Annotated in this window: 48 protein-coding genes, 1 other RNA gene and 3 pseudogenes (1 of these 52 only partly in view); 32 read left to right on the top strand and 20 right to left on the bottom strand. The window is 52.5% G+C overall.

The window, feature by feature from the left end; all coding sequences use genetic code 11:
* Nucleotides 1-418: the beginning of a calcium/sodium antiporter gene (locus tag H0248_RS14350; RefSeq protein WP_180786430.1), read on the bottom strand. Its footprint begins 548 nt before the window's first position; only the first 418 of its 966 coding nucleotides appear in the window; the start codon lies at nucleotides 416-418; the stop codon falls past the left edge of the window.
* Between the two features lie 413 nt (nucleotides 419-831).
* On the opposite strand from H0248_RS14350, the gene mlaF reads away from it, so the two are divergent.
* From mlaF to murA, 7 genes are all read left to right on the top strand, one after another.
* Nucleotides 832-1,644: a phospholipid ABC transporter ATP-binding protein MlaF gene (mlaF, locus tag H0248_RS14345; protein ID WP_180786429.1), complete on the top strand. Its 813-nt coding sequence runs from the start codon at nucleotides 832-834 to the stop codon at nucleotides 1,642-1,644.
* A 7-nt stretch (nucleotides 1,645-1,651) separates the two neighbouring features.
* Entirely contained in the window at nucleotides 1,652-2,434 is a 783-nt protein-coding gene (gene mlaE, locus H0248_RS14340; protein WP_180786428.1) for a lipid asymmetry maintenance ABC transporter permease subunit MlaE, read from the top strand.
* Between the two features lie 4 nt (nucleotides 2,435-2,438).
* Entirely contained in the window at nucleotides 2,439-3,005 is a 567-nt protein-coding gene (gene mlaD, locus H0248_RS14335; protein ID WP_180786427.1) for an outer membrane lipid asymmetry maintenance protein MlaD, read from the top strand.
* Between the two features lie 12 nt (nucleotides 3,006-3,017).
* On the top strand, nucleotides 3,018-3,647 hold the full coding sequence (gene mlaC, locus H0248_RS14330; RefSeq protein ID WP_180786426.1) for a phospholipid-binding protein MlaC: 630 nt from the start codon (nucleotides 3,018-3,020) through the stop codon (nucleotides 3,645-3,647).
* 13 nt (nucleotides 3,648-3,660) lie between these two features.
* On the top strand, nucleotides 3,661-3,951 hold the full coding sequence (mlaB, locus tag H0248_RS14325) for a lipid asymmetry maintenance protein MlaB (protein WP_010280168.1): 291 nt from the start codon (nucleotides 3,661-3,663) through the stop codon (nucleotides 3,949-3,951).
* 134 nt (nucleotides 3,952-4,085) lie between these two features.
* Entirely contained in the window at nucleotides 4,086-4,340 is a 255-nt protein-coding gene (gene ibaG / locus H0248_RS14320; RefSeq protein WP_010280170.1) for a BolA family iron metabolism protein IbaG, read from the top strand.
* Nucleotides 4,341-4,423: 83 nt separating this feature from the next.
* Complete coding sequence (gene murA, locus H0248_RS14315; RefSeq protein WP_180786425.1) at nucleotides 4,424-5,686, top strand: UDP-N-acetylglucosamine 1-carboxyvinyltransferase; 1,263 nt, start codon at nucleotides 4,424-4,426, stop codon at nucleotides 5,684-5,686.
* 106 nt (nucleotides 5,687-5,792) lie between these two features.
* Here the strand turns inward: murA and degS are convergent, their stop codons facing one another.
* The 3 genes from degS to zapG all read right to left on the bottom strand — a co-directional run bounded on the left by degS (nucleotide 5,793) and on the right by zapG (nucleotide 9,140).
* On the bottom strand, nucleotides 5,793-6,890 hold the full coding sequence (gene degS, locus H0248_RS14310; protein ID WP_180786424.1) for an outer membrane-stress sensor serine endopeptidase DegS: 1,098 nt from the start codon (nucleotides 6,888-6,890) through the stop codon (nucleotides 5,793-5,795).
* A 214-nt stretch (nucleotides 6,891-7,104) separates the two neighbouring features.
* A complete protein-coding gene (degQ, locus tag H0248_RS14305; RefSeq protein WP_180786423.1) occupies nucleotides 7,105-8,475 on the bottom strand; it encodes a serine endoprotease DegQ in 1,371 nt (456 codons plus the stop codon).
* A gap of 260 nt (nucleotides 8,476-8,735) precedes the next feature.
* A complete protein-coding gene (gene zapG, locus H0248_RS14300; RefSeq protein ID WP_180786422.1) occupies nucleotides 8,736-9,140 on the bottom strand; it encodes a Z-ring associated protein ZapG in 405 nt (134 codons plus the stop codon).
* A gap of 221 nt (nucleotides 9,141-9,361) precedes the next feature.
* Here zapG and zapE point away from each other — a divergent pair, with 221 nt between their 5' ends.
* The 3 genes from zapE (at nucleotide 9,362) to rpsI (ending at nucleotide 11,587) form a co-directional block, all read left to right on the top strand.
* Complete coding sequence (gene zapE / locus H0248_RS14295) at nucleotides 9,362-10,513, top strand: cell division protein ZapE (RefSeq protein WP_180786453.1); 1,152 nt, start codon at nucleotides 9,362-9,364, stop codon at nucleotides 10,511-10,513.
* Between the two features lie 237 nt (nucleotides 10,514-10,750).
* Nucleotides 10,751-11,179: a 50S ribosomal protein L13 gene (rplM, locus tag H0248_RS14290; protein ID WP_005975488.1), complete on the top strand. Its 429-nt coding sequence runs from the start codon at nucleotides 10,751-10,753 to the stop codon at nucleotides 11,177-11,179.
* A gap of 15 nt (nucleotides 11,180-11,194) precedes the next feature.
* Complete coding sequence (rpsI, locus tag H0248_RS14285; RefSeq protein WP_010280182.1) at nucleotides 11,195-11,587, top strand: 30S ribosomal protein S9; 393 nt, start codon at nucleotides 11,195-11,197, stop codon at nucleotides 11,585-11,587.
* 118 nt (nucleotides 11,588-11,705) lie between these two features.
* Here the strand turns inward: rpsI and H0248_RS14280 are convergent.
* The 4 genes and pseudogenes from H0248_RS14280 to H0248_RS14265 all read right to left on the bottom strand — a co-directional run bounded on the left by H0248_RS14280 (nucleotide 11,706) and on the right by H0248_RS14265 (nucleotide 15,425).
* Nucleotides 11,706-12,393, bottom strand: a pseudogene (locus H0248_RS14280) (IS6 family transposase).
* A gap of 83 nt (nucleotides 12,394-12,476) precedes the next feature.
* Nucleotides 12,477-13,235 (bottom strand): FadR/GntR family transcriptional regulator, encoded by a 759-nt coding sequence (locus H0248_RS14275; protein WP_180786421.1) that lies wholly within the window; start codon nucleotides 13,233-13,235, stop codon nucleotides 12,477-12,479.
* Nucleotides 13,236-13,315: 80 nt separating this feature from the next.
* Entirely contained in the window at nucleotides 13,316-14,602 is a 1,287-nt protein-coding gene (locus tag H0248_RS14270; protein WP_180786420.1) for an MFS transporter, read from the bottom strand.
* A gap of 55 nt (nucleotides 14,603-14,657) precedes the next feature.
* The gene (locus H0248_RS14265; RefSeq protein WP_180786419.1) at nucleotides 14,658-15,425 is read right to left on the bottom strand and encodes an SDR family oxidoreductase; all 768 of its coding nucleotides are present in this window, start codon (nucleotides 15,423-15,425) and stop codon (nucleotides 14,658-14,660) included.
* A 334-nt stretch (nucleotides 15,426-15,759) separates the two neighbouring features.
* Here H0248_RS14265 and H0248_RS14260 point away from each other — a divergent pair, with 334 nt between their 5' ends.
* The 3 genes from H0248_RS14260 (at nucleotide 15,760) to sspB (ending at nucleotide 18,577) form a co-directional block, all read left to right on the top strand.
* Nucleotides 15,760-17,010, top strand: coding sequence for an enolase C-terminal domain-like protein (locus tag H0248_RS14260; protein ID WP_180786418.1), 1,251 nt, complete (start codon nucleotides 15,760-15,762; stop codon nucleotides 17,008-17,010).
* Between the two features lie 416 nt (nucleotides 17,011-17,426).
* Nucleotides 17,427-18,068, top strand: a complete 642-nt coding sequence (gene sspA, locus H0248_RS14255; RefSeq protein ID WP_039493053.1) for a stringent starvation protein SspA — start codon at nucleotides 17,427-17,429, stop codon at nucleotides 18,066-18,068.
* A gap of 5 nt (nucleotides 18,069-18,073) precedes the next feature.
* Nucleotides 18,074-18,577, top strand: a complete 504-nt coding sequence (gene sspB, locus H0248_RS14250; protein ID WP_180786417.1) for a ClpXP protease specificity-enhancing factor — start codon at nucleotides 18,074-18,076, stop codon at nucleotides 18,575-18,577.
* A 58-nt stretch (nucleotides 18,578-18,635) separates the two neighbouring features.
* On the opposite strand, the pseudogene H0248_RS14245 reads toward sspB, so the two are convergent.
* The 3 genes and pseudogenes from H0248_RS14245 to gltB all read right to left on the bottom strand — a co-directional run.
* Nucleotides 18,636-18,842, bottom strand: a pseudogene (locus H0248_RS14245) (SDR family oxidoreductase); the annotation flags it as partial.
* Between the two features lie 77 nt (nucleotides 18,843-18,919).
* Nucleotides 18,920-20,338, bottom strand: coding sequence for a glutamate synthase small subunit (locus tag H0248_RS14240; RefSeq protein ID WP_039279119.1), 1,419 nt, complete (start codon nucleotides 20,336-20,338; stop codon nucleotides 18,920-18,922).
* A gap of 9 nt (nucleotides 20,339-20,347) precedes the next feature.
* Entirely contained in the window at nucleotides 20,348-24,808 is a 4,461-nt protein-coding gene (gene gltB, locus H0248_RS14235; protein ID WP_180786416.1) for a glutamate synthase large subunit, read from the bottom strand.
* A gap of 651 nt (nucleotides 24,809-25,459) precedes the next feature.
* On the opposite strand from gltB, the gene H0248_RS14230 reads away from it, so the two are divergent.
* The 5 genes from H0248_RS14230 (at nucleotide 25,460) to H0248_RS14210 (ending at nucleotide 32,142) form a co-directional block, all read left to right on the top strand.
* Nucleotides 25,460-26,389 (top strand): TIGR01212 family radical SAM protein, encoded by a 930-nt coding sequence (locus H0248_RS14230; RefSeq protein WP_180786415.1) that lies wholly within the window; start codon nucleotides 25,460-25,462, stop codon nucleotides 26,387-26,389.
* Nucleotides 26,390-26,500: 111 nt separating this feature from the next.
* A complete protein-coding gene (arcB, locus tag H0248_RS14225; protein WP_180786414.1) occupies nucleotides 26,501-28,870 on the top strand; it encodes an aerobic respiration two-component sensor histidine kinase ArcB in 2,370 nt (789 codons plus the stop codon).
* Nucleotides 28,871-29,372: 502 nt separating this feature from the next.
* Nucleotides 29,373-30,026, top strand: coding sequence for an isoprenoid biosynthesis glyoxalase ElbB (elbB, locus tag H0248_RS14220; RefSeq protein WP_180786452.1), 654 nt, complete (start codon nucleotides 29,373-29,375; stop codon nucleotides 30,024-30,026).
* Nucleotides 30,023-30,757 carry a monofunctional biosynthetic peptidoglycan transglycosylase gene (gene mtgA / locus H0248_RS14215; RefSeq protein ID WP_180786413.1) on the top strand — a complete coding sequence of 245 codons (735 nt, stop codon included), beginning with the start codon at nucleotides 30,023-30,025 and terminating at the stop codon, nucleotides 30,755-30,757. The genes elbB and mtgA overlap by 4 nt, the downstream gene beginning before the upstream one ends.
* 89 nt (nucleotides 30,758-30,846) lie before the next feature.
* Complete coding sequence (locus tag H0248_RS14210) at nucleotides 30,847-32,142, top strand: alginate lyase family protein (protein ID WP_180786412.1); 1,296 nt, start codon at nucleotides 30,847-30,849, stop codon at nucleotides 32,140-32,142.
* 125 nt (nucleotides 32,143-32,267) lie between these two features.
* Here the strand turns inward: H0248_RS14210 and dolP are convergent, their stop codons facing one another.
* The 4 genes from dolP to H0248_RS14190 form a co-directional block, all read right to left on the bottom strand.
* Complete coding sequence (dolP, locus tag H0248_RS14205; protein ID WP_180780632.1) at nucleotides 32,268-32,840, bottom strand: division/outer membrane stress-associated lipid-binding lipoprotein; 573 nt, start codon at nucleotides 32,838-32,840, stop codon at nucleotides 32,268-32,270.
* Nucleotides 32,841-32,851: 11 nt separating this feature from the next.
* The gene (gene diaA, locus H0248_RS14200) at nucleotides 32,852-33,442 is read right to left on the bottom strand and encodes a DnaA initiator-associating protein DiaA (protein ID WP_005975525.1); all 591 of its coding nucleotides are present in this window, start codon (nucleotides 33,440-33,442) and stop codon (nucleotides 32,852-32,854) included.
* A 63-nt stretch (nucleotides 33,443-33,505) separates the two neighbouring features.
* Entirely contained in the window at nucleotides 33,506-33,862 is a 357-nt protein-coding gene (locus H0248_RS14195; RefSeq protein WP_039279491.1) for a YraN family protein, read from the bottom strand.
* Nucleotides 33,859-35,838 (bottom strand): penicillin-binding protein activator, encoded by a 1,980-nt coding sequence (locus tag H0248_RS14190; RefSeq protein ID WP_180786411.1) that lies wholly within the window; start codon nucleotides 35,836-35,838, stop codon nucleotides 33,859-33,861. Before H0248_RS14190 ends, H0248_RS14195 begins: the two co-directional genes overlap by 4 nt.
* A gap of 63 nt (nucleotides 35,839-35,901) precedes the next feature.
* On the opposite strand from H0248_RS14190, the gene rsmI reads away from it, so the two are divergent.
* From rsmI to ygiD, 5 genes are all read left to right on the top strand, one after another.
* Nucleotides 35,902-36,789, top strand: coding sequence for a 16S rRNA (cytidine(1402)-2'-O)-methyltransferase (gene rsmI, locus H0248_RS14185; RefSeq protein WP_110162829.1), 888 nt, complete (start codon nucleotides 35,902-35,904; stop codon nucleotides 36,787-36,789).
* A gap of 25 nt (nucleotides 36,790-36,814) precedes the next feature.
* An RNA gene (gene rnpB / locus H0248_RS14180) (RNase P RNA component class A) lies at nucleotides 36,815-37,193 on the top strand.
* Nucleotides 37,194-37,505: 312 nt separating this feature from the next.
* Nucleotides 37,506-37,760, top strand: coding sequence for a type II toxin-antitoxin system Phd/YefM family antitoxin (locus H0248_RS14175; protein ID WP_039282788.1), 255 nt, complete (start codon nucleotides 37,506-37,508; stop codon nucleotides 37,758-37,760).
* Nucleotides 37,750-38,037 (top strand): type II toxin-antitoxin system RelE family toxin, encoded by a 288-nt coding sequence (locus tag H0248_RS14170; RefSeq protein WP_039282785.1) that lies wholly within the window; start codon nucleotides 37,750-37,752, stop codon nucleotides 38,035-38,037. The genes H0248_RS14175 and H0248_RS14170 overlap by 11 nt, the downstream gene beginning before the upstream one ends.
* Nucleotides 38,038-38,215: 178 nt before the next feature.
* Complete coding sequence (gene ygiD, locus H0248_RS14165; RefSeq protein WP_010280213.1) at nucleotides 38,216-39,001, top strand: 4,5-DOPA-extradiol-dioxygenase; 786 nt, start codon at nucleotides 38,216-38,218, stop codon at nucleotides 38,999-39,001.
* 69 nt (nucleotides 39,002-39,070) lie between these two features.
* Here the strand turns inward: ygiD and H0248_RS14160 are convergent, their stop codons facing one another.
* From H0248_RS14160 to tolC, 3 genes are all read right to left on the bottom strand, one after another.
* Nucleotides 39,071-40,231 (bottom strand): glutathionylspermidine synthase family protein, encoded by a 1,161-nt coding sequence (locus tag H0248_RS14160; RefSeq protein WP_010297418.1) that lies wholly within the window; start codon nucleotides 40,229-40,231, stop codon nucleotides 39,071-39,073.
* Nucleotides 40,232-40,242: 11 nt separating this feature from the next.
* Entirely contained in the window at nucleotides 40,243-40,917 is a 675-nt protein-coding gene (locus tag H0248_RS14155; protein ID WP_180786410.1) for a DUF1190 family protein, read from the bottom strand.
* A 269-nt stretch (nucleotides 40,918-41,186) separates the two neighbouring features.
* Nucleotides 41,187-42,578 carry an outer membrane channel protein TolC gene (gene tolC / locus H0248_RS14150; protein ID WP_180786409.1) on the bottom strand — a complete coding sequence of 464 codons (1,392 nt, stop codon included), beginning with the start codon at nucleotides 42,576-42,578 and terminating at the stop codon, nucleotides 41,187-41,189.
* Nucleotides 42,579-42,915: 337 nt separating this feature from the next.
* Here tolC and nudF point away from each other — a divergent pair, with 337 nt between their 5' ends.
* The 5 genes from nudF (at nucleotide 42,916) to parE (ending at nucleotide 47,482) form a co-directional block, all read left to right on the top strand.
* Nucleotides 42,916-43,548, top strand: a complete 633-nt coding sequence (gene nudF, locus H0248_RS14145) for an ADP-ribose diphosphatase (protein ID WP_180786408.1) — start codon at nucleotides 42,916-42,918, stop codon at nucleotides 43,546-43,548.
* 4 nt (nucleotides 43,549-43,552) lie between these two features.
* Nucleotides 43,553-43,984, top strand: a complete 432-nt coding sequence (locus H0248_RS14140; RefSeq protein ID WP_010280219.1) for a DUF1249 family protein — start codon at nucleotides 43,553-43,555, stop codon at nucleotides 43,982-43,984.
* 107 nt (nucleotides 43,985-44,091) lie between these two features.
* Nucleotides 44,092-44,919 (top strand): 3',5'-cyclic-AMP phosphodiesterase, encoded by an 828-nt coding sequence (cpdA, locus tag H0248_RS14135; protein WP_010297432.1) that lies wholly within the window; start codon nucleotides 44,092-44,094, stop codon nucleotides 44,917-44,919.
* Nucleotides 44,919-45,500 (top strand): esterase YqiA, encoded by a 582-nt coding sequence (gene yqiA, locus H0248_RS14130; protein WP_180786407.1) that lies wholly within the window; start codon nucleotides 44,919-44,921, stop codon nucleotides 45,498-45,500. Before cpdA ends, yqiA begins: the two co-directional genes overlap by 1 nt.
* Nucleotides 45,501-45,586: 86 nt before the next feature.
* Nucleotides 45,587-47,482, top strand: a complete 1,896-nt coding sequence (parE, locus tag H0248_RS14125) for a DNA topoisomerase IV subunit B (RefSeq protein ID WP_180786406.1) — start codon at nucleotides 45,587-45,589, stop codon at nucleotides 47,480-47,482.
* Nucleotides 47,483-47,733: 251 nt separating this feature from the next.
* Here parE and H0248_RS14120 read toward each other — a convergent pair.
* Nucleotides 47,734-50,026: pseudogene (locus tag H0248_RS14120) on the bottom strand (TonB-dependent receptor domain-containing protein).
* A 563-nt stretch (nucleotides 50,027-50,589) separates the two neighbouring features.
* On the opposite strand from H0248_RS14120, the gene parC reads away from it, so the two are divergent.
* From parC to H0248_RS14100, 4 genes are all read left to right on the top strand, one after another.
* Nucleotides 50,590-52,854 (top strand): DNA topoisomerase IV subunit A, encoded by a 2,265-nt coding sequence (gene parC / locus H0248_RS14115; RefSeq protein WP_180786405.1) that lies wholly within the window; start codon nucleotides 50,590-50,592, stop codon nucleotides 52,852-52,854.
* A 150-nt stretch (nucleotides 52,855-53,004) separates the two neighbouring features.
* Nucleotides 53,005-53,742 (top strand): 1-acylglycerol-3-phosphate O-acyltransferase, encoded by a 738-nt coding sequence (locus tag H0248_RS14110; RefSeq protein WP_180786404.1) that lies wholly within the window; start codon nucleotides 53,005-53,007, stop codon nucleotides 53,740-53,742.
* 102 nt (nucleotides 53,743-53,844) lie between these two features.
* Nucleotides 53,845-55,260, top strand: a complete 1,416-nt coding sequence (gene ftsP, locus H0248_RS14105; protein ID WP_180786403.1) for a cell division protein FtsP — start codon at nucleotides 53,845-53,847, stop codon at nucleotides 55,258-55,260.
* Between the two features lie 385 nt (nucleotides 55,261-55,645).
* Nucleotides 55,646-56,383 (top strand): GntR family transcriptional regulator, encoded by a 738-nt coding sequence (locus H0248_RS14100; protein WP_180786402.1) that lies wholly within the window; start codon nucleotides 55,646-55,648, stop codon nucleotides 56,381-56,383.
* A 47-nt stretch (nucleotides 56,384-56,430) separates the two neighbouring features.
* Here the strand turns inward: H0248_RS14100 and dkgA are convergent, their stop codons facing one another.
* Complete coding sequence (gene dkgA / locus H0248_RS14095; RefSeq protein ID WP_180786401.1) at nucleotides 56,431-57,258, bottom strand: 2,5-didehydrogluconate reductase DkgA; 828 nt, start codon at nucleotides 57,256-57,258, stop codon at nucleotides 56,431-56,433.
* Between the last annotated feature and the right edge of the window lie 413 nt (nucleotides 57,259-57,671).

Below are 57,671 nucleotides of genomic sequence, written 5' to 3'. Positions count from 1 at the left end.
GGCACAGAATAGCGGCAAAGAGCAGCATGATGCCGTCGGTGCGGCTCAGGTAGCTATCATGCAGTAAAACGCCGCACAATACAGTGACGGATAACATGAGCGGCAATTCCCGGCGCAGGATGGCCGAATGTACCGTTAGCGGGCGAATGAGTGCCGCGCTGCCGAGAATGAGTAAAATATTGGTGATATTGGAACCCAGAACATTACCGACGGCCATATCGTTCTGATCGTTCAACGCAGCGGTAACCGAAACGATCAGCTCGGGTAGCGAGGTGCCGAAGCCGACAATGGTGATGCCGATAACGAAGGGCGGTAAGCCAAGAGAACGCGCAAGCACGGCGGCACCATAGACAAGACGATCGGCACCGTAAACCAGTAATAGCAAACCAACGAACAAGAGTAGTGTTGCAAAAAGCATGCAGCGTCCTTTAATAGGATATATACCGTCATACTTCAAGCTGCATGTGCGTTGGCTATACTCGCTCACCTCAGTCACTTACTGGTGTAAGCTCCTGAGGATTCACTGCGCCGCCGCCTTCCTGCAACTCGAATTATTTAGTGTATAATCACCGGCCTCTTGTCGAATAAGTCAGTATTTCTGGACGATTTTCGCACAAAAAGCATTTTCTGTGATGAGTGCTAATTCTGACGGTGCTTGGCGAAAAAGTAAAACCTGTCGCGATAAGTAAAACCCAGTAACGATTTGTGCCGCCATTTTGGACAAGAACTTACGGTAAGTTTTTGTAAAACTCGCACCTTGATGAAAGCCAGCCGTTAGGCTGGAGCGAAAGATCTCTTTATGAGCGTACTGATGGGTAAGGAATGGAAATAATGAACCATGAGGCAACTAATCTGGTCGAGATCCGTGGTCTTAGCTTTCGGCGCGGAGAGCGAGAGATTTTTACGGACATCACGTTGAATGTGCCTAAAGGCAAGGTCACCGCGATCATGGGGCCTTCCGGTATCGGTAAAACCACGTTGTTGCGCCTGATTGGCGGACAGCTACCGCCGGACAGCGGCGAAATCTGGTTTGATGGCGAGAATATCCCGACGTTGTCGCGCAGTGAGTTGTACCACGCGCGCAAGAAAATGAGCATGTTGTTTCAGTCCGGTGCGTTATTCACCGATTTGAACGTGTTTGATAATGTCGCCTGGCCGCTGCGTGAACATACCAAACTGCCGGAAGAACTGTTGCGTAGCATCGTCATGATGAAGCTGGAGGCGGTGGGACTACGCGGTGCGGCGACACTGATGCCAGCGGAGCTTTCCGGCGGCATGGCGCGGCGCGCGGCGTTGGCGAGAGCCATCGCGCTCGATCCGCAACTGATTATGTTTGATGAACCTTTTGTCGGGCAAGATCCGATTACGCTCGGGACACTGGTGAAGCTCATCGATGAGTTGAATCATGCATTGGGCGTGACCTGCATTGTGGTTTCTCACGATGTGCCGGAGGTGATGAGCATTGCCGATTACGCGTATATCGTGGCCGATAAGCGGGTGATCGGGGAAGGGACAGCGGACCAACTGAGGGCAAACAGTGACCCGCAGGTTCGTCAGTTCTTGGATGGTATCGCCGACGGGCCAGTACCTTTCCGTTTTCCAGCCGGCGACTATAAAACGTCGCTGCTCGGTTCAGGGGGTTAACGCAGTCATGTTATTACGGACGTTGGCGTCGTTGGGGCGTCAGGGAATCTCCACCAGTGCCTCGTTTGGGCGCGCTGGGCTGATGCTGTTTAATGCATTGGTGGGTAAACCCGAATTCAGAAAACAGTGGCCGCTGTTGGTGAAACAGCTTTACAGCGTGGGCGTGCAGTCGCTGCTTATCATCATGGTTTCCGGCCTCTTTATCGGCATGGTGCTGGGGTTACAGGGCTATCTTGTCCTAACGACTTACAGCGCTGAGGCCAGCTTGGGCATGATGGTGGCACTGTCGCTGCTGCGTGAACTTGGCCCGGTGGTGACGGCATTGCTGTTCGCAGGCCGTGCGGGCTCCGCGCTGACGGCAGAAATTGGCCTGATGAAGGCAACTGAGCAGCTCTCCAGCATGGAGATGATGGCGGTCGATCCGCTGCGCCGCGTTGTCGCACCGCGCTTCTGGGCAGGGTTAATCAGCATGCCGCTGCTGGCGGTTATTTTTGTCGCGGTGGGTATTTGGGGCGGCGCGCTGGTTGGTGTGGACTGGAAAGGCATCGACAGTGGGTTCTTTTGGTCTGCCATGCAGGGCGCGGTTGACTGGCGTCAGGATGTCTTGAACTGCGTGATTAAAAGTATCGTATTTGCGATTACCGTGACCTGGATTGCACTGTTTAACGGCTATGACGCGATCCCGACGTCTGAAGGGATCAGCCGTGCAACGACCCGAACCGTCGTGCACTCGTCGTTAGCAGTGCTGGGATTGGATTTTGTGCTGACAGCACTGATGTTTGGGAACTGAGTCGATGCAAACAAAGAAAACTGAAGTCTGGGTTGGTGTGTTTATGTTGATCGCGCTGGCTGCCATCCTCTTTTTATGCCTCAAAGTCGCCGATCTTAAATCGATTGGTAGCGAGCCGACGTATCGTCTGTATGCGACGTTTGACAACATTGGCGGGCTGAAAGCGCGTTCTCCGATCCGCATTGGCGGCGTCGTGGTTGGCCGCGTAGCGGATATTTCACTGGACGAGAAAACGTACCTGCCACGTGTGGCGATGGATATTCAGCAGCGCTACGATCATATTCCTGATACCAGCTCTCTGGCTATTCGTACCTCTGGCTTGCTGGGCGAGCAGTATCTGGCATTGAACATCGGGTTTGAAGATGAGGATATGGGCACGACGATTCTGAAAGACGGGGGTGTGATTCAGGACACCAAGTCAGCGATGGTGCTTGAAGACCTCATCGGTCAATTCCTATATAAGAGCGGTGGCAATAGCGAGGATAATGCGGATCAATCGGGTACGGAACCGGGTGCCGATTCTGCGGCCATGCCTGAGCACAACAACGAATCTGTTCCTTCACATCCATAAGAGGATATCTGCATGTTTAAACGTTTACTGATGGTGGCTTTACTGGTGGTCGCGCCATTAGCCAACGCGGCGGATCAAACGAATCCCTATCGTTTAATGAACGAAACGGCGGAAAAAACCTTTGATCGTTTAAAGAGTGAACAGCCAAATATCAAACAAAACCCCGATTATTTGCGTACCGTCGTGCGTGAAGAGCTGCTGCCGTATGTTCAGGTGAGATACGCCGGTGCGCTGGTTCTCGGTCGTTACTACAAAGATGCGACACCGGCACAGCGTGATGCCTATTTCAAAGCGTTTGAAGCCTATCTGGAGCAGGCTTACGGCCAGGCGCTAGCGATGTATAACGGGCAGACCTATGAGATTGCCCCTGAGAAACCGCTGGGCGATGCCGATATCGTTTCTATTCGCGTCACCATCATTGATAACGGCGGCCGTCCCCCGGTACGTCTGGATTTCCAATGGCGTAAGAACAGTAAAACCGGTAACTGGCAGGCGTACGACATGATTGCCGAAGGTGTCAGTATGATCACCACCAAGCAGAACGAGTGGGCGGCAATATTGCGTCAGAACGGCGTGGATGGCCTGACTAAACAGCTGGAATCCTCGGCGAAGCAGACCATCACGTTGGATCAGAAAAAGTAATTTGGGTACGAACATGGCGAACGCATTGAACTGGCAGGCACAGGAATCAACGCTGGCGTTAACGGGCGATCTGGATCGTGAAACGTTGTTACCGTTTTGGCAGCAGCGTGAATCGTTGCTGGCGGGTAAAACGACGCTGGATGTGTCTGGATTAAACCGTGTTGATTCTGCTGGGTTAGCATTGCTGATGCACGTTTATCAGCAACCGTCTTCAGGCGGAGAGATAACGATTGTCGGTGCCAGCGATCGGCTAAAAACGCTCATTGCGCTCTATAACCTGAATGAAATCATTCCTGTGTCTTAAACGGTAACGCGGGTTACCGGATTCCCCCCTTTAGGCATCGTCTGAAGGGGCGTAATCTTTGTTTAAGATAGCGTCATATTCATCTAAGATACCTCCCTGTAAATCATCTCCCCCTGACATAGAAATCGAGAGCGATGGAAAATAACGAAATTAAAGACGTGCTGATGAACGCATTAGCACTGGAAGAAGCCCATGTTTCTGGTGATGGCAGTCATTTTCAGGTCATCGTAGTGGGCGGACTTTTTGCTGGAATGAGCCGAGTCAAAAAACAGCAGGCCGTTTATGCGCCGCTGATGGAGTACATCGCGGATAACCGTATTCATGCGTTGTCGATCAAGGCTTATACGCCGGAAGAGTGGCAACGCGACCGTAAACTGAACGGCTTCTAAGTATTGTTCCCCGTGCAAGTGGGAATAAACTACCGGTATCAGTGTGACGACATATTGCATTAAGACATTGAGATACAAAGACTATGGATAAATTTCGTGTTCAGGGCCCAACCCGCTTAGCGGGGGAAGTGACCATTTCTGGCGCCAAGAATGCTGCGTTGCCCATCCTGTTCGCTGCGCTACTCGCAGAAGAGCCGGTAGAAATTCAGAACGTACCTAAACTGCGCGATATTGATACCACCATGAAGCTGCTTGGTCAGTTGGGTGCGCGCGTTGAGCGTAACGGTTCCGTCCATGTGGATGCCAGCGAGGTAAACGTGTTTTGTGCGCCGTACGATCTGGTGAAAACCATGCGCGCCTCTATTTGGGCTTTAGGGCCGCTGGTGGCGCGTTTTGGTCAAGGCCAGGTCTCGCTGCCCGGCGGCTGTGCGATTGGCGCGCGCCCAGTAGATTTGCACATTTATGGCCTTGAGCAGCTCGGTGCGCAGATCGTACTGGAAGAAGGCTATGTCAAAGCAACGGTTGATGGCCGCCTGAAAGGTGCGCACATCGTGATGGATAAAGTGAGCGTGGGTGCCACGGTCACCATCATGAGCGCGGCGACGCTGGCGGAAGGCACCACGATTATTGAGAACGCCGCGCGTGAACCAGAGATTGTCGATACGGCAAACTTCCTGAATACGCTGGGTGCGAAAATCAGCGGTGCAGGCACGGATAAAATCACCATTGAAGGCGTTGCGCGTCTGGGCGGCGGTGTCTACCGCGTGGTGCCTGACCGTATTGAGACTGGGACATTCCTAGTCGCGGCTGCGGTATCTCGTGGTCAAATTATGTGTCGCAATACTCGTCCTGATACGTTGGATGCGGTGTTGGCTAAGCTGCGCGAAGCGGGCGCGGAGATCGAAATTGGCGAAGACTGGATCAGCCTGAATATGCACGGTAAGCGTCCAAAAGCCGTTACCGTTCGCACGTCGCCGCATCCGGGGTTCCCGACCGATATGCAGGCGCAGTTCAGCCTGCTGAATCTTGTTGCGGAAGGGACGGGCGTGATTACCGAAACCATCTTCGAAAACCGCTTCATGCACGTGCCTGAGCTTATCCGTATGGGCGCACAGGCGGAAATTGAGAGCAACACGGTGATTTGCCACGGCGTTGATAAGCTGTCTGGGGCGCAGGTGATGGCGACCGACTTACGTGCGTCAGCCAGTCTGGTATTAGCCGGTTGTATCGCGGAAGGTGTGACGATAGTCGATCGTATTTATCACATCGATCGTGGCTATGACCGCATCGAAGATAAGCTGCGTGCGTTAGGTGCGAATATCGAGCGCGTTAAAGAGCACGAGTAAGCGTTTTAGCTGGTTTATCTTCACAATTAGGTTTGTCAGCCGGGTGGGTTCCCACCCGGTTTCTTGTTTACCTGCCGATGTGACTTTATCACCGACCTGACTGCCGCTATTGGGTAGGGAATTCCTGAATCGTCATTTGTAGTGTGATTTGATTTTTATCACGCACAATCGTGACCGGAATGACAGTGCCGGGACGTATTTCCGAAACCTGTTCCATCGTTTCAATAATCGAGCGCGCAGGCTTATTGTTCACGCTAACGATGACGTCTTCGACACGAATACCCGCTTTATCCGCCGGTCCACCGGGGTCGATAGTCTGAACGAGAATCCCGCTTAACCGATCCTGCGCATCACGATTGTTGGTCAGCGTGCTGTTCTCAATATTCTCGATCTGTACGCCGTTGACGCCAATATAGCCACGGACCACGCGGCCATCGCGGATGAGCTTGCCCATCACCTTGGTTGCCAGCGCCACGGGAATGGCGAAGCTAATGCCTTCCGGCGTTTCGCCGTTGCTACTTTTATCAAACGAGAGGGTGTTAATACCGACCAACTCACCGAGCGTATTGACGAGCGCACCACCGGAATTCCCGTGGTTAATTGACGCATCGGTTTGCAGTAAGTTTTGGCGTCCTACCTGGCTTCTTTGCTGACCATAAGTGCTAAGGCTGACGCGGCCAGTGGCGCTGATGACGCCCTGCGTGACGGTTTGCCCCAGATTATAAGGGTTGCCGATTGCCATCACGACATCGCCGACGTGCGGTATGCGGTCTGGATTTATCGGAATAACGGGCAGATTGATGCCGTCAATTTGCAACACGGCCAGATCAGTCAGGCTATCGGAACCGATCACGCGGGCTTCGTACAGCCTGCCGTCTGATAGCTCTATCTGGATTTGTTGCACGTTATTAATCACATGCTTGTTGGTTAAAATGTACCCTTTTTCATTCATGATGACGCCGGATCCGAGAGGATGAATGGCGACTTCATTGGGTTTCCCCTCTTTTGCAACGCGGTTATAAACGTTCACCACAGCAGGCGCTGCATGGCTGACTCCCTGATGGTAACTTATGGGCAAACCATCACTATTTTTGTCATTGCCTTTCAGAAACGACGTGCCAGACCCAACAAAGGGCAGTACGGCCAGAATAATACCGGCGACGAGGGCACCAAAGAGCGCTGAACGTAATAACTTAGCAAGCATAGCCGTGATTTACTGTGGAAAAAGGGAGATAAGAGGAGGATATCACGAGAAGTTCGGACACCGCATGGCTCGGTGTCCAATTTTTTATGGCGTGCCATCCTTGGCTGCCACCTTTACGGGCCGTTGCTAATGCAACGTTAAAAATTTCTCCCAGAAATTTTTTAACATTAGCGATGTTCTGGCCAGTTAAGCTGCCGAAAAAGACGGCAAGCGATTAACGTAGCAGAAGATAAATCGTTTCTTCGCCTCGGACGATATTCAAGGCCAGAACGGAAGGCTTCGCTTCCAGCAGTTTGCGCAGTTGCGTGATGTTTTCAATACGCTCGCGGTTCACGCCGATGATGACATCGCCTTTTTGCAGACCGACCTGTGCCGCAGGGGTGTCCTTAGCAACGTTATCGATCTGTACACCTTTGCTGCCGTCTTTCAATTGGCCATTAGTCAGAGAAGCTCCCTGCAATGACGGTGAAAGCGTTTCAGCGCTGGTTGATGCCGATGAGCTGTTATCCAACACGACGGAAACTTCCTGCGGTTTACCATCACGCAGCAGGCCGATTTTCACGGTCTTGCCCGGCGCGGTGGTGCCGACTTTGGCCCGCAGTTCGGCAAAGCTGCTGATGGATTTACCATCCAGCGTTGTTAACACATCGCCCGCCTTGATACCGGCTTTGGCTGCGGCAGATTTCGGTAAGACCTCACTGACGAAGGCACCGCGCTGCGCGTCGACGTTGAAGGCTTTCGCCATTTCTGACGTCATCTCGCTGCCTTTAATGCCCAGCAGCCCGCGTTTCACTTCGCCAAATTCAACCAACTGCTGCGCCAGATTCTGGGCCATGTTGCTAGGGATCGCGAAACCGATACCGATGTTTCCGCCGCCCGGCGCTAGGATCGCGGTGTTGATACCGATCAGCTCACCGTTGAGGTTAACCAGCGCACCACCGGAGTTACCGCGGTTGATGGACGCATCGGTCTGGATGAAGTTTTCTAACCCTTCAAGATTCAGGCCGCTACGTCCCAGTGCGGAGATAATACCAGACGTCGCAGTCTGACCAAGGCCGAACGGGTTGCCCACAGCAACGGCAAAATCACCGACGCGCAGTTGATCGGAATCGGCCATTTTTACAGAGACCAGATTCTTGGCGTCATTCAGCTGTAGCAGGGCGATATCGGTCTGCTCATCACGCCCAATCAATTTCGCCTCATACTCACGTCCGTCATTAAGCTGGACGCGGATCTTGTCGGCGTTATTGATCACGTGATTGTTGGTGAGCACGTAACCTTTTGCGGCATCAATAATGACGCCAGAGCCCAGTCCTTCAAACGGGCGAGAATTTTGTTTGTCCGTCGGGAAGTTAGGGCCAAAGAAGAACTTGAATTCTTCCGGTACGCGCTGACGCTGTACCTGTGTACCTTCAACATGCACGCTGACGACGGCTGGCAAGACTTTCTCCAGCATCGGGGCCAGACTTGGCATCTGTTGACCTTGAACCACGGCAGGCAGCGCAGCATTTGCAGCGGGAAGCGTGGACAGGGTCAAACCTATACTCATTGCCAGTGCACTAAATAGTAATGATGTTTTTTTCATTGTTATTAACTCTCTCACGGCCTGCGGATGAATAAAACGATGATATATAAACTTAAAGACACGGTGAAGAGTCAGACTGGCGATCAATGTGTAAAGTTCACTGCTGTTTCGTCAGCATATTGTAACTATCGCGTTTTTAATGCGTGATCGGACGATGGCAGCCTGCGGTACGCATCTTAAACGTACAAGCGTTTTAAGCGTAGAACAAGAGAGGGGAAAGCGTGAGACAGAAAGCCCCACGCTTAAGGTAATTGAATGAATTACTTGCGAATCGTGCGTTCGCCCCGCAGCAGGCCTGATGCACCGTCGGAATAATCGCGCGGCGGCATGTTCACCGGCGCCTGATCGTTATCCGCTTCTGATTCGGTCAGACGATATTTAAACGGATTATCCTGACCGGGAACATGAGGTAACAGGTTATTGGAGCTTTTCGCCATGTGTTGATAAAGCTGACGATAATCATCCGCCATGTTATCCAACAGCTCCGCACTGCGGGCGAAGTGACCCACCAATTCCTGACGATAATCTTCCAGTTCGGTTTTGCTTTTCTCCAGCTCATTCTGCAATACCTGCTGTTGCCGCAGCTTACGGTTACCAAAGCGCATGGCTACAGCACCAATAATAATACCTACAACTAAACCTATCAGCGCATACTCCCAAGTCATAATAGCTCCTATTTTGACGTCGTTGTCCCGTAGGGTTTTTCACTTAATAATAGTCACTATAACCGTTAACCTTGCCTGAGTGGAATCCTGATACTCGATGACAGAAAGGAATGTTGACCTACCGCAGACATCAAGGTTGTTAACTGCGACGATTACGGCTTAAATCGACGACAACACACAGCAAAACACGACTAACTTTTTTCTCAGGGATTGCGATGGCTATGGTTATTCCACAGACAACACAACAGCAAACAACACCCTTGGCGCTTTATCAGCAGGCGCTTTCCGCTGGTGAATATCAGCCGGACGAGGTGCAGCGGCAAACCGTTGTGCGACTGGAGGCGATACATCAGGCGTTATGTGAACGCGCTGCTGATGGCGATGCGGGCGCATCCGAGCGCGTGGGGAAATGGCGTAGCTGGCTGGGGCGGCGTAATAAACGGGAATCCGCGCCGGTTCAAGGGCTGTACATGTGGGGCGGCGTCGGGCGCGGTAAAACCTGGCTGATGGATATGTTTTTCCACAGCTTGCCTGCCGAACGCAAGATGCGCCTGCATTTTCATCGTTTTATGCTGCGTGTGCATGAAGAACTGAACCAGTTTCAGGGACAGGAAAATCCGCTGGAGAAAGTGGCCGACGGTTTTAAAGCCGAAACGGATGTGCTGTGTTTCGATGAATTTTTCGTCTCTGACATTACCGATGCGATGCTGCTGGCTGAGCTGTTGCGAGCGCTGTTTGCTCGTGGTATTGCGCTGGTGGCGACGTCGAATATTCCGCCAGACGACCTCTACCGTAATGGACTGCAACGCGCGCGTTTTCTGCCTGCGATTGAGCTGATTAAGCAGTATTGCGAAGTGCGTAATGTTGATGCGGGTATCGATTATCGTCTGCGTACGCTGACGCAGGCACACCTTTATCTCTCGCCGCTGAATGAAGAGACGGATGCTGTGATGCAGCAGATGTTTACCCGTCTGACCGGGAAACCGTGGCAGACGCCGGGGCCAGTGCTGGAGATCAATCATCGTCCGTTATCGACACTTGGCGCGAGTGACGGCGTGCTGGCGGTTGATTTCCACACGCTGTGCACCGAAGCGCGTAGCCAGAATGATTACATCGCACTGTCGCGCCTCTATCACACGATGCTGTTGCACAATGTGACGGTGATGGAAACGAAGGAAGAGAACACCGCTCGCCGTTTTCTGGCACTGGTGGACGAGTGCTACGATCGCCGTATCAAATTGATTATTTCTGCGCAGGCGTCGATGTTTGAGATCTATCAGGGAGATCACCTGAAATTTGAATACCAGCGCTGTTTATCCCGTTTGCAGGAAATGCAAAGCGAAGAGTACTTACGGCAGCCGCATTTGGCGTAACGCAGGCTGCGGTTTTTTAGTCATTTGCGTGTGAAAAAAGGTCGATCTTTGAGAATGACTTCTCTATAATCTTGCGACCCCACGTTACAACAAAGTTTTTTTCCCAAAAACTTTATAGTGCCGGCAATGGCTATTCGAAGGGGTAGGTTTGCTGGACTTGATGGTCGTGTGAGCCTCAACTGTTTTCGAGCGTTTGGGTGTTCACCAACGTGTAACTAATTATTGGGTAAGCTTTTAATGAAAACTTTTACAGCTAAACCAGAGACCGTAAAACGCGACTGGTACGTTGTTGATGCGAACGGTAAAACTTTAGGCCGTCTCGCTACTGAACTGGCTCGTCGTCTGCGCGGCAAGCATAAAGCGGAATACACTCCGCACGTTGATACGGGTGATTACATCATCGTTCTGAACGCTGACAAAGTTGCTGTAACTGGCAACAAGCGTACTGACAAGATTTATTATCATCACACCGGTCACATCGGTGGTATTAAACAAGCGACCTTTGAAGAGATGATTGCCCGCCGTCCTGAGCGTGTGATTGAAATCGCGGTTAAAGGCATGCTGCCGAAGGGCCCGTTGGGTCGTGCTATGTTCCGTAAACTGAAAGTTTACGCGGGCACCGAGCACAATCACGCGGCACAGCAACCGCAAGTTCTGGACATTTAATCGGGATTATAGGCAATGGCTGAAAATCAATACTACGGCACTGGTCGCCGCAAAAGCTCCGCCGCTCGCGTGTTCATCAAACCGGGCAACGGTAACATCGTTATCAACCAGCGTAGTCTGGAACAGTACTTCGGTCGCGAAACTGCCCGCATGGTAGTTCGTCAGCCGCTGGAACTGGTCGACATGGTTGGTAAATTTGATCTGTACATCACCGTTAAAGGTGGTGGTATCTCTGGTCAGGCTGGTGCGATCCGTCACGGTATCACCCGCGCTCTGATGGAGTATGATGAGTCTCTGCGTAGCGAACTGCGTAAAGCTGGTTTCGTTACTCGTGATGCTCGTCAGGTTGAACGTAAGAAAGTCGGCCTGCGTAAAGCACGTCGTCGTCCTCAGTTCTCCAAGCGTTAATTTCTGGCTGCTTTGCAGCGAAATCAATGCAAAAAACCCGGTGCTGGTCACCGGGTTTTTTATTTGGCTTTGTCGCATTAGCGGGGGCAAGCCAGCAAAAATTGGCGTTGTCGATTGTTCAGGCCACCAGTAAATAAAACTGTTCTGTAGGTGACATTCCATCACCTTCCGGATGTTGATATTGCCTTTTACCTATCATGTGGAGCAGCCCGATGCCAGCCAGAATTGTCTGTGCCCATCGAAACGATTTGAATCCCAGCATCGAGCGTGTTCGACGTTTGATGTTTCGGTGCTTCTGCTCAACAAAGTTATTCAGGCATTTACACTGCTTGACCGTAATGGTCTCTTCATCCGCTTTATCGCTATTGAGTGTGGTCAGAGCCGCTGTATATTAGCGCCACTTTTATGAAGGGTGACGACTTCCGGTTCGCCATGGTGATGTATGGCTTTTTTGAAAAAGCTCAGTGCAACTGCAGTATCCCGTTTCGCCGTCAGCAGAAAATCAATCGTCTGGCCCACTGCCCAGTGCAGGTATCTCCATTGCCCTTTAACTTTAATGTATGTCTCATCCATTCGCCAGCGGCGTCCCACGGGACGTTTATGACGGTGAAAGGCCTGGTCCAGTTGTGGCACCAAGCGGATAACCCAACGATGAGGTGTGGAATGGTCAGCGAGGATGCCGCGCTCAGCCATCATCTCTTCCAGATCGCGGGGATCAGGGCATAAGCCAGATACAAGCGAACACACTGAGCAATGACATCGACGGGGTAATGCAGGCGTTTAAAGGATCTTTTGATCAGAGACATGGTCAGGCAACATTGTGAAAAAACAGCATATTACCTGAGCTAACGCTTAATGCAACAGAACCCTTTTATCCGTTAGGTACTGCCTACTGATTCATTTCGCCAGTTGAGTCTGCAACTGGCGGATCTTTTATAGCTGCTGTATCTGTTGATTTGATTTTTTCGATGGCAATAATATTTCCTGACATTGCTTCATTGAGCACTTCTACCGCCGTACTGGCATCACGATTTTTGATCGACATGTAGACCTTGATATGAGCCTCCACACTCTCGAGGGTGATACCGAGCGCACGGTTAAGCTCTTCAAGGTAGTAGTAATAGATGTCTTTAATCGAGCTCATCACGTTGTAAAAAACGCTGTTGTGCGATGCCCTGACAATCGCCAGATGGAACTCGTAGTCCGCTTCCGAATACTTTTTGTAGTCGCCTCTGTTGATCAGCATACTGTTCAGTGCGTCTTCTAGCTGGCGGATGTCGTCAGCGGTGGCGTGTGTAACTGCGAGCTCCACGCATTTGAACTCCACTGTCTGACGGAAAATCATCATATCGTGAAACTCTTCGCGGCTAAGATGCATGATCGGGCGGGGATCGTTACTCAACATCTGAGACGTGAAGTTTTCGCTCACATAGCTGCCGCTGCCCTGCCGGGTCACAACAATTCCCAGATCACGAAAACGTTGCACCGCGCTGCGAACGCTGACTCGGCTGACGTTAAATGAGGTGGCGAGCTCGGCTTCTGAGGGTAAACGGCTACCTGGCGCCCAACTACCATCCAGCAATTTTCCGCTTATCTGATCATAAATTTCATTTACAACATTCTGTTTTTGAATGGATTTTATGCTCAATATAGGTATCCGTAGTCAGTTTAGAAACGTCATACAATATATCACTTTTAAAATCAAAGCGCCCAGGCGGGCGCCTGATCTTAACAAGTTTGTATTTTTGCTGCCGTGGATTTTTTAGTGCTAAATGAGGTGAGTGAGGTGAGTAGCACTGCCACAACCAGTGAGGTCCCCATGAAGACATAAGAAGCACTTGGGCCACCCGTTAAGCCATTCAGATAACCGACAATCCATGAGCCGACGAACGAACCTAGAGCGCCGAAACTTACGATAAATGCCATCGCACCAGCCATCACATTACGCGGGATCATTTCCGGTATTGCGGCAAAGAATGGTCCGTAAGGGGTATACATCGCGCCACCGGCAACCATCAACAAGACATATGAGAGCCAGAAATTGGATGCTCCAACGGTAAACGACCCAATAAAGCAGATTGCGCCCAATCCTAAAAACAGAAGAACAATGATTTTACGGTTTAGAAATTTATCTGAATACCAAGACGCACCCAGCATAAGTGGCACAGCTAATAAGTAGGGTGCTGCAGATAGCCAACCTGTTGCTACGATGCTCAATCCAGATGCTGATTTCAAAATAGAGGGTAGCCACATAATGAAACCATACATCCCAATATTCCAGAAGAAATGTATAAAGGAGAGTGATAAGACTTTGCTGGAACGAAATGCTTCGCTGTAATTTTTAATTTCTTTAATATTGGTTTGTTCTGCTGCCAGTGCTGCTTCAATATCTTCTTTTTCTTGTTCTGTTAACCATTTCGCATCCGTGGGGCGGTCAACAAAAACAAACCACCATATAGCCGCCCAGATTATGGCGGGGACACCTTCGATAATAAACATACCGCGCCAGCCAAAGGCCTCCACGAGATAGCCTGACAGCACTGACATCCAAAGTACGGTGATGGGGTTGCCAAGAAAAAGGAAGGTGTTGGCTTTTGACCTTTCTTTCTTAGTAAACCAATGACTTAAAAAAACAAGCATGGCAGGCATCACAACACTTTCAGCCACACCAAGCAGGAAGCGAATGACTGCCAGCACCTTAACGTCGTGGACCATGCCGGTCGCCGTTGCTAATATTCCCCAGAGAATTAAACTCCAAAAAATAAGCGTCTTGGCACTTCTTTTTTCAGCGTAAATACCACCGGGCACCTGAAAGAAAAAATACCCAAGGAAGAACAAAGCGCCTAGTAGTGAAGAAATCCCTGGTGTGATATTGAGATCCTCAGCGAGACCGGAAGCTGCGCCAAATCCATAATTAGCGCGATCGAGATAGGCAAGACTATAGGTAATAAACGCCAGTGGAATTAACTTACGCCAGCGAATCGGTGCTAACTGTTTTTGTATGTTTTGATTCATGATGTTTTCCCGTTTAATTACTGCCACTCACTTAACGAATGGCAGTAGATATAAATTACAGTACTGCGAGCCAGCCGCCATCAACGTAAATAATTTGCCCGTTGATATAATCTGACGATTTGGATGATAAGAAGACGGCGGTGCCGATGAGCTCTTCAGGACGACCCCAACGCTGAGAAGGATTACTGCTTTTCACCCAGCTATCGAACTGCTTGTCTTCGATAAGTGCGGTGTTCATGTCTGTCAGAATGTAGCCGGGCCCAATGGCGTTGGTCTGGATATTAAACTGCGCCCATTCTGCGGCCATCGAGCAGGTTAGCATTTTGATGCCACCTTTTGCCGCCGTATACGGGGCAACGGTCGGGCGGGCCGCCTGGCTGGTGAGTGAGCCGATATTAATGATTTTGCCGCCACTGTTGCGTGCAATCATCCGTTTCGCCGCAGTGCGAGAGACCAAGAATGCGCTGGTCAGGTTGGTGTCGATTACCTTCTGCCAGTTTTCCAACTCCAGTTCGACCATCGGTTTGCGGTACTGAATTCCAGCGTTATTGATCAGGATGTCGACACTGATCCCTTCTGCATCGAGTTTGCTAAAAGCTTCCTCAATCGCCTGTTCATTGGTGACGTCGAAAGCGACACCGTGTGCATCGTAGCCTTTGCTTGTTAGCGTATCCACTGATGCGACCAGCAGCGTGTCGCGAATATCATTCAAGATGACCCGTGCGCCCGCAGCGGCAAGGCCCTCTGCGTAGGCAAAGCCCAGTCCACGTGCAGAGCCCGTTACCAGCGCCGTTTTCCCAGTTAAATCAAATAAAGCGGTCATGTTGTTTCCTCACTCGTTTAATTTGTATGACGACTGTCTTATTTAAGGTTGGATTTTCGCCTTGATAAAATCAATATCTTACCCATAAATTTGCAACAAGGATCACAAACATCTCTGTATGGTTATCGCTTAAATTAAAATAAGATATTAAATATTAATGGTTTATTTTTTAAATGGGTGACAATTTGATCTCTATCACATAATGGAGAACGCAACGGTACTCTGTAAAAAAAACCGTGATATAACACACCTAATTTGTAGGACAACTTACAAGTATGGAATGTTATCCACAACGGTATGACATGCGGTAAATTCGCTGAGTTGAGGAGTGAAAGTGAGTAACCTGAAAATCACAAACGTAAAAACGATTCTGACGGCGCCTGGTGGCATTGATCTGGTGGTCGTGAAGATAGAAACCAACGAGCCGGGGCTTTATGGTTTGGGATGTGCAACCTTCACCCAACGTATTTTCGCGGTTGAAGCGGCCATTAATGAGTACATGAAGCCTTTCCTGATCGGGAAAGATCCTTCTCGTATTGAAGATATCTGGCAGTCCTCCGTCGTGAGCGGCTATTGGCGCAATGGGCCGGTGATGAACAATGCGATCTCGGCTATCGATATGGCGCTGTGGGATATCAAGGGTAAAGTCGCTAACCTGCCGGTCTATGAATTGCTGGGCGGCAAATGCCGTGACGGTATTCCGCTTTATCGTCATTGCGATGGTGCGGATGCGGTTGCGGCGGAAGATAACATCCGTGCGGCGATAGAAGAAGGGTATCAGTATGTTCGTTGTCAGATGGGCATGTACGGTGGAGCCGGGACGGAAGACCTCAAACTGATTGCCACTCAGTTGGATAAAGCCAATATCACGCCGAAGCGCTCACCAAGAACGAAGACGCCCGGCATTTATTTCGATCCTGATGCTTATGCCAGAAGCATTCCGGCTTTTTTCGATCATCTGCGCAATAAGATTGGGTTTGATGTTGAATTTATTCATGATGTTCATGAGCGAGTATCGCCGGTTACCGCGTTGCAAATGGCGAAGTCTTTGGAAGATTACAAGCTCTTTTATCTTGAAGACCCCGTTGCTCCAGAGAATGTTGATTTCCTTAGCGTGATGCGCCAACAAACATCCACCCCAATCGCCATGGGAGAACTGTTTGTTCATGTTGCCGAATACAAGCACCTGATAACCAATCATCTGATTGATTTTATTCGCTGCCATATCAGTATGATCGGTGGGATTACGCCAGCCAAAAAACTGGCGACACTCGCCGAATTTCATGGTGTGAGAACCGCCTGGCATGGGCCAGGGGATATCTCACCCGTCGGTGTAGTCGCGAATATGCACATTGATATGAGCATTACTAATCTGGGTATTCAAGAATATACGCCGATGAATGAAGCGCTACGGGACGTTTTCCCCGGCTGCCCGGATATTGAAGGCGGATACGCGTACCTGAACGATAAGCCAGGATTAGGGATTGATATTGATGAGCAAAAAGCGAAGCAATTCCCTGTTGAAGGTGGATTGCCGTCATGGACGAATGCACGCTTGCCGGATGGCACGGCGGCACGACCTTAACCGCTGGCTTAACGGCGTCAATATGCTTTAATTTCGCTTACTTAGAAGCCGACGGCCCTCGTCGGCTTCCAGGGATCTGACGGTTCAGCGCAGGCTAATTCCGAGGATAGATTATTCTCTGGCAGCGTTGTTTAGACTTCGCGATTGCAAATGAAAAATTTGTATTTAATAAAAAAACACTTATTTATCATTTTGTTAAATAAGATTTTCCGCTTATTCCCCCACAAAACGAACAAAATCTGATAAGCTACCCGCCGATTTTATGCCTGTGTGCCAGCTATCGCGTAGTCGTTTAAAACGATGGATTTTATCAGGTGACGTTTACACATTGGCGAGCAGAATTTCGAATAGCGGTTTGCAGGTTATTCACTGCGTAGTTATTCGCCATATTATTCTCAATAAACTTGGAGGTTTTCATGGCTGTCGCTGCCAACAAACGTTCGGTAATGACGCTGTTTTCTGGTCAGTCCGACATTTTTAGCCATCAGGTCCGCATCGTATTGGCGGAAAAGGGTGTGAGTGTCGAGATTGAGCAGGTAGACATGGATAATCTGCCTCAGGATCTTATTGACCTCAATCCTTACGGTTCCGTGCCAACGTTAGTCGATCGTGAACTGACGCTCTATGAATCACGTATTATCATGGAGTATCTGGATGAACGTTTTCCTCATCCGCCGTTAATGCCTGTCTATCCGGTTGCGCGCGGTAACAGCCGCCTGATGATGCACCGCATTGAGAGCGATTGGTATTCTTTGCTGAAGAAAATTACGCACGGCAGCGCTCAGGAAGCAGACGCCGCGCGTAAGCAATTGCGTGAAGAACTGCTGGCCATTGCGCCCGTGTTCAATGAAGCACCTTATTTCATGAGCGAAGAGTTCAGCCTGGTGGATTGCTATCTAGCTCCGCTGCTGTGGCGTCTGCCGCAGTTAGGCATTGAACTGAGTGGTTCGGGCGCGAAAGAGTTGAAAGGCTACATGACTCGCGTCTTTGAGCGTGATGCGTTCCTGGCTTCCCTGACGGAAGTGGAACGTGAAATGCGTTTGCAAACCCGAGGTTAAACCGTATGGCGTTGTCTCAACTGTCTCCGCGTCGTCCGTATTTATTACGGGCTTTTTATGATTGGTTACTGGATAACCAATTAACGCCTCATCTGGTGGTAGATGTCACTCTGCCGGATGTTATGGTGCCGATGGAGTTCGCCCGTGACGGCCAGATCGTGCTGAATGTCGCACCGCGCGCTGTTGGCGGCCTTGAGTTAGCTGATGACAGCGTTCGTTTCAATGCCCGTTTTGGCGGCGTACCACGTCAGGTTTATGTACCGATGGCGGCCGTCATGGCGATTTATGCACGTGAGAACGGTGCTGGAACGATGTTTGAGTCCGAACCTGCTTACGAATCTGCAAGTGAGCATGAAGACTTTCAGGAAGGCGTACTCGCTTCAGGGACGGTCATGTCGATTGTCGATAGCTCACCTGATTTTGAAGCGCCTGACGATGGCTCGGGTTTTGATGATGAACCACCACAGCCACCTAAAGGTGGCCGACCGTCGCTACGGGTCGTGAAGTAATGTTTGAGGGCATCCTTGTGGTGCCCTTTCTTATTCCCGTTGTTCGCTGGCTATGCGGTTAACTGAATACCATCCCGCCATCAATCAATAGCGACTGCCCCGTCATATAGTCGGAATCGTGGCTGGCCAGATAGGACACGCAGGCAGCGACATCTTCCGGTTCGGAAAGACGCCCCAGCGTGATGCGTTTGGTGAACGTTTCCGTCGCATAGCCACGCGGTTTTCCTGCGGATTCGGAGATCTTCCGACCGATTTCATCCCACATTCGTTAGCCGAAATGTCAGGTAACGACGGAAAAAGAAAAGGGCAGCCTACGCTGCCCTTAAGAGGAGTGGGTCGTTCTTACACTTCCAGATAGTTCATGATGCCATCAGCGGCTTTACGGCCTTCTGCGATGGCGGTAACCACCAGATCGGAACCGCGAACTGCATCGCCACCCGCAAAAATTTTCGGGTTGCTGGTCTGGAAGGCGTTATCGCAGCTTTCTGGTGCGACAATGCGACCTTGATCGTCCAGCTTGACGTCATGTTCTGCCAGCCACGCCATTTTGTGCGGACGGAAGCCAAACGCCATGATGACGGCATCGGCTTCCAGTACGTGCTCGGAACCCTCTACGATTTCAGGACGACGGCGGCCGTTGGCATCCGGCGCACCCAGCGCAGTACGTGCCATTTTCACGCCGCACACTTTGCCCGCGCCATTAATCTCGACGCTTAACGGTTGCAGGTTGAATTTGAACTCGACGCCTTCTTCACGCGCGTTTTTCACTTCGCGCTTGGAGCCCGGCATGTTCTCTTCATCACGACGATAGGCACAAGTAACGTGCGTTGCGCCCTGACGAATCGAGGTACGCACGCAGTCCATCGCGGTATCACCACCGCCCAGTACCACAACGCGTTTACCTTGCATGCTGATGTAAGGCTCGTCTACTGCGGCTTCAAAGCCCATCAACTGCTTGGTGTTAGCGATCAGGAACGGCAGCGCATCGTAGACACCCTGAGCGTCTTCATTGTCCAATCCGCCACGCATAGACTGATAGGTGCCGACGCCGAGGAAGACTGCATCGTACTCGTCCAGCAGCGCTTTCATCTGCACGTCTTTACCAACTTCGGTATTCAGACGGAATTCGATGCCCATCTCGGTGAAGATCTCACGACGTTTCACCATCACTTCTTTTTCGAGCTTGAAAGAAGGGATACCGAAGGTCAGCAGGCCACCGATCTCAGGATGACGATCGAACACGACAGCCTGTACGCCGCTGCGTGCCAGCACATCGGCACACGCCAGCCCAGCAGGGCCTGCGCCAATGATGGCGACGCGTTTGCCGGTCGGTTTGACGTTGGCAACGCTTGGCTTCCAGCCCATCTCTATCGCTTTATCATTGATGTAGCGTTCGATGTTGCCGATGGTGACCGCGCCGAATTCATCATTCAGCGTACAAGACCCTTCACACAGACGGTCCTGCGGGCATACGCGACCGCAGACTTCCGGCAGGCTGTTGGTCTGGTGCGATAACTCAGCCGCTTCGATAATGCGGCCTTCGTTCGCCAGCTTCAGCCAGTTCGGGATGTAGTTATGTACCGGACACTTCCACTCACAGTAAGGGTTACCGCACGCCAGACAGCGGTCTGCCTGGGCTTTGGACTGGCTTTCTGAGAACGGCTCGTAGATCTCAACAAATTCAATTTTACGAATCTTCAGCGGTTTCTTGGGCGGATCAACGCGCTGTAAGTCGATAAACTGGTAAACATTCTGACTCATGATGACCTCTTACTGCGCCTGAACCCGCAGCTCGGCTGCGGAACGACTACGGTGACCCAACAATGCCTTCACATCACTTGACTTCGGTTTCACCAGAGCAAACTTCGGTGCCCAGGTCGGCCAGTTAGCGAGGATCTCTTCTCCGCGGTGTGAACCGGTATTCTGCACGTGCTCGGTGATCAGGCCACGAAGATGTTCTTCATGAATAGCCAGTTCTTCGACATCCAGCACTTCCACCAGTTCCGGGTTAACGCGTTTGCGGAATTCACCGTCTTCATCCAGCACGTAGGCGAATCCACCGGTCATTCCTGCGCCAAAGTTCACGCCGGTACGACCCAGTACGCAGACGATCCCGCCTGTCATGTATTCACAGCCGTTATCGCCAATGCCTTCTACCACGGTGATACAGCCGGAGTTACGTACGGCGAAACGCTCACCTGCACGGCCCGCGGCAAACAGCTTACCGCCGGTAGCGCCGTAGAGGCAGGTGTTACCGATGATGCTGGCTTCGTGGCTGCGGAAGGCAGAACCGACTGGAGGACGCACGGAGATACTGCCGCCCGCCATGCCTTTGCCCACGTAATCGTTGGCATCACCGGTTAATTTCAGCTCTACGCCGCCGGCGTTCCAGACGCCAAAGCTCTGTCCTGCGGTACCGGAGAAGTGCGCTTTAATTGGATCGCCTGCCAGCCCTTGATCGCCATGTTTCTCGGCAATCGCGCCGGACAGCGTCGCGCCGACGGAGCGATCGGTGTTGCGGATGTCGAAGTAGAGCGCTTTGCCCTGTTTCGCATCGATGTGCGACTGTGCCTGCGCCAGCAGCTCTTTGTTCAACAAACCTTTATCGAACGACAGATTGCTTTCAGTGCAGTACAGCGCTTTGCCCGGCTGAGGCTGTGCCGCGTGCAGCAGCGGCGACAGATCCAGCTTGTTCTGTTTCGCACTGAAACCGTCCAGCTCAACCAGCAAGTCGGTACGACCAATCAGATCCACCAGACGACTGACGCCCAGTTCTGCCATCAGCACGCGAGTTTCATGCGCGATGAAGTGGAAGTAGTTGGTTACACGCTCAGGCAGGCCGTGGTAGTGATCGCGGCGCAGCTTCTCATCCTGCGTTGCAACACCTGTCGCACAGTTATTCAGGTGACAGATACGCAGGTATTTACAGCCCAGCGCAACCATTGGTCCGGTGCCGAAGCCGAAGCTTTCTGCACCCAGAATCGCCGCTTTGACGATATCCAGACCGGTTTTCAAGCCACCGTCCACCTGAAGGCGGATTTTGTGACGCAGACCGTTGGAGACCAAAGCCTGTTGCGTTTCAACCAGACCCAGCTCCCACGGGCATCCCGCGTATTTCACGGAGGACAGCGGGCTGGCACCCGTGCCGCCGTCGTAGCCAGCAATGGTGATCAAATCGGCGTACGCTTTGGCAACGCCCGTCGCGATAGTTCCGACGCCCGGTTCGGACACCAGTTTTACCGAAATCATCGCTTTCGGGTTGACCTGCTTCAGATCGAAAATCAGCTGTGCCAGATCTTCGATAGAGTAAATATCGTGGTGCGGCGGTGGTGAAATTAGCGTCACGCCCGGCACGGAATAACGCAGACGAGCAATGTACGGCGTGACTTTATCACCCGGTAACTGACCGCCTTCGCCCGGCTTCGCGCCCTGCGCCACTTTAATCTGAATCACATCGGCGTTAACCAGATAGGCTGGCGTCACACCAAAGCGGCCAGACGCAACCTGCTTGATACGGGACACTTTATTGGTGCCGTAACGCGCTGGATCTTCGCCGCCTTCACCGGAGTTGGAGAAGCCGCCCAGTCCGTTCATCGCCTCTGCCAGCGATTCATGGGCTTCAGGGCTGAGCGCACCGATGGACATAGCCGCGGTATCGAAGCGTTTGAACATTTCAGAAGCGGGTTCAACGCTGTCGATCGCGATGGCCGCGCCTTCTTGCGGTTTCAGTGCCAGCAGGTCGCGTAAGGTCGCGGCTGGACGCTCGTTAACCAGTTTGGCGTATTGCTCGTAATCGCTGTACTCCCCGGTTTTCACCGCGGTTTGCAGCGTGGTGACGACATCCGGGTTGTAGGCATGGTATTCGCCGCCGTGAACAAATTTCAGCAGGCCGCCCTGTTCCAGCGTTTTACGTTTCAGCCAGGCACGCTTAGACAGGTTCAACAGATCCTGTTCGAAGTCGCTGTAGTTTGCACCGCCGATACGGCTGACGACGCCCAGGAAGCATTCCGTCGACACATCTTTATGCAGACCCACGGCTTCAAACAGCTTGGAACAGCGATAAGACGCAATCGTCGAGATGCCCATTTTGGACATAATCTTGTACAGGCCTTTATTGATGCCGTTACGGTAGTTCAGCATCACGGCACGATAAGGTTTGTCGATGGTGTGGTTATCCACCATCCGCGCCAGCGTTTCGTAGGCGAGGTAAGGGTAGATAGCCGTCGCACCAAAGCCTAACAGCACGGCAAAGTGGTGCGGATCGCGCGCGCTGGCGGTTTCGACAATGATGTTGGCATCACAGCGCAGGCTCTTTTCGACCAGACGGCGCTGAACGGCACCCACCGCCATCGGCGCAGGAACTGGCAGGCGTGATTCGCTAATGCCACGGTCGGAGAGCACCAACAGCACGGCACCGTCTCTGACCTTGCTTTCTGCTTCGTCACACAGTTTCTCGATCGTCTGTTGCAGCGTTTGCTGCGACGGATCAAACGTCAGATCTAACGTGTCGGCGCGATAGTGCAGTTCATCCTGCGACGTCAACTGGGTGAAGTCGGAGTAAAGCAGGATCGGCGATTTAAAGCTCAGACGGTGAGCCTGACCTTCTGCTTCACAGAAGACATTCATCTCGCGACCAATACTGGTCGCCAGCGACATCACATGCGCTTCACGCAGCGGATCGATCGGCGGGTTGGTCACCTGCGCGAACTGCTGACGGAAGTAGTCATAAATGATGCGTGGACGGCTGGACAGCACGGCGAACGGCGTGTCATCGCCCATCGACCCCGTAGCTTCCTGACCGTTCTCGCCTAACACGCGGATGACCTGATCCAGTTCTTCGCTGCTGTAACCGTACTGCTTCTGGAAGGTCTCCAGCAGCTCATCGTCGAATTCACGGCTGCCGACCTGATCGTCTGGCAACTCTTCAAACGGCACCAGACGCTTAACGTTTTTCTCCATCCACTCTTTGTAAGGGTGGCGGCTTTTCAGATCGTCATCGGTCTCGGCAGAGTGCAGGATTCGGCCGCTGCGGGTGTCGATCACCATCAGTTCGCCCGGACCGACGCGGCCTTTTTCAACCACTTCATCTGGCTGATAATCCCAGATACCGACTTCAGACGCACAGGTGATCAGCTTGTCTTTGGTGATGACGTAGCGCGCAGGGCGCAGGCCGTTACGATCCAGGTTACAGGCAGCATAGCGCCCGTCGGACATCACGATACCGGCCGGGCCATCCCACGGCTCCATGTGCATGGAGTTAAAGTCGAAGAAGGCGCGCAGTTCAGGATCCATATCCGGGTTGTTCTGCCAGGCTGGCGGAACCAGCAGGCGCATGGCACGGATGATATCCATCCCGCCGCTCAGGAACAGTTCCAGCATGTTATCCAGTGAGCTGGAGTCAGAACCGGTTTCGTTGACGAACGGCGCGGCATCCTGCAAATCCGGGATCAGTGGCGTTTTGAACTTGTAAGCACGCGCGCGTGCCCACTGACGGTTACCGGCGATGGTGTTGATCTCGCCGTTGTGCGCCAGATAGCGGAACGGCTGCGCCAGCGGCCAGCGTGGAACGGTGTTGGTTGAGAAACGTTGGTGGAACAGGCAAATTGCCGATTCCAGACGCAGATCGGCCAGATCGAGGTAGAAGCGCGGCAGATCCGCCGGCATGCACAGACCTTTATAGATCGTGACCAGATTGGAGAAGCTACAAACGTAGAACTCTTTATCTTCAATGCGCTTTTCGATACGGCGACGCGCCATGAACAGGCGACGTTCCATATCACGCTGACGCCAGCCGGCCGGGGCGTTAACGAAAATTTGCTCAATACGCGGCATGGATGACAGGGCAATTTCCCCCAGTACATCCGGGTTGGTCGGAACTTCACGCCAGCCGAGTACGGACAGCGTTTCGTTCTGCAACTCTTCTTCTACAATCCGACGTGTGGCGCGAGCCAGTTCTTCGTCCTGATTGAGAAACATCATGCCAACGGCGTAGTTTTTGGCTAAACGCCAGCCGTGCTCTTCCGCCACCAGACGAAAGAAACGATCGGGCTTCTGAAGTAATAAACCGCAGCCGTCGCCAGTCTTGCCGTCAGCAAGGATTGCGCCACGGTGCTGCATGCGTGCGAGTGCGTGAATGGCAGTACGCACTACTTTATGGCTTGGCTCACCTTCTATATGGGCGATTAATCCGAAACCACAGTTATCTCTCTCTTGGGATGCATCGTACAACATGTTAGTGAACCTCCCCAGGCTCTGTGTGACTCTCACAACCTACTGCGAGAAAGCACCGTGGCGTTGAGCGGCTAGTATTACGCTCTCTTCTTCGGCCTCTCGTGACGGTCTCACAAGTGGTAAATGACTTGTTTTTAGAGGGAGTCTTCATTTACTGCATAAATATGACGAATCATGGACCCGTCAGGAAAGCTTCCAGCGGATCCCCAAATTAGCGAGAAAGCCTGTTCAGGTCAAATACCAGTGTAAAATGTGCTGATAAGCGATAGTTTTTAATTATGATTATGAAAGATAATGATTTTTTTAGAAAAACTATCTCGATAAATGAATATGGGGTTTAATTGAAGTGTGAGCTGTATCACTATACAAAAGCGCGGGAGCCCTTATCCATGCTGCGTTATCTCTGCGTCGTAGCATATTATGCTGTATATGACTACTTTTAGATTTCATGAAACTATTTTTAAGTATTGCTTCATCTTTTCATTAAGCGAGCATGCGGGATAAGAAAAATTAATTAGCACCGACGTGAGTTTATTTTCACTAAAAGCGAATAAAAATGCATTTCATTGGGATGTGTGTGATTGATCGCGGTCATCGCGAAGGGGGCGAGAGAAAGGTAGTCTGCTGTTTCTCAAGGGAGCAGGTTAGAATATGCAATTGCAAAAATTAATCAATATGTTTGGCGGAAATCTTCAACGTCGCTATGGCGAGAAGATCCACAAGCTGACGCTGCACGGCGGGTTTAACTGCCCAAACCGTGATGGCACGCTGGGGCGGGGTGGCTGCACGTTCTGTAATGTTGCCTCGTTTGCCGATGAGCAGATGCAGCAACGCAGCATCGCGCAGCAGTTGGAAACGCAAGCGGGAAAGGTGAACCGAGCCAAACGCTATCTGGCGTATTTTCAGGCGTATACCAGCACCTATGCCGAGGTTCAGGTGCTGGAAAGCATGTATCAGGAAGCGTTGAAGCAGGCCGAAATGGTGGGGCTTTGCGTGGGCACCCGCCCCGACTGCGTGCCCGATGCGGTACTGGATTTGCTGTCCCGCTACCATGAACAGGGCTACGAGGTTTGGCTGGAACTGGGTCTGCAAAGCGCGTGTGACAAAACGCTGCACCGGATTAATCGCGGTCATGATTTCGCCTGCTATCAGGAAACCACCCGCCGTGCGCGTGAGCGCGGTCTGAAAGTGTGTAGTCATCTGATCGTGGGTTTACCGGGAGAGGACGCACAGCACTGCTTATCGACGCTGGAGCAGGTGGTTGAAACCGGCGTGGAGGGCATTAAGCTTCACCCTCTCCATATCGTGGAGGGCAGTACGATGGCGAAGGCCTGGCGAGCGGGAAGGCTGCCCGAGCTGGCGCTGGATCGCTACGTGGAGATCGCGGGAGAGATGATCCGCCATACGCCGCCTGAGGTGATTTATCACCGCATTTCCGCCAGCGCCCGCCGCCCGACGCTTCTGGCACCGCTCTGGTGTGAAAACCGCTGGACGGGCATGGTGGAGCTGGATCGCTATCTGCAAACGCATGGCGTACAGGGTTCCGCCTTGGGAACGCCTTACCGCTATGCTGATAGGTAATGTGCCGCGGGGCATTGGTGGCTGATGCTGTGCCGTGAATCTGTGCGGCAGCACCGTATAAGCCGTCGTTTTACGTTATGATGCGCGGGTGGGTGACTAAGGGAAATCGCTATGAAGCAAATTCGTCTGTTGGCGCAGTACTATGTTGATTTGATGGTAAAACTGGGGCTTGTTCGTTTTTCACTGCTGCTGGCCTCGGTATTGGTGCTGCTGGCGATGGTGGTGCAAATGGCCGTCACCCTGTTGCTCAGCGGGGAAGTCGAAAATATCGACGTGGTCCGCTCCATTTTCTTCGGGTTGTTGATTACGCCCTGGGCCGTTTATTTCCTCTCCGTGGTGGTGGAGCAGCTTGAAGAGTCGCGCCAGCGGCTGGCGAAGCTGGTAGCGAAGCTGGAAGAAATGCGCCATCGAGATCTGGAGCTGAATGCGCAGCTTCAGGAAAACATCGCGCAGCTCAATCAGGAAATCGCCGATCGTATCAAAGCGGAAGAGGCGCGTGTGCTGGTGATGAGCCGACTCAAAGAAGAGATGTCTCGCCGTGAACAGGCGCAAATTGAGCTGGAGCAGCAATCTGCGCTGCTGCGTTCGTTCCTCGATGCCTCGCCGGATTTGGTTTACTACCGTAATGAAGATAAAGAATTCTCAGGCTGCAACCGTGCGATGGAACTCCTTGTGGGCAAAAGCCAGAAGCAGCTCATTGGTCTGACGCCACAGGATGTTTATTCCCCCGAGATTGCCGAGAAAGTGATGGAGACGGACGAAAAAGTGTTCCGCCACAACGTTTCTCTGACCTACGAACAATGGCTGGTGTATCCCGATGGCCGTAAAGCCTGTTTTGAGCTGCGCAAGGTGCCGTTTTATGATCGGATGGGCAAGCGTCACGGGCTGATGGGATTTGGACGCGATATAACGGAGCGTAAGCGTTACCAGGACGCGTTAGAGAACGCCAGTAGGGAGAAGACCACTTTTATCTCAACAATCAGCCACGAGCTTCGTACGCCGCTTAATGGCATTGTCGGGTTAAGTCGCATCCTGCTGGATACGCAGCTTGACCCTGAACAGCAAAAATACCTGAAAACCATTCACGTCAGCGCGATCACGCTGGGCAATATCTTTAACGACGTGATTGAGATGGACAAACAGGAGCGCCGCAAGGTGCAACTGGATAATCAGCCGATTGATTTCACCGGTTTTCTGGTGGATCTGGAAAACCTCGGCGGCCTGCTGGCGGAACCGAAAGGCCTGAAGCTGATTATGGATCAGCATCAGCCTCTGCCGCAGAAAGTCATTACTGACGGCACGCGCCTGCGGCAGATTCTGTGGAACCTGCTTAGTAACGCGGTGAAATTCACGCCGAAGGGTGAGAACGGCAAAAAAGGCGAAATCGTGGTGCGCGTCTGGCATGAAAAAGGCGATCGCCTGCGCTTTGAAGTGGAAGATTCTGGGATGGGCATTCCGGCGGATGAGCTGGAAAAAATCTTCGCCATGTATTATCAGGTCAAAGACCAGCATGGTGGAAAGCCCGCAACGGGCACGGGAATCGGTCTGGCGGTGTCGAAGCGTCTGGCACAGAACATGGGGGGCGATATCCAGGTTTCCAGCACGCAAGGCAAGGGTTCCTGCTTCACCCTGACTGTGACGGCACCGAGCGTCGATGAAGCGGGAAGCGGTCTGGAAGACGACGATGATTTGCCGTTACCAGCGCTGCACGTTCTGCTGGTGGAGGATATTGAGCTCAACGTCGTGGTCGCGCGTTCGGTACTGGAAAAACTGGGTAATAGCGTGGATGTCGCCATGACTGGGCAGGAAGCGTTGGATATGTTCGATCCCGATGAGTTCGACCTGGTGCTGCTCGATATTCAACTGCCGGATATGACCGGTCTGGACGTGGCGCGTCAGTTGCGTTCACGCTATGGCAAACGCAGCATGCCGCCGCTGGTGGCGCTGACGGCGAACGTACTGAAAGATAAACGTGAATATCTGGATGCGGGTATGGACGACGTGCTCAGTAAGCCGCTGTCGGTGCCTGCGCTGACGGCTGTCATCAAACAGTTCTGGGACACGCATACGGTGTGGGCGGAAGAACCGGTGGTTGAGGAGGAGGATGACATGGCAAATGCAGAAGACGATCTGCTGGATATCCCGATGCTGGAACAGTATCTGGATTTGGTGGGGCCGAAATTGATCCACCAGAGTCTGGAGATGTTTGAACAGATGATGCCGGGTTATCTGGCAATTCTGGATTCCAACATGACGGCGCGCGACCAGAAAGGCATTACGGAAGAAGGGCACAAAATCAAGGGGGCGGCGGGTTCCGTTGGATTACGGCATCTGCAACAAGTTGCCCAGCAGATTCAGACCTCATCGCTACCGGCATGGTGGGATAACGTGCAGGAATGGGTTGATGAGCTGAAGCACGACTGGCGTCATGACGTTCAAGTACTGCGTGATTGGGTAGCAAAAGCAGAAAAAGAATCCTGATACGGATTATCCTGATATGGATTGTTGCGTTGATATCGTCTATGGCGGCCACAGGGACGTGGCGAGTAAAACGGGTAGACAATGTTTTTCGTCTCACGCGCTATCATGCAAAAAGTGCCAGCGGCGGCAGATTGAGTGGTGTTTACGATTCTAGGGGGGATGGAGATGCGAGGGCTTTGCACGTTTTCATACGGTAGAAAAAAATGACCCCGACCGAAGCCGGGGTGCGCGAATTATGCGCCAACACCAGGGAAAACATGCACCTGCATTTAGATCTCAGGGTTTGTAAACTCGCAAGTGCGGATATTCGTGTCTTAACTATGTTCCTAACAACTACAACTTACAACAGCGACTAAAACCTCGCTACTGTACATCTTCATCAAGCAACAAAATAGCAAATATAGAAATCTTTGTTACAAGAATCATTAAAATGTGTGATGTAGATTAGTGTTTGTCAATTAAAAAATCAATTAGTTGATGTAATGAAATGAAGGAAAAGATGATGAAACGAGTCGGCATTGTCCTTAGTGGCTGTGGTGTTTATGACGGTTCCGAGATTCATGAAGCTGTGTTGACGTTACTTGCGTTGGATCGTGCGGGCGCACAAGCGGTTTGCTTTGCGCCAGATAAGCCACAATTACAGGTGGTTAATCACCTTACGGGTGACGTAACTGATGAGAATCGCAACGTTTTAGTAGAATCAGCACGGATCGCCAGAGGAAAAATCCAGCCGCTTTCTACGGCGAATGCGCAAGATTTAGATGCGCTGATTGTGCCGGGTGGTTTTGGTGCGGCGAAAAATTTAAGTGACTTTGCGATGCAGGGAACGGCGTGTCAGATTGATGAAACGCTGCAATTGCTCACACAGGAAATTTATAAGCAAAATAAACCAATTGGTTTTATTTGCATCTCACCCGCACTGCTACCGACGATTTTGGGTGTACCTGTTCGCGTAACCATTGGTAACGATATTGATACCGCTGAAGCCGTCGACGAGATGGGCGGTATCCACGTGGTTTGTCCGGTCGATGATATCGTGGTCGATGCGGAACATAAAATCGTGACCACACCGGCCTATATGCTGGCTAATTCCATCAGCGAAGCGGCACAAGGCATTGATAAGCTCGTTGCTCGCGTATTGGATCTCACCGAATGAGGTGGAACCGAGGGCGTGGAGGCTTATTCACGTGGCTGAAGCGCCTGATTGTTCGGAGTCTGTTGGTTGTCATCGGTACGTGGTTGGCTGGCATCCTGCTGTTTTCCTTCCTGCCTGTGCCGTTCTCTGCGGTGATGGCCGACAGGCAGATCAGCGCATGGCTGAAAGGCGAATTCTCCTACATTGCTCATTCTGACTGGGTTTCGATGGAGGCGATTGCACCGGAAATGGCGCTGGCGGTAATAGCGGCGGAAGACCAAAAATTCCCTCAGCATTGGGGCTTCGATCTGGATGCGATTGGTCAGGCACTGAAGCACAACGAGCGCAACACGCAGCGGATTCGTGGAGCCTCTACGCTGTCGCAGCAGATGGTGAAGAACTTGTTCCTGTGGGATGGACGTAGCTGGGTGCGCAAAGGGCTTGAAGCGGGTATTACCACTGGGGTTGAGCTGGTCTGGACGAAACGGCGAATTCTGACCGTGTATCTGAATATCGCCGAATTTGGCCCTGGGATTTTTGGCGTGGAAGCGGCCGCCAGACGTTATTTCAACAAATCAGCCAGCAGGCTGACGGCAAGTGAATCCGCTTTGCTCGCGGCAGTGCTACCAAACCCCATTCGCTTCCGTGCGAATGCGCCCTCCGGCTATGTTATTCAACGCCAGCAGTGGATTTTGCACCAGATGAGGCAGATGGGCGGCGACGCATTTTTGCGAGATAACGATCTGTTATGAGATAACAATCTGAATTAATTCGCCTTGTTCGTTTACTATACCGAGAGATTTTCGCGTTAACGCTCGTGTTTTCGACATCAGGAGAAAGTATGCGGTTACGTTATTGGTCAGGTTTACTGGTTGCATTGTGTTGTGTGGCTTCCGTTGCCCGTGCGGACGCGGAGCCTAAAGCGTCATCCCCCGATAATCCTTATGCCTTCTTGCAGCAGTCTCAGCTATCCGCAGTAAAACAGCAGCTACAGCAGAAAACAGAAAAGCCGCAGACGCGAATGGCTTACGAGCAGCTTATTTCGGAAGCCGACCGCGCGCTGAAAATAAATAATCCCACTGTGACGGAAAAGAAATCTACGCCACCCAGTGGTTCAAAGCATGATTATTTGAGCCTCAGCGCCTACTGGTGGCCCGATCCCGACAAAGCTGATGGTTTACCTTGGATTCGCCGTGATGGGCAGGTAAACCCTGCCAGCAAGGATGAGGAGACCGATGGGGTAAGACTGGCAAAATTTACTGCCCAAACGCAGGCGTTGACGCTGGCGTGGTATTTCTCTGGCAAACAGGCTTATGCCGACAAAGCCATGTCGATGATCCGTACCTGGTTTATCGACCCCGCTACGCGCATGAATCCTAACCTCGACTTCGCGCAGGGCGTGCCGGGTATTGCGCCGGGCAGGGGATCGGGTGTGCTGGACGGGCGCTATTTTTCCACCCGCATCGTCGATTCGCTGATTATGCTGCGTCACGCGCCGGGCTGGACTGCGCAGGATGAACAGCACATGCAGACATGGATGAGCGATTATCTGCACTGGCTACAAACCAGCAAACTGGGGAAAAAAGAGGCAACGGCCCAGAACAACCACGGTAGCTGGTATACGGTACAGGTTGCAGGGATCGCCTGGTATCTGGGGAAAATCAACGTGGTGAAATCCATGGCGCAGTTACAGCGGGAAAAATTGGATCACCAACTGCAACCGGATGGGGCTCAGCCGGAAGAGCTGGCGCGTACCCGTTCTTTCCATTACAGCTACTTCAACCTTCAGGCGATAACGGATATGGCGATGCTGGCTTCCCGCGTCGGCGAGAATATCTGGCAGTACCACACGCTGAAGGGAAGCAGTGTGATAAAGGCACTGGATTTTATGGCGCCGTATCTGGATGAAAGCAAGGCGTGGCCGCGCAAAACGATAGACAGACAAAGCAGCCGTCTTATCCCGCTGTTATTGCAGGCGGATCGTGGTTTGAAAACGCCGCGTTATCAGACGCAAATCAGGCAGGCGGGCTTTGCGGAATTGCTCACCGGTGAGGCTGGTGTGCGCGATAAAGAACCGAGTTACATCAGCGTTGAAACCCGCCGTGAGCTCTGGCTGCTGAATCCGGTTACGCCATAATTTTCTTGATCCGCGGCCTCATCGGGCAAAGATACGTGTCCCTGAATCGGGATAAAAAGTGCAGAGATAAAAAAACCGCTGATGTTGTTATCAGCGGTTTTTTATTTTTTAAAGAAAAAAGTGCGTTATTGCAGGTAGGTGAAGGCCGTTGTTACGTGCTTCACACCGCTAACTTTACTGGCGATCTCTGCGGCAGAGGTGCCTTCACGCTGTGTCACCAAGCCTAACAGGAAGACTTCGCCGTTTTCCGTTGTGACTTTGACGTTAGAGGATTTAACCGTGTCGCTTGCCAGAATCTGTGAGCGCACTTTGGTAGTGATCCAGGTATCCATAGAAGCGGTCCCCATTGAAACCGGCGTGCCTTGGCGTATCTCGTTGTAGACTTCGGCGGCCCCGTCCACGCCGAGGGCGATTTGTTTAGCCCGGCTTGCCATTTCTGTGCTCGGTGCTTGCCCTGTTAACAATACTTTCCCCTGATAAGCCGTTGCAACGATACGAGCCTCTTTTTTCAGTTGCTCGTCTTTGCTGATTGCATTCGTCACGCGAACTTCCAGTGTGCCATCGTCAACCTGCGTGCCTACGGTACGCGGGTCCGTGGCCGTTTTGGTTGCCACGGCACTGCCAACAGCAACAACCCCAACACAGCCTTGTAGCAGCAGGGCGATAGACAGCACGGCAAATGCAGAACTTATCCTCATGTAGTGCTCCTTCAATCGTTCTGGTGTGGAAAAAGTGTGTTATCAATTAAATCGCACAGGCAATTTACTGTCAGCATGTGCATTTCCTGAATACGGGCGCTGCGGTGTGACGGGATGCGAATTTCCACATCCTGCGGCCCGAGCAGCCCGGCCAGTTCTCCGCCATCGTAGCCGGTCAGCGCGACAATCGTCATGTCGCGGGTAACGGCAGACTCTACGGCTTTAACAATATCGCGGCTGTTGCCACGGGTTGAAATGGCCAGCAGTACGTCGCCAGCCTGACCTAACGCTCTGACTTGTTTGGCATAGACCTCTTCATGCAAGCGGTCATTCGCTATCGCAGTTAAGACCACATTATCCGCATTAAGTGCGATAGCCGGTAAGCTGGGGCGCTCTGCTTCAAAGCGGTTAATCATGCTGGCGGCAAAATGTTGCGAATTGGCTGCAGATGTTCCGTTACCGCAGCACAGAATTTTGTTGCCGTTTAGCAGAGACTGCACCATCGCAATCGCACCACGGGAAATGGCGTCTGGCAAGGCTTCTGCCGCTGCAATCTGCGTTTGAATACTCTCGGTAAAACAAACTTTTATTCTATCCAGCACGTTGAATTAACCTACGTAAATTGAAGGCCATCAAGGATAAGATCTCCCTGAGTGATAAAAATGTTATCCCTGTGCGGCAAAGGCGTTAGGGAGCCAGTCGAACTGTTCGCCTGTAATTGCCAGCACGTCAAAACGGCAATCCACTGTGTCAAAGCTGGCACCTCGCTGTGCCAACCACACGGCGGCGGCATGCAACAACCGCTGCTGTTTGCGTCGGGTGACGCTGGCTGCGGCATCACCAAAATGGGCGTTGCGCCGATAGCGCACTTCGACAAACACCCAAATATGGCGATCGCGCATGATCAAATCCAGTTCACCGCCGCGTAGCGTAACATTTGCGGCAGTGAAGGTTAGGCCCGCGCGTTCGAGATAACGCCGAGCCTGTTGTTCGTAAACTGCACCAGCCGCTCGCTGATTCAGAGCACAGGTACCAGTTGGCCCTGACTATATTGCTGCCAGGTGAGCTGCCGATTGATGGTGCAATCCGGCCCTGAACTCAGCATTCCTGTTGCCCCAGGAATCTGGTGGCCCGGAATCTGGCGCATTTCACCAAAGTGGCTGGCGAGCGTCCAGGCATCCATCCCCATGGCATACAGGCGGACTAACGAGTAATCGTTTTTAAACTGGCTGCTGACCTGCTGCATCAGCGCTGGGTTAGCACCGGCTAACAGCGGGATATCGCTGAACTGCAACCCTTCCATTTCGAGGCGGAAGTCAGGACCTAATCCGGCCTGGAAGCTACGTGAGCTGGCGTAGAGCGCCGGACGTGCACGTGAGGTGGTGCGCATGTCGATCATCGGTTTAATCAGCGACAACTCGTCTGGCGTTGCGATGATATAGACCGCATCAATATTACCGCTGACAGACGAACTGGTCGTCGGTTGAACCTGTGACGGGATGGTCAGGCCACCGATGGTAGTGCCTGACTGTGCCTGCTGCTGCGACACACTAACAGGCTGACCGCTCAGGCTTAAGCCTGCGCCACTATTAATCGCCTGTTTTAACTCCGCCGTGTTGCCAAAGCGCTGTTGCAGAGCGCTGGTGCCGCTTTGCTGGTTCCAGGCCTGAGCGAATGCGTTAATGATACGGTCGCCCAGTGCACCGCGGGGGGCTAGAACCAGCGGCTGCTGCTTCCCCTGCTGGTGGATAAATTTTGCTGCGTCTCGGGCTTCATCTTCTGGAGAGAGGGCGAAGTAGCAGATGTTAGGGCTATTTTCGACGTGTTCCGGCTGGTTCAACGCCAAAATATTCAGCGGTGACTGGCTGTTCACCAACTGATCCACTTCATTTTTCAGCAGCGGACCGATGACCAGCGAAGCGCCATCTTGCTGTGCCTGTGTGAGAATATTCGCCAGCGGTTGTGAAGACGTATCATACACTTTGACTGGGAGTGAGCTGGACAACCCCGCGCTTGTGGCCTGTGCTTCCGGTGTAGGCGATTGGGACTTCTGACCCTCTGACGATGGGGTGACCTGTTCGACTTGCGTGGCGTCCGCTGACGGTGCGGCTGGGGCAGATAGGGCTGCGGCGGCTATCTGACCGTTCTTTGCCGCGTTAAAGCCTTGCTGGATGGCATTGGCGAAAACTTGCGCCTGGCCATTGAGTGGCAACAGCAATGCGATGCTGTTCACCGATGACTGCTGGTAGTTAATGACCTGATTCAACTGCGTAGGCAGCGTTTTTGCAGCAGGATGGTGCGGATAGCGGGTTTGCCAATCCTGAATCGCGCTCTTTAACTGATCGGGAGAAGTCCGGTTATCCTGATAGTTATTAAGCAGATCGACCCAGCCTTGCAGCACATTTTCATTCGCATTAATCAGCAGCGAGTTCGACTCCTGTGGCGACATTTGCGTCAACGCCAGCCAGGTCTGATCGAGGTTCATCTGGTGCTCGTCGCCTTTCAGCAGTGGCTCTTGAGCGATATAGGCTCGCAGCAGCTCAATGGACGGACGACCTTGTGCGGTTTTGATCTGCGTCTGGTAGTAACGCTGCTTTTGCTCATTGGAAAGTGCGCCCACATCAAGCTGGCTCAGCGCGGCTTTAGCCGCATCCATATTGTTTTGGGCAACGGACAGTTCCGCACTGAGTAACTGCTGTTCTTGCTTTTGCGCTGCGCTTAATTTTTCTGGCAGTGCATTGAACTGCTGGCTTGCTTGAGGGGCTTTCCCTTCCTGTAACAGGGAACGAATAGCAAGTAATTGCCAGCCAGCCTTGTTATTATCGCTACTTTGCTGCATCTGTTGCAGATAATAATCGGATGATGCGTCGGCTTTGCCCTGAACCTCGGGTGGCGGGCTCTGCGGTGCATGACTTGGACAGCCTGCGAGAAACAGTGCCGCTAACAAAACAGGGATAACACGCCCTGCCTGGGTACGGACGAAATGAAAGGGAAGCATACTGTATCCAGTGATTTTTTTTAAAAAGATGCTCAATATTAAATCGGCAACCCGGATGAAACAATGAATCAAGACCAACAAGCAGACATTTCTGCATCTACCCTCTACATTGTCCCCACGCCAATCGGCAATCTGGGCGACATCACGCAGCGTGCGCTAGCGGTATTGGCGAGCGTTGATCTGATCGCCGCAGAGGATACCCGCCATACCGGTCTGCTGTTACAACATTTTGCGATTAATGCGCGACTGTTCGCATTACACGATCACAACGAACAACAAAAAGCGGATGTGTTGCTGGCTAAATTGCAGTCAGGACAAAGCATTGCACTGGTTTCAGATGCGGGCACGCCGCTGATTAACGATCCCGGTTACCATTTGGTTCGACGCTGCCGTGAAGCAGGCGTTCGCGTGGTGCCGCTGCCGGGCGCTTGTGCGGCGATAACGGCGCTCTCCGCGTCCGGTCTGGCGTCTGACCGTTTTTGCTATGAAGGTTTTCTGCCCGCCAAAACCAAAGGTCGCAAGGATAAGCTGCGTGAGCTAGGGGAAGAGACCCGCACGCTGATTTTCTACGAATCCACACATCGTCTCTTGGACAGCCTGCAGGATATCAGCGAGGTGCTGGGAGCTGAGCGCTACGTGGTGCTGGCACGTGAAATCACCAAAACCTGGGAGTCGATTCACGGTGCGCCGGTGGGCGAACTACTGGCCTGGGTGAAAGAAGATGAAAACCGGCGCAAAGGGGAAATGGTGCTGATTGTGGAAGGGCATCAGGTTGACGACAGCGCGCTGTCGGCGGAAGCGCTGCGCACGCTGACGCTATTGCGTGCCGAGCTACCGTTGAAGAAAGCGGCGGCGCTGGCTGCAGAGATTCACGGCGTGAAGAAAAACGCGCTTTACCGCTATGGGCTGGAGCAAGAAGGCGATAGCGGTGAATCGGAGGATGACAAGTAGGGCGATTTGCCCTATCATCCGCGCCGGAGTTGACCAGACAGTCGCCGCTTCACTGCCGTCCCTTTCGGGGGAGACAGGTGGAGGGGAGGAAAGTCCGGGCTCCATAGGGCAGGGTGCCAGGTAACGCCTGGGAGGCGCAAGCCTACGACTAGTGCAACAGAGAGCAAACCGCCGATGGCCCACGCAAGTGGGATCAGGTAAGGGTGAAAGGGTGCGGTAAGAGCGCACCGCGCGACTGGCAACAGTTCGTGGCACGGTAAACTCCACCCGGAGCAAGGCCAAATAGGGGTTCACATGGTACGGCCCGTACTGAACCCGGGTAGGCTGCTTGAGCCAGTGAGTGATTGCTGGCCTAGATGAATGACTGTCCACGACAGAACCCGGCTTAACGGTCAACTCCCTTCATCATAAAACCCCGCTTCGGCGGGGTTTTGCTTTATGGGTGCAGGCAAGATGAATGACTGTCCACGACGCTTTTTATGAAAGAAAGCGGCTTAACGGTCAACGCCCTTCATCATAAAACCTCGCTTCGGCGGGGTTTTGCTTTATGGGGGCAGGTAAGATGAATGACTGTCCACGACGCTTTTGATGAAAGAAAGCGGCTTAACGGCCAGTGTGAAGTGATGCTTAGGAGATACTATAATAAGTGCTTTTAAAAGTGCTATTATTAGTGTGTTTAAGTCGCTTTTGACTAACTGAATTGAGTGAATGAAATTATGGCTTTCAACATCCTAACTAACACAGCCGCCAGTATTACTGAGTTGAAACGTGACCCGATGGGGACGGTACGGGCTGCTGAAGGTGAAACTATCGCTATACTGAACCGGAATGAGCCGGCGTTCTACTGTGTGCCTCCTGCCGTATTCGCTTATTTAATGGAATTGGCTGAAGATGCAGAGCTGGGGCGTACCGTTGATGATCGGATGTCAGAGCTAGCTGACGCGGAAGAGATTTCGCTCGATGACCTATAAGTTAAAATTTGTGCCTTCTGCAATGAAGGAATGGAAAAAGCTAGGGCATCCTGTCCGTGAGCAGTTCAAGAAAAAGCTGGTTGAGCGTTTGGAAAATCCTCGTGTTCCTTCAGCCCAGCTTCATGGCCGTAAAGACCAGTATAAAATTAAACTGAAGTCCGCTGGCTACAGGCTGGTGTATTTGGTTCAGGATGAGACCATTACTGTGATGGTTATGGGAGTTGGAAAGCGCGAAGGTAGCCAGATTTATTCTGATACGAAAGGTCGCTCTGCTTAATCTGGTCTTTTGCGAGTTCCATCCCTTGTCGGTAGTTTTTCTTGCCGCGTGTCATACCTTTCAAATTAATTGATGTTCTCCATCACATAACTCTGACTTTTTCTGTGTCATAAAGCGCGTAAAGTAAGGCCATCGCGTGCGGCTGCACGCTCGCTGACATCTTTCAGAGGATATGACTATGAACAACACTTCCCGGATGCCTGCACTGTTCCTCGGCCACGGTAGCCCGATGAACGTGTTGGAAAACAATGTGTATACGCAGGCATGGCAAACGCTGGGTGAGACGCTGCCGCGTCCGAAGGCGATTATCGCGGTTTCTGCCCACTGGTATACCCGTGGTACGGCTGTGACGGCGATGGAAAACCCGCGCACCATCCATGATTTTGGCGGCTTCCCGCAGGCGCTGTTTGATACCCAGTATCCGGCACCCGGTTCGCCTGAATTGGCGGCGAGGATCCAACAGGTGTTGGCACCGTATCCCGTTACCGCCGATCAAAGCCAATGGGGTTTGGATCACGGCTCCTGGGGCGTACTGATCAAGATGTATCCCGATGCGGATATTCCCGTTGTGCAACTGAGCGTGGACGGTACGCAGCCTGCCGCGTATCACTACGAATTAGGGCGCAAGCTGGCAGCCCTGCGTGATGAAGGCTTCATGATTGTGGCGAGTGGCAACGTCGTGCATAACCTGCGGATGGTGAAATGGGATGGCGACGCTGAGCCGTATCCGTGGGCCATTTCGTTCAATCAATTTGTGCGTGATAACCTGACTTATCAGGGCGACGACCATCCGCTGGTTAATTTTATGCAGCATGATGGTGCCGCATTATCCAACCCAACACCCGATCACTATTTCCCGCTGCTCTATGTGCTGGGAAGCTGGGACGGTAAAGAGGCGATCGGCATTCCTGTCGATGGGCTTGAAATGGGTTCGCTGAGTATGTTGTCGGTACAGGTGGGGTAATCCGCTTTTGGCGTCAGTAATGAATAAGGCACGGTGAAAACCGTGCCTTATTAGTTTCAATTTTGCGGCTTAATCCAGAATGGTATGCGGATAGAAGCGCGAGAGATCCTGAGTGATCAGTGCGCGATCTTCACGTACGCCGATACCACAAGGTTGATCGTTTACCAGCCAGCTACCAATCAGCGTGTAGCTGTCGCCGAATTTTGGCAGTTGATGGTACTGCTGGACGATCATCCCTTCTTCGCCGTAAGGGCCATCGGCTGACGCAATCTCTTTGCCATTTTCGACGATCTGGATGTTCGCCCCTTCGCGTGAAAACAGCGGCTTAATGACGTAGCTGTCTAGTTCAGGGTGTTCATCTTCTGCGAAATAGGCAGGAAGCAGGTTGGGGTGGTTTGGGAACATTTCCCACAGCATTGGCAGCAACGCTTTATTGGAAATAATGCTTTTCCAGGCCGGTTCCAGCCAGCGCACGCCGGCATCTTCCAGCTTGGTGGAAAACATCTCGCGCAGCATGAACTCCCACGGATACAGCTTGAACAGATTACCAATTACCTGATTTTCAGGGTCGGTAAACTGGCCTTTCTCACCGAGGCCAATTTCCTCAATGTACAGAAACTCGCTCGGCAGACCGGCTTCCAGCGCGCAATCTTGAAGGTATTGCACCGTGCCGCGATCTTCTTCCGTATCTTGACAGCAGGCGAAGTGCAGCAGGCCGAAGCCGTGATTGAGCTTTAGCTCTTCAAAGCGTTCGATCAGCTTTTCCTGAATGCTGTTGTACTGGTCTGAATTCTGCGGCAGGTTTCCGGCGTTGATTTGATCTTCCAGCCAGAGCCACTGGAAAAAGGCCGCTTCGTACAGCGATGTCGGCGTATCCGCATTGTTCTCCAGCAGCTTGGCTGGAGATTTGCCGTCATACGCCAGATCGAGGCGTGAATACAGCGAAGGCTGATTGGTGCGCCATGAATGTCTGACGAATTCCCAGGTGTGTTTGGGAATACGGAATTTGGCGAGCAGCGCGTCGCTGTTGACGACTTTTTCCACCACCTGCAGACACATCTGGTGCAGCTCGGCGGTGGCTTCTTCCAGCTCTTCGATCTGAGCCAGCGTGAACTGGTAGTAAGCCTCTTCGCTCCAGTAGGGCTCGCCATACATGGTGTGGAAACGAAAACCAAATTCGGTGGCTTTTTCCTGCCAGTCAGGACGCGCTGTAATATCTATCCGCTTCATCTAATACGTCCTCAGCCGCCCATGCTACGGGAAGCGCTGGAACTTGAACTGGCGCTGCTGCGCTGCATGCTGTTTTGCTTCGCGACGGTTTCACCAAAGCCACCACGCGTGATGGTTGAGGTCGTTGCAGGCTTCGGTGCCAGAGCGGTTTTCGGCACGGTCATCGTGCGGCCTGTTGTCGCGTTGCCGTAGTTTTTACCAGCGGCATCAACGAACTGGCCATTGGCCGGGCTGGCTGGTGTTTTTGGACTGAACAGCGGCTGCTGTGCGAAACCGGCACCGCCACCCATCATTCGGCCCATCATGTAGCCGGCCATCAACGGCATCCAGGACATACCGCCGCCCTGCTGAGATTCTGCTGCCATACCAGCCTGTGCTGGTGCAGGCGTTTGAGTACACTGCGCTTCGCCGAATTCTGCTACGCAGTCTTCTTTCGTTGCGTATTTCGGTGCCGTTTTTTCTGCTTCTTTTAACGCATTATTGTATGCAGTGGTGCACTGGGCAGCCATGGACGGGTTAGCGGAAGAACAATCATCCGCATTCTGGTAGAGGGAGACGGTTTCATCAGTTTGCTCGCAGCCCGCGAGGAAAAATACGGCGCTGACGGCCAAAGCAACAGGCGCAAGACGGTGCGTCCGCCATTCCTTGCGGAACGTTTCCTGATTAATATTTTTTGTACGTTTCATCGTGTTTATCCCAGAGCAAAGCATCACGGCCAATAACCAATAAGTGTGCCTAAGAATAGGGGAACGCTGCTTGAATTTAAAGCGGCAATAGGTGTAACGGAAGGTGTCTTTACGTTGCTATACATTCTGTTGTGCAACGTTTCGCTTTATAGCGAAAGAAGGTGGTTCCTGTGTTCTGGTGCTGTCGCGCTATTTTGTGGAAAAGACATAGGTATGAAAAGGGGAACCGTGGTTCCCCTGTATTTGATGCGTGTAAACGCGGCTATCGATTAACGCTGCGCCGAGGCGGTAGTGGCCTGCGGAGCGGTGTTGTCGGTTACGGCTGGCGTGGTGGATACCGGCTGGCCCAGTGATGCATTCAGTGCCTGCAGATCGGCTTCATTCAGCGTCCCTTGCGCGGATTTGATGTTTAACTGATTGATCAGGTAATCATAACGAGCGCTAGAGAGCTGCTGTTTGGCATTATACAGCGTAGTGGTGGCATCCAGTACATCAACGATGGTGCGCGTACCCACCTGATAACCGGCTTCCATTGCATCTAGAGAGCTTTGTGCAGACACTTCAGCCTGTTTGTAAGCGTTGATGCTGCTGATAGACGCGGAAATATTGTTAAACGATGAACGTACCGTTTGGATGACAGAACGGTGTGCGCTTTCCAGCAGTTCACTCGAGCTAACATAGCTGTGCTGCGCTTGCTTCACCTGAGAATTGGTCGCGCCACCGCTATACAGTGGCAGAGTGAAGTTAATGCCCACTCGGTGTTGCCCTGCGTCAGTGTCATTGAAGTTGCCGCTATTCGTCCGTGAACCGGAGTAACGAGTATCACTCACGCCCGTTGATGCGGTGAGATCCAACGTCGGCATATAGCCCGTTTCTGCTGAACGAATCTGCTCACGCGCCAAATCCTGGCTCAAACGTGCGGACAACAGATTCAGGTTGCGATTTTCCGCTTCTTTCAGCAGGTTATTAACCGCTTCAGGTTTCTGGGTAGAGAAACGCTCGATGTTCAGACTGGCCAGTTGTGGGTAGAAATTGCCGGTGATCTGACGCAGTGATTCCAGCGCGTTATCCAGCGTATTACGGGTCAGCACTTCATTTGCCAGCACGCTGTCATACTGTGCCCGGGCGTTCTGGACGTCGGTAATCGCAACCAGACCCACGTTGAAGCGCTGTGTTGTCTGATCCAACTGGCGATAAATCGCCTGCTTCTGCGCATTGATGTAAGACAGCGAGTCAATGGCACGCAGAACGTTGAAATAGGCGGTTGCCGTGTTCAGCATCAGGTTTTGCTGAGCGGTCTGATAGGTAACGTCTTCAATACCCGCTTGTTTTTCCTGCAACGTCAGCGCACGCCATTTGGACATGTCGAACAGCGTCTGGGTTAACTGCAATGTCGCGCTTTTCTCGTTGTTGTTGACGCCATTGCTGTCACGGTAACCTTTGTTATACGTATAACCGGCGTTGATTCCTAACTGCGGCAGTAACGGGCTACGTGATTCGTTAATTTTTTCAAACGCGGCGTCGCGGGTTGCCGCAGAGCTGCGTAAATCAGGGTTGGTGCTTTTTGCCTGTTGGTAGACTTGTAACAGGTTTTCCGCCTGACTCATGGCGCTAAAACCGCCCAGGCTCAGACCAATCAGAAGAGGGAGCAATTTCTTCATTTGCATTCCTTGTTGTGCAGCAATCTCGCTATGGTAGCGCTGTCTGTAGACGAATAATTGTCGATTCTATCAGAATCTGCCAATAGGATAAGGTAGCTGAACGTGCCATCTTTCAGCGGAATATGCCCACAAGGTCAGGTAAATTGACCTGTTGGATGATTCAGTGCGGCGTTTTGCTGTTCAGTCAGGCACCGAAAAGTGATGCGATGGGTGAGACCCCCCCTCACTTGGCCGATGCCACGCCTAACAAACGTTCAAAAACAATGATGAGTATAATGACAGCGGATTCCACCATACAATACCGGATTCCATTAATACTTGTTACAGGAGTAAAGCTATGGCGTCTTCCGTATCCGGTCCGGTTACTTTCACCAAAGATGATGTAGAAATTATTGCACGCGAAACGTTGTACGACGGTTTTTTTTCGCTGGAGCGTTACCGTTTCCGTCATCGCCTGTTTAATGGCGGCATGAGCGATGAGGTCAGCCGTGAGATCTTCGAACGTGGCCATGCCGTGGTGTTACTGCCTTACGATCCGGTACGTGATGAAGTGGTATTAATCGAACAGATTCGTATTGCGGCCTATGACACCAGTGCATCTCCCTGGCTGTTTGAGCTGGTGGCTGGCATGATTGAGCCAGGAGAAAGCCACGAAGAGGTGGCGCGGCGCGAAGCAGAGGAAGAAGCCGGATTAAGGGTTGGCCGTTGCCGAGCGATAATCAACTATCTTGCGAGTCCCGGCGGCACCAGCGAGCGTATGGCAGTGATGGTGGGCGAGGTGGATACACTTACGGCGAAAGGGATTCACGGTCTGGCGGAAGAGAATGAAGATATCCGCGTACATGTGGTGAGCCGTCAACAAAGTTATCAATGGGTTGAAGAAGGCATCGTTGATAACGCCGCGTCTGTCATTGCCTTGCAATGGTTGGCGTTGCACCATGAAGAACTGAAACGTGAGTGGGTGGATTGAATTTATGAAACGTTATACTCCGGATTTCCCTGCCATGATGAGGCTATGTGAAACCAACTTCATGCAATTGCGGCGTTTGTTGCCAAAAATTGATGAAGTCGGTGAAATCGCGGTTTATCACGTCAATAATGCGGTCTATCAACTGACGATTCTTGAGTCTACTCGCTATACCTCATTGGTGGAAATTAAGCAGACAGCGCCCACTGTCAGCTACTGGAGCCTGCCAATGATGAGCGTTAGGTTGTATCATGATGCGTTGGTTGCGGAAGTGTGTGCCAGCCAGCAGATCTTTCGTTTCAAAGCACGTTATGATTATCCGAATAAGAAGTTACATCAACGTGATGAAAAGCATCAAATTAATCAGTTTCTTGCTGATTGGCTAAAGTATTGTTTGGCGTATGGTTCGATGTCGATACCGGTTTTTGATACCCAATAGATTTCAAGACGCAGGACGGCGACAGTCGAGCCAACAAGGGAAAGCAGCGTATTCTGCAATTTGAAAGATGACGGGTAGAGACAGATTTACGTAACCAAGGACACCATTTGGAAAGCCTGTTGACACTGCCTGTGGCGAGTGGCGCCAGAGTCAGGATTTTACAAATAACAGATACCCATCTTTTTGCGGGCGAGCATGAAACCTTGCTGGGTATCAACACCTATCGTAGCTATCACGCTGTGCTGAATGCCATCAAGGCTCGGCAGGATGCGTTTGATTTGATCGTCGCGACGGGCGATTTGGCACAGGATCACACGCTGCAAGCCTACCACCATTTCTCACGCGGGATTGCGCAGATCCCTGCACCTTGCGTATGGCTTCCGGGTAACCACGATTTCCAGCCGGCGATGGTCGATGCGCTGGCTGACGCCGGTATTGCGCCGTCCAAGCATGTGCTGCTGGGCGACAAGTGGCAAATCATCCTGTTGGACAGTCAGGTATTTGGCGTCCCACACGGCGAGCTGAGCGAATACCAGCTTGAATGGCTGGAGCGCAGTCTGAAAAGTCAGCCCGATCGCTTTACGCTGCTGCTGCTGCACCATCATCCGCATCCTTCTGGCTGTACCTGGCTCGATCAGCATAGCTTGCGCAACGCACATAATCTGTCTGCGGTGTTGGATCGCTATCCACAGGTGAACACCGTGCTGTGTGGCCATATTCATCAGGAGATGGATTTTGACTGGCACGGCCGCCGCTTGCTGGCCACGCCGTCGACCTGCGTACAGTTCAAACCGCACTGCACTAACTTCACCATTGATGACGTGGCGCCGGGCTGGCGCTATCTGGACCTGCTGCCAGATGGCCGTCTGGAAACCGAGGTCTATCGTCTGTCAGGCAGCGAATTCCTGCCTGACATGGATTCGGACGGTTACTAATGCCAACGCTTCTTTATCTGCACGGCTTCAACAGTACGCCACAGTCGGCAAAAGCGACGGCTCTGCAAACGTGGCTGGCAGAGCGGCACCCTGAAATTGACATGGTGATTCCCCAGCTTCCACCGTATCCGTCGGAAGCGGCCGAGATGATGGAGTCGCTGATTATGGAGCGGGCCGGTCGTCCGGTGGGCATTGTTGGCTCTTCCCTCGGTGGTTATTATGCCACCTGGCTATCCCAGTGTTTTATGCTGCCTGCCGTGGTGGTGAACCCTGCGGTGAAGCCGTTTGAACTGTTGCTGGACCATCTGGGCGAATATCAGAACCCCTACACCGGTGAAAAATATGTGCTAGAGTCTCGGCACGTTTACGATCTGAAGGTCATGCAGGTTGACCGACTGGAATCGCCGGATTTGCTCTGGCTGCTGTTGCAGACAGGGGATGAAGTTCTGGACTATCGTCAGGCAGTCGCGTATTACACGGCCTGCCGTCAAACTGTGGAGTCAGGGGGCAATCATGCCTTTGTCGGATTTGAGCACTTTTTCGCACCGATTGTGAATTTTTTAGGGCTCACGACAGACTGAATCACCACACATAGGCATTGAAAAACGAAGCGCCGAAAGCGGTTCGTTAAACACCATTCACTGAACTCAAAGAATTAACGCAAACTATGGCTCAATCAAGTTATAACGCTGATGCGATTGAAGTACTCAGCGGACTGGAACCGGTGCGCCGTCGTCCGGGAATGTACACCGATACCACGCGTCCTAACCATCTGGGACAAGAGGTCATAGATAACAGCGTTGATGAAGCGCTGGCGGGCCATGCACGCCGTATTGATGTGATTCTGCACGCCGATCAGTCGCTGGAAGTCATTGATGACGGCCGTGGGATGCCGGTGGATATCCACCCAGAAGAAGGCGTACCTGCCGTTGAACTGATCCTGTGTCGTCTGCACGCAGGCGGCAAATTTTCCGGTAAAAACTACCAGTTCTCGGGCGGTTTGCACGGCGTAGGGATTTCCGTGGTGAACGCCCTGTCTACCCGCGTTGAAGTTACCGTTAAGCGCGATGGTCAGGTGTACGACATCGCGTTTGAAAACGGCGATAAAGTGCAGGAACTCACTGTAACCGGCACCTGCGGACGTCGTAACACCGGAACACGCGTGCATTTCTGGCCGGATGAGAAGTTCTTCGACAGCCCCCGTTTTTCCGTCTCCCGTTTGACGCACCTGCTGAAGGCCAAAGCGGTCTTATGTCCCGGTGTGGAAATCATCTTCAAAGATAAAGTTAACAACACCGAGCAGCGCTGGTGCTATCAGGATGGCCTGAATGACTACCTGTGCGAAGCGATAAATGGCCTGATCACGCTGCCGGAAAAACCGTTTCTAGGGTCGATTACTGGCGATACTGAAGCCGTGGACTGGGCGCTGCTCTGGCTACCGGAAGGCGGTGAGCTGTTGACGGAAAGCTACGTGAACCTCATCCCGACGCCAATGGGCGGGACGCACGTTAACGGCCTGCGCCAAGGCTTGCTGGATGCGATGCGCGAGTTTTGCGAATTCCGCAATATTCTGCCGCGCGGCGTGAAGCTGAGTGCAGATGACATCTGGGAACGCTGTGCTTACGTGCTGTCGGTCAAAATGCAGGAACCGCAGTTTGCCGGGCAGACCAAAGAGCGTCTCTCTTCCCGTCAGTGCGCCGCGTTTGTGTCTGGCGTGGTGAAAGACGCTTTCAGCCTGTGGCTGAACCAGAACGTACAGGCTGCGGAGCAGTTGGCCGAGCTGGCGATTTCCAGTGCTCAGCGCCGTATGCGTGCCGCCAAAAAAGTGGTGCGTAAAAAGCTGACCAGTGGGCCTGCGCTGCCAGGCAAACTGGCGGATTGTACCTCGCAGGATCTCAACCGGACGGAACTGTTTCTGGTGGAAGGGGATTCGGCGGGCGGATCGGCGAAGCAGGCGCGCGAACGTGAATTCCAGGCGATCATGCCGCTGAAAGGTAAGATCCTGAATACCTGGGAAGTCTCCTCCGATGAGGTGCTGGCGTCGCAGGAAGTACACGATATTTCAGTCGCGATCGGTATCGATCCTGACAGCGCCGATCTCAGCCAACTGCGTTACGGCAAGATCTGTATTCTGGCGGATGCGGATTCCGATGGCCTGCATATTGCGACGCTACTGTGCGCGCTGTTTGTCCGCCATTTTCGGGCGCTGGTTCAGGGCGGGCACGTTTATGTCGCCATGCCGCCGTTGTACCGTATCGATCTGGGCAAAGAGGTGTACTACGCGCTGGATGAAGAGGAAAAAGCGGGCGTGCTGGAGCAGCTTAAGCGCAAGAAAGGCAAGCCTAACGTGCAGCGCTTTAAAGGTCTGGGCGAAATGAACCCGCTACAGCTGCGCGAAACTACGCTGGATCCGAATACTCGCCGTCTGGTGCAGCTGACCATCAGCGAAGAGGATATGGACCAGACGATGGCGATGATGGATATGCTGCTAGCGAAGAAACGCTCGGAAGATCGCCGCAACTGGCTGCAAGAGAAAGGCGATAAGGCGGAGATCGAGGTCTAACGCTCGGTTAAATGCTTCACCGACGGCGGGTAGATTCGTTTATGAAAGTCACGCGGTGTATTATCGCAATAGTCAGCTAGCGGTGCGCATTACCTGCTTTCTCGATTTTATGAGCGAGGAACTCACGGAAAATCCGCTGTGAGGCGTTGCCCACAGCGGTAGAAAGGTACCTAAAACGTCGATCTGGCAAAGTGTTCGTCCAGGTGCCTGCGTTAATCAGCAAAATGTGTGTTCGCGCATAACACTATTGATTAGAAGTCCACGTTCACACCCAGTTGGAAGGTTCGACCAGGCTGCACGGAGAGGGCGCGGTCATACTGCCCTTGCCGATCGTTGGTCTCAATCTGGCGGCTGCTGAGGTAATCCCAGTATTTACGGTCAGTCAGGTTATACACGCCGCCGTTGATTTTCACGTTTTTGGTCACGCGATAGTAGGCGGTCAGGTCAACCATGCCATAGCCGGGAATGCGCATATATTCGACATTCGAGGTGGCGATCGCGTTGCCTGCATTGGTGTAGCTTTCACGGCTGGTATCTTTCGCCTGTTTCCCTTTCTGGAAGGTAGACGTCACGGCGGCACCGTAGCGCTGGGAAGGATCGTCGTAGGCGATACCTATCACGGCTTTCATCGGGGCCACGCTGTCGAGATCGACATAGCGGTCGCCGAGGTAGTGCGATTGCGATTGGCCTTTGGTGTAGCCAAACGCCAGCGTGGTGCTGAGCCCATCAACTGCTGGGAACCAGGTGCCTAGCTGTATTTTGCTGCTGACCTCACCACCGTAGATGTAGGCTTTATCGCGGTTTTCCGCCTGGAATATCGTGCTGATATTACTTGGCACATTGACGAATTTATCGGGGCTGGCGCTACGACGGTAGCGGGTATTGGCGATAAAGTTCTTATACGTGTTGTAGAACAGCGCGGTACGGAAGGTGACCCCCTCCGTCGCTTCCCCTTTTAATCCCCACTCTACGTTGTTGCTGGTTTCCGTTTTGAGGTCGCTATTGCCGATAAAGGCATACTGGAACGGCCCGGCAAAGTTAGAATCCAGGTTGGTGCTGCCATAAAGCTGGCTGGCATCCGGGAACTGTGCGCCACGACGGTATTGCAAATAGGTTGTCAGCGTCGGCGTGATGTCGTAGAGGAAGCTCAGAGACGGCAGGACTTGCGTATCGCTGTTGGCTTTGCCGTACAGTCTGTTGACATCGGATTCACTGATGACACTACCGTCACCGCTCAGGCGAACCGTGTTGGTCGGTTTGGTACGCTGATGGATGGCGCGCACGGCAGGGACAACCGAGAAGGCGTGCCCCGCCAGATCCCACGTAGCGGTGTCCTGCACAAAGCCGCCGACGGTGTAGCTATTGCTATCGGCTTCCGGCTGCATGATGTTGTTGGCACCCGTTTGGTTAGGCGACTGCCTGAACGGACGCTCTGTTTTGCTTTGGCTGGCGTTAAGGCCCCAACTGAACTCGTGGCGATCCCAGCTTTTCACCATATGGGTATCGAATCCATAGGTGGTGACATTGTAGTCGGAATAGACGCGGTGGCTATCTGCTGCCGCTATTCCTGTAGTTGCGGGCAGCCAGGTATTGTCGTGTGATTCGCTGTTTTGGAAGTAAATGCGGCTATCAACCAAATCGACCAGCGTGTTGTTAACGGGTGTCCAGCGATCTTTCAGGCTGGCGGTCCAACGGCGTGTCTCGCTGCTCTGTTGTGCCGTGCCGTAAATGGTGTTGTTGCCGCTTGGCAGACTACCCCAGTAGTCATAATGGGTATGGTTGGTTCTATGGTAATAATCCAGCGTACCGGTGAGCTGATGCTCGTCGTTAACCTGCCAAATGCCGGACGCCAAAATGGCGTTAGAGTGCCAGTTGGCGGGGTACGCGGCGATCTCGTCGCTGTTATTACGCGTTTGCTGGCCGTCACGGCGGCTAAATACGACCACACCGCGCAATTCGTCATCACCGCCTGCTGCGGTGATGCCATTATGCCAACCATGGTTGGCAGAGTCGTAGTCGCTCTGAAAACCGAAGTAGTCCTGCTTGCCTGCTTTCAGATAGTCATCGGCAGATTTTGGCCGAAAGGAGACCGCCCGACTCAATATCGACGCTGCTGTACACGTAAGGGTCGATATAGTCCCGTCCCATGCCGAAGGTATTGAATCCGGCACGGCTGGCGTAGCTGCGGCCCGTGGCATTAGGCAGGGCGATGCCATCGGTATCGATCGCTACACGGTTGCTTTCAATGCCGCGAATGTTGTAGCCCGTGTAACCGCCGCGGTCGAAGCCGCTTTTCCCTGTATTGCTGCCGCCGCTGGATCCTGTTGCGCTCACCAAAGGTTGATAGCGCATGATCGTGCCGAAATTGTTGCCGCCTTCTCTTTGCATGTCTGCGGCAGTCAGCGTCGTAATTGAACCGGCTTTTTTCTCGACTTTTGGCGAGTGAACCGTCATCACATCGTCAGTCTGTCCCGTTTTCGACGCCGAATCGTCTTGATTCTTCACGTTGAGTGCGTTGTTACCTGTGGTGCTATCCGCTGCCATCCCGTTCAGCGCAACGCCAGTCAAGATGCCGGTGAGAAGAATTTTATTTAAATTCTTGTTAATTAACATAATGATACTCTGCTATAAGGTTGTTCTGGCCAGCGGCGTTGGGGAAACATGGCGTGCTGGTCGCTAACGTCTGCAAGGGAAATGCAAAACGGCAAATAACATTAATTATCATGTGGTAATGATAACCATTATCAATATGCTAAGCATTATCATCTGATGTTGCAACGATGATGAATAATTCTTAATGAAACGGGATGGTTGCTATCAAAATGAAAGCGACTGGCTATGCCTCAATGAGGCGTAATGAAATGACTGACTTATGAAACCGAACACTACGAGCTGGACGATGATGAAGCGCTTAACCGCGAGTACCCGGACTCATTCTGGATACCGGCTAAAGAAGTACGTGACTCACTCCTGTGGCGCGGTTCCCTGCGAATGGTTCCCTGTGACATCACCTCATTAGATAAGGTACTATTCTCGCCAAACATACCGCCGCTATGGCGTGCCGGAAAGCGTAACCATCGCGCCGCGATGTGAGGGAAGTGAGATAAATGAGTGAGATGACTCATGACGGCGCAGAAAGCCTTGCGCTGCGCACGTTTACCGAAAATGCATACCTGAATTATTCCATGTACGTCATCATGGACAGGGCATTGCCGTTCATTGGCGATGGCCTGAAGCCTGTGCAGCGTCGCATCGTGTATGCGATGTCCGAGCTGGGACTGAATGCCAGCGCCAAATTCAAAAAATCTGCCCGTACCGTGGGTGACGTGCTGGGTAAATACCATCCGCACGGCGACAGCGCCTGCTATGAAGCAATGGTGCTGATGGCGCAGCCGTTCTCGTACCGCTATCCGCTGGTGGATGGTCAGGGGAACTGGGGGGCACCGGACGACCCGAAATCCTTCGCCGCCATGCGTTATACCGAATCGCGGCTGTCCAAATATGCGGAACTGCTGCTGTCCGAACTCGGGCAGGGCACGGTCGATTACACCCCGAACTTTGACGGCACGATGCAAGAGCCGAAGATGCTGCCTGCGCGTCTGCCGAATATTCTGCTGAACGGCACCACCGGAATCGCCGTAGGGATGGCCACGGACATACCGCCGCACAACGTGCGTGAAGTCGCCGCCGCCGCAGTGATGCTGCTGGAAAACCCGAAAGCCTCGCTGGACGAGTTATTGCAGCATGTTCAAGGACCGGATTTCCCGACGGAAGCTGAAATCATCACGCCACGCGATGAAGTGCGCAAACTCTACCAGAATGGCCGTGGTTCCGTGCGTATGCGTGCGGTGTGGAAGAAAGAAGACGGTGATGTCGTGATTACCGCGCTGCCACATCAGGTTTCCGGTGCCAGAGTGCTGGAGCAGATTGCCAGCCAGATGCGTGCGAAGAAGCTGCCGATGGTCGAAGATCTGCGTGATGAATCCGATCACGAGAATCCAACCCGTCTGGTGCTGGTGCCACGCTCAAACCGGATCGATATGGATCAGGTGATGAACCACCTGTTCGCTACGACCGATCTGGAAAAAAGCTATCGCGTTAACATGAACATGATCGGTCTGGATGGTCGACCGAGTGTGAAAGGGCTGGTCGAGATCCTGAGCGAGTGGCTGGTCTTCCGTCGCGATACCGTGTGCCGCCGTCTGAATTACCGTCTGGAAAAAGTGCTCAAGCGTCTGCATATCCTTGAAGGTTTACTGATTGCGTTCCTGAATATCGATGAAGTCATTCATATCATCCGCACGGAAGATGAGCCGAAGCCCGTTCTGATGCGCCAGTTTAGCCTGAGTGAAACACAGGCTGAAGCGATTCTGGAGCTGAAATTACGTCATTTGGCCAAGCTGGAAGAGGTGAAAATCCGCGGTGAGCAGGACGATCTGGCAAAAGAGCGCGATCAGCTTCAAGCGCTGCTGGCGTCAGACCGTAAGCTCAGCAACCTGATTAAGAAAGAAATTCAGGCGGATGCGCAAGCCTATGGTGACGAACGTCGTTCGCCGCTGCGTGAGCGTGGCGAAGCGAAAGCGATGAGCGAGCACGACTTTGTGCCGTCCGAACCGGTTACCATTGTGCTGTCAGAAATGGGCTGGGTGCGCAGCGCGAAAGGGCATGACATCGATCCTGCCGGATTGAGTTATAAAGCGGGCGATAGCTTCCGCGCCGCCGCGAAAGGCAAGAGCAATCAGCCGGTGGTGTTCATTGACTCCACTGGCCGCAGCTATGCGCTGGATCCGATCACGCTGCCTTCTGCACGTGGTCAGGGTGAGCCGCTGACAGGCAAACTCACGCCGCCGCCGGGCGCGACGATTGAACAAGTACTGATGGCCGCAGACGATCAGCCGTTGCTGATGGCATCCGATGCGGGCTACGGCTTTGTCTGTACCTTCAACGATTTGGTGGCGCGTAACCGCGCGGGTAAAGCGATTATTACGCTGCCGGATAACGCGAAGGCGCTGGCACCGATCGAGATCAAAGGTGACGATAACCTGCTGATGGCGATCACCGCCGCAGGCAGAATGCTGCTGTTCCCCGTTTCCGATCTGCCACAGCTGTCGAAAGGCAAGGGCAACAAGATTGTGTCCATCTCCTCGGCTGATTTTGCGGAAGGTAAAGATCGTCTGGCTCAGTTGCTTCTATTACCGCCGCAGGCTTCTGTCACGCTGTACGTGGGTAAGCGCAAGCAGTTGCTACGCCCCAATGATCTTCAGAATTATCAGGGCAAACGCGGACTGAAAGGCACGTTGCTGCGTGGGTTAAAAGGTATTGACCGCATTGAGGTGGATGCACCACAGCAGATTAGCAGCAGCGAAGAATAAGTCCTCCATATTGTTATGTGCATGTTGAGAAAGGTGGTGTCATACCGCCTTTCTTTAGTTTCCGGTTGCCATCTTGCAGCAAATTGAATCACCGTGTGTTTTAGCGCGAAATCGCTATACTAGCGGCGGCTGTCGGCTAATGAGGTTGCTATGTTATCCATTTTGCGTTTTTTTATTGTCGTTATCTTTTCGATTTTGATCTGTATTTTTGGCTTGTTTTACTGCCTGTTCAGCCCTCGAAATCCCCGCCATGTCGCGACCTTCGGCCATCTTTTTGGCCGTTTGTCCGTGGTGTTTGGCCTGAAAGTAGAAATGCGGATACCGGAAGAAGCTGCGCATTACGGCAACTGCATCTATATCGCTAATCATCAGAACAACTACGACATGGTCACGGTATCCAGCGCGGTTCAGCCTCGTACCGTTACCGTGGGCAAGAAAAGCCTGCTGTGGATCCCGTTCTTCGGGCCACTGTATTGGCTGACAGGTAACTTGCTGATTGACCGTGAAAACCGCGCTAAAGCGCATGGCACCATTGCCCAGGTCGTGAAGCATATTAAAGAGCGCAACACGTCTATCTGGATGTTCCCCGAAGGTACGCGCAGCCGTGGACGCGGCCTGCTGCCATTCAAAACCGGTGCCTTTCATGCCGCGATTAGCGCAGACGTGCCGATTGTGCCGATTTGCGTTTCTACGACCAGCAACAAAGTGAAGTTGAACCGCTGGAATAACGGGCTCGTTATCGTAGAAATGTTGCCGCCTATTGATACCGGCGCATATACCAAAGATCAGGTTCGCGAGCTGGCTGCACACTGTCATGATGTGATGGCGGCCAAGATTTCGGAGCTGGATGCGGAAGTCGCGGCGCGCGAAGCCGCAGACAAAAAATAAACTTACCCCATCGAGTTACGCGATTATTTCTTCCGATTGTCTATTCAAGAGCGAATCGGAAGATAAACTTTGCTTACGGTTTATTGGATTTACGGAGTCATTATGTCACTCAGCCGACGTCAGTTTATTCAGGCATCGGGCCTTGCGTTATGTGCGGGTATGACGCCACTGGCAGCTAAAGCCAGTGGGAATCCCGCCGCATTGCCGATACCGCCATTACTGGAGTCGCGCCGAGGCCAGCCGCTTTTTCTGACCATGCAGCGTGCCCATTGGGCATTCTCCGGTGACCGTAAAACCTCCATTTGGGGAATCAATGGCCGCTATTTAGGACCGACGGTGCGGGTCTATGACGGCGATGACGTTAAGCTGATTTACAGTAACCGCCTGAATGAGCCTGTCGCGATGACGATCGGTGGCTTGCAGGTGCCGGGGCCACTGATGGGCGGTGCGGCTCGCATCATCTCTCCAGGAACCGACTGGTCACCGGTGTTGCCCGTTCGTCAACCAGCGGCGACCTGCTGGTATCATGCGAATACGCCGAACCGCATGGCTCCGCATATCTATAACGGGTTGGCTGGACTATGGCTGGTGGAAGACAGCGCCAGTAAATCCCTACCGCTGCCCAATCACTACGGTGTTGATGATTTCCCACTGATTATTCAGGATAAACGACTGGATAACTTTGGTGTCCCTCTCTATAACCCGCCTTCTAACGGTGGGTTCGTGGGCGACTCGTTGCTCGTTAACGGCGTGCAAAACCCCTTTGTTGACGTGTCCCGTGGCTGGGTTCGCCTGAGATTGCTGAACGCGTCGAACTCTCGGCGTTACGTGATGCGGTTGAGCGATGGGCGAGCGATGCATGTGATTGCCAGCGATCAAGGGCTGTTACCGGCTCCGATGGCCGTGAACCAGCTTTCTCTCGCGCCTGGTGAACGGCGTGAAATTCTGATCGACATGTCACAAGGTGAGGAAGTGACGCTGACGGCAGGTGAGTCCGCTGGGATTATGGATCGTCTGCGCGGGCTGTTTGAGCCTTCCAGCATCCTGATTTCGACGCAAATACTTACGCTGAAGCCGACGGGGTTGTTGCCATTAGTCACGGATAACCTGCCGATGCGTTTGCTGGCCGACAACATCATTGAAGGTAGCATCAGTCGCACGCGCGAATTCCGTCTGGGTGATAGTCTGCCCGGCATCAACGGCGCGATGTGGGACATGACGCGTGCCGATGTACAAACCCAGCTTGGCCGCTGTGAACGCTGGATTATCCACGCCGACACGCCGCAGGCTTTCCACATTCAGGGCGTCAAGTTTCTGGTGCGCAGCGCGAATGGTCGGCCACCGGCGGTGGAAGACAGCGGCTGGAAAGATACGGTGTGGGTGGATAACGATGTCGAGCTGCTGGTTTATTTCACGCAGCCTTCCTCAATGGCGTTCCCCTTCCTGTATTACAGCCAGACGCTAGAGCTGGCCGATCGCGGCTCGACAGGACAGCTCATCGTACAGTCTGGGATGTAAACCAACCTATAGCTTGCCAGCTTCTCCGCGCTCCCCCTTTGCCGTGACAAAGGTAACGGCCGTGCGTCTGATGCGCAGCCTGCTCGTCAGACGGCAATGTTCCCGATCCCCATCTGTTTCTTAATGTGATCCACCTCTATTCAGACAAACCAAAATTAAAGATGCAGAGCCGCGCGGACGATACCTTATATATTGATGTTGCTATTAATTAAGGGTGAATTGCGTTTTGCGTCGCGCACTGTTCCGGACCTGATTATTACTAACAGAACATTTTTTATTACAACAATGTCAGCGTCCGAGCGTTTCGTTTCGCTATGAAATCAGCTTCACTTTCTGTTTTAACCTGTACGCAGCCAGAACGCTGCGCCACTAAAAAGGCTGCACTATGCGGGAATTACTGCTTTGGGTCAGGGATCAACTGGCTGGAGCGCCGTCGGCGCCTCGGTACATGCAGCTCGCGTCGTTGCTTGAATCAGAAATCGGCCGCCGTAAGACGTTATCCGGCCAGTTCTTACCCGCCGAAAGACTGATTGCGCAGCAGTTGGGATTATCACGCGTAACGGTTTCCCGTTCCCTGTCACTGCTGGAAGAAAAAGGGCTGATTGTGCGCCAACAAGGGGTGGGAACCCGCGTGGCTCAACGGCTTAACTACGCACTGAGCGCCGAGGATGAAGGGTTCACTGCGTTGATATTGAAACAAGGCGGTGTCGCTGGCAGTCTCTGGTTAGAAAAGGCAATACAGGTTCCACCCGCTGCCATTGCTGCGAAAATGTCTCTGCCGGAAGGTCAGGCTGTCACCTATCTGCGACGCGTCCGGCTCAGCAATGGTGAGCCCGTTTCGCTGGAAACGACCTGGATACCGCAAGAATTTCTACCCGACCCCGAAGCGCTTGAGCAGTCTCTCTATCAATATTGGGTGACGCGTGGCATCACGCCCGACAAAAAGCGCTATCGTTTCAAAGCGATGGCCTGTACGGCAGAAATCGCTGCGCTTCTTGGTATTGCGGCGGGGGCTCCAGTGCTGTATTGCCAACTGCATGTTTATAACGAACGGGGTGAACTGCTGGAATACAGCGAAGCACATTGCCGTAGCGATGTGTATGAGATTCAGTTCGCTGATTAGATGAGAAGAAAAATGCCAGCTCAGTGAAGGCTGGCATCGAAGGTAGATTAGTCGTTTCTCGGTTCGTCAGGGTCTGATCCCAGACGTTTCCCGCAGTCCAGCTTGGCAATGTCACTGAGCTCGTCTTTATCCAGACGGAAATCAAACACCTCGAAGTTTTCCTTGATACGCGACGGCGTGACTGATTTAGGAATCACCACCAACCCGCAGTCCAGATGCCAGCGAATCACGATCTGTGCCGGCGTTTTGCCGTATTTTGTCGCCAGTTTACGGATAATGGGATGGTCGAAAACGCCTTCGCCGCCCTGCGCTAGCGGGCTCCAGGATTCCGTCTGGATATGGTGGATAGCATTCCAGGCATGGAGCTGTCTTTGCTGGAGAAGAGGATGTAGCTCGACCTGATCGATGACCGGCAATACGCCCGTTTCTTCTTTTAGCCGCTGTAAGTGGTGAATATGGAAATTACTGACGCCGATACTTTTCGCCAGACCCTGTTCCTGGAGTTTGATGAGTCCGCGCCAGGCATCCACAAAGGTGTTCTGTTGCGGGAGCGGCCAGTGGATCAGGTAGAGATCGATATAATCTAACCGAAGTTTTCTCAGGCTCTCTTCCAGCGCTTTTTGGGGATCGGTGTGATCGCCATTCCAGAGCTTGGTGGTGATGAACACCTCTTCACGCGGCAGGTTCGCGGAACTCAGTGCCTGACCAACGGCCTCCTCGTTCTTATAAATCGCGGCGGTATCGATCGCCCGATAACCGATGGACAATGCTTCAGTCACGGCGATCACCGTGTCCTCATTGCTTGCTCGCCAGACACCAAGGCCCAACTGGGGCATGATATTGCCGTCCGCCAGCTTAACTTTCGGTTGCGTCATCTCATTCTCCTTTTATATCCGTTAATCCATAAAAGTATCATAGGGTTAACTGGATGGGCGACCTGTTCATATCACGGACATAGAGCCACGTGATCCCTCGCAGGAACAGGCATATGCTTTTAGTTTAGTAGAAAATTTGGTCGGTTATAGGTTGGCTGATGAAATCAAGCCCGTGCATATTTTGCATTATATACATAAGTAATTACTCACTTACACGCTAATCAAAATTGAGCAAATTATCGCCTCATTTACCATTAGCCTATCAAAACAACACATTTAAATTGGTTATTCCTTTGAATAATTTATCACTAACGCAAACTTTCAGCATAACTGCGCATTCTGCGCAACTTCTTGCTCACTTTCTGGTTGAAATCACTTTTTGCGCAATGGATGCCGTTTTTTCGCGAGGTCTG

This window comes from Pectobacterium brasiliense (assembly GCF_013449685.1).
Taxonomy (GTDB): Bacteria; Pseudomonadota; Gammaproteobacteria; order Enterobacterales; family Enterobacteriaceae; genus Pectobacterium; species Pectobacterium brasiliense_A.
This window is presented reverse-complemented; position numbering and strand designations above follow the sequence as displayed.

Excerpts from the sequence above, each read along its gene's own strand:
- arcB (WP_180786414.1), top strand. The coding sequence starts at position 26,501 with ATGAAGCAAATTCGTCTGTTGGCGCAGTACTATGTTGATTTGATGGTA.
- murA (WP_180786425.1), top strand. The coding sequence starts at position 4,424 with ATGGATAAATTTCGTGTTCAGGGCCCAACCCGCTTAGCGGGGGAAGTG.
- H0248_RS14240 (WP_039279119.1), bottom strand. The coding sequence starts at position 20,338 with ATGAGTCAGAATGTTTACCAGTTTATCGACTTACAGCGCGTTGATCCG.
- mlaD (WP_180786427.1), top strand. The coding sequence starts at position 2,439 with ATGCAAACAAAGAAAACTGAAGTCTGGGTTGGTGTGTTTATGTTGATC.
- zapE (WP_180786453.1), top strand. The coding sequence starts at position 9,362 with ATGGTTATTCCACAGACAACACAACAGCAAACAACACCCTTGGCGCTT.
- elbB (WP_180786452.1), top strand. The coding sequence starts at position 29,373 with ATGAAACGAGTCGGCATTGTCCTTAGTGGCTGTGGTGTTTATGACGGT.
- gltB (WP_180786416.1), bottom strand. The coding sequence starts at position 24,808 with ATGTTGTACGATGCATCCCAAGAGAGAGATAACTGTGGTTTCGGATTA.
- H0248_RS14210 (WP_180786412.1), top strand. The coding sequence starts at position 30,847 with ATGCGGTTACGTTATTGGTCAGGTTTACTGGTTGCATTGTGTTGTGTG.
- sspA (WP_039493053.1), top strand. The coding sequence starts at position 17,427 with ATGGCTGTCGCTGCCAACAAACGTTCGGTAATGACGCTGTTTTCTGGT.
- H0248_RS14110 (WP_180786404.1), top strand. The coding sequence starts at position 53,005 with ATGTTATCCATTTTGCGTTTTTTTATTGTCGTTATCTTTTCGATTTTG.
- H0248_RS14190 (WP_180786411.1), bottom strand. The coding sequence starts at position 35,838 with ATGCTTCCCTTTCATTTCGTCCGTACCCAGGCAGGGCGTGTTATCCCT.
- H0248_RS14155 (WP_180786410.1), bottom strand. The coding sequence starts at position 40,917 with ATGAAACGTACAAAAAATATTAATCAGGAAACGTTCCGCAAGGAATGG.
- nudF (WP_180786408.1), top strand. The coding sequence starts at position 42,916 with ATGGCGTCTTCCGTATCCGGTCCGGTTACTTTCACCAAAGATGATGTA.
- zapG (WP_180786422.1), bottom strand. The coding sequence starts at position 9,140 with ATGACTTGGGAGTATGCGCTGATAGGTTTAGTTGTAGGTATTATTATT.
- tolC (WP_180786409.1), bottom strand. The coding sequence starts at position 42,578 with ATGAAGAAATTGCTCCCTCTTCTGATTGGTCTGAGCCTGGGCGGTTTT.
- dkgA (WP_180786401.1), bottom strand. The coding sequence starts at position 57,258 with ATGACGCAACCGAAAGTTAAGCTGGCGGACGGCAATATCATGCCCCAG.
- mlaF (WP_180786429.1), top strand. The coding sequence starts at position 832 with ATGAACCATGAGGCAACTAATCTGGTCGAGATCCGTGGTCTTAGCTTT.
- mlaC (WP_180786426.1), top strand. The coding sequence starts at position 3,018 with ATGTTTAAACGTTTACTGATGGTGGCTTTACTGGTGGTCGCGCCATTA.
- degQ (WP_180786423.1), bottom strand. The coding sequence starts at position 8,475 with ATGAAAAAAACATCATTACTATTTAGTGCACTGGCAATGAGTATAGGT.
- degS (WP_180786424.1), bottom strand. The coding sequence starts at position 6,890 with ATGCTTGCTAAGTTATTACGTTCAGCGCTCTTTGGTGCCCTCGTCGCC.
- rplM (WP_005975488.1), top strand. The coding sequence starts at position 10,751 with ATGAAAACTTTTACAGCTAAACCAGAGACCGTAAAACGCGACTGGTAC.
- ftsP (WP_180786403.1), top strand. The coding sequence starts at position 53,845 with ATGTCACTCAGCCGACGTCAGTTTATTCAGGCATCGGGCCTTGCGTTA.
- rpsI (WP_010280182.1), top strand. The coding sequence starts at position 11,195 with ATGGCTGAAAATCAATACTACGGCACTGGTCGCCGCAAAAGCTCCGCC.
- mlaB (WP_010280168.1), top strand. The coding sequence starts at position 3,661 with ATGGCGAACGCATTGAACTGGCAGGCACAGGAATCAACGCTGGCGTTA.
- ibaG (WP_010280170.1), top strand. The coding sequence starts at position 4,086 with ATGGAAAATAACGAAATTAAAGACGTGCTGATGAACGCATTAGCACTG.
- H0248_RS14175 (WP_039282788.1), top strand. The coding sequence starts at position 37,506 with ATGGCTTTCAACATCCTAACTAACACAGCCGCCAGTATTACTGAGTTG.
- rsmI (WP_110162829.1), top strand. The coding sequence starts at position 35,902 with ATGAATCAAGACCAACAAGCAGACATTTCTGCATCTACCCTCTACATT.
- H0248_RS14140 (WP_010280219.1), top strand. The coding sequence starts at position 43,553 with ATGAAACGTTATACTCCGGATTTCCCTGCCATGATGAGGCTATGTGAA.
- H0248_RS14270 (WP_180786420.1), bottom strand. The coding sequence starts at position 14,602 with ATGAATCAAAACATACAAAAACAGTTAGCACCGATTCGCTGGCGTAAG.
- sspB (WP_180786417.1), top strand. The coding sequence starts at position 18,074 with ATGGCGTTGTCTCAACTGTCTCCGCGTCGTCCGTATTTATTACGGGCT.
- H0248_RS14230 (WP_180786415.1), top strand. The coding sequence starts at position 25,460 with ATGCAATTGCAAAAATTAATCAATATGTTTGGCGGAAATCTTCAACGT.
- dolP (WP_180780632.1), bottom strand. The coding sequence starts at position 32,840 with ATGAGGATAAGTTCTGCATTTGCCGTGCTGTCTATCGCCCTGCTGCTA.
- H0248_RS14100 (WP_180786402.1), top strand. The coding sequence starts at position 55,646 with ATGCGGGAATTACTGCTTTGGGTCAGGGATCAACTGGCTGGAGCGCCG.
- H0248_RS14160 (WP_010297418.1), bottom strand. The coding sequence starts at position 40,231 with ATGAAGCGGATAGATATTACAGCGCGTCCTGACTGGCAGGAAAAAGCC.
- parE (WP_180786406.1), top strand. The coding sequence starts at position 45,587 with ATGGCTCAATCAAGTTATAACGCTGATGCGATTGAAGTACTCAGCGGA.
- parC (WP_180786405.1), top strand. The coding sequence starts at position 50,590 with ATGAGTGAGATGACTCATGACGGCGCAGAAAGCCTTGCGCTGCGCACG.
- ygiD (WP_010280213.1), top strand. The coding sequence starts at position 38,216 with ATGAACAACACTTCCCGGATGCCTGCACTGTTCCTCGGCCACGGTAGC.
- mlaE (WP_180786428.1), top strand. The coding sequence starts at position 1,652 with ATGTTATTACGGACGTTGGCGTCGTTGGGGCGTCAGGGAATCTCCACC.
- yqiA (WP_180786407.1), top strand. The coding sequence starts at position 44,919 with ATGCCAACGCTTCTTTATCTGCACGGCTTCAACAGTACGCCACAGTCG.
- H0248_RS14265 (WP_180786419.1), bottom strand. The coding sequence starts at position 15,425 with ATGACCGCTTTATTTGATTTAACTGGGAAAACGGCGCTGGTAACGGGC.
- mtgA (WP_180786413.1), top strand. The coding sequence starts at position 30,023 with ATGAGGTGGAACCGAGGGCGTGGAGGCTTATTCACGTGGCTGAAGCGC.
- H0248_RS14170 (WP_039282785.1), top strand. The coding sequence starts at position 37,750 with ATGACCTATAAGTTAAAATTTGTGCCTTCTGCAATGAAGGAATGGAAA.